Source organism: Arenibacterium halophilum (assembly GCF_005938225.1).
Classification (GTDB): Bacteria; Pseudomonadota; Alphaproteobacteria; order Rhodobacterales; family Rhodobacteraceae; genus Arenibacterium; species Arenibacterium halophilum.
In genome coordinates, this window is sequence record NZ_VCPC01000006.1 from 56,763 (window position 1) to 113,727 (window position 56,965).

Annotated in this window: 54 protein-coding genes (1 of these 54 running past the window's edge); 31 read left to right on the plus strand and 23 right to left on the minus strand. The window is 61.7% G+C overall.

The window, feature by feature from the left end; genetic code table 11:
• Window positions 1–19 precede the first annotated feature (19 nt).
• From FGK64_RS20335 to FGK64_RS20350, 4 genes are all read right to left on the minus strand, one after another.
• The gene (locus FGK64_RS20335; protein WP_210236601.1) at window positions 20–814 is read right to left on the minus strand and encodes an ABC transporter permease; all 795 of its coding nucleotides are present in this window, start codon (window positions 812–814) and stop codon (window positions 20–22) included.
• Between the two features lie 2 nt (window positions 815–816).
• On the minus strand, window positions 817–1,650 hold the full coding sequence (locus FGK64_RS20340; protein WP_138865707.1) for an ABC transporter permease: 834 nt from the start codon (window positions 1,648–1,650) through the stop codon (window positions 817–819).
• A 66-nt stretch (window positions 1,651–1,716) separates the two neighbouring features.
• Complete coding sequence (locus FGK64_RS20345; protein ID WP_138865708.1) at window positions 1,717–2,766, minus strand: extracellular solute-binding protein; 1,050 nt, start codon at window positions 2,764–2,766, stop codon at window positions 1,717–1,719.
• Window positions 2,767–2,787: 21 nt separating this feature from the next.
• Window positions 2,788–3,861 carry an ABC transporter ATP-binding protein gene (locus FGK64_RS20350; RefSeq protein ID WP_138865709.1) on the minus strand — a complete coding sequence of 358 codons (1,074 nt, stop codon included), beginning with the start codon at window positions 3,859–3,861 and terminating at the stop codon, window positions 2,788–2,790.
• A 126-nt stretch (window positions 3,862–3,987) separates the two neighbouring features.
• On the opposite strand from FGK64_RS20350, the gene FGK64_RS20355 reads away from it, so the two are divergent.
• Window positions 3,988–4,668 carry a TetR/AcrR family transcriptional regulator gene (locus tag FGK64_RS20355; protein ID WP_138865710.1) on the plus strand — a complete coding sequence of 227 codons (681 nt, stop codon included), beginning with the start codon at window positions 3,988–3,990 and terminating at the stop codon, window positions 4,666–4,668.
• A gap of 12 nt (window positions 4,669–4,680) precedes the next feature.
• Here the strand turns inward: FGK64_RS20355 and FGK64_RS20360 are convergent, their stop codons facing one another.
• Complete coding sequence (locus tag FGK64_RS20360; RefSeq protein WP_138865711.1) at window positions 4,681–6,144, minus strand: M81 family metallopeptidase; 1,464 nt, start codon at window positions 6,142–6,144, stop codon at window positions 4,681–4,683.
• A complete protein-coding gene (locus tag FGK64_RS20365; RefSeq protein ID WP_171054171.1) occupies window positions 6,141–7,277 on the minus strand; it encodes an NAD(P)/FAD-dependent oxidoreductase in 1,137 nt (378 codons plus the stop codon). The genes FGK64_RS20360 and FGK64_RS20365 overlap by 4 nt, the downstream gene beginning before the upstream one ends.
• 557 nt (window positions 7,278–7,834) lie before the next feature.
• Between FGK64_RS20365 and FGK64_RS20370 the strand changes: the two genes are divergently transcribed.
• The 4 genes from FGK64_RS20370 to FGK64_RS20385 all read left to right on the plus strand — a co-directional run bounded on the left by FGK64_RS20370 (window position 7,835) and on the right by FGK64_RS20385 (window position 11,740).
• A complete protein-coding gene (locus tag FGK64_RS20370) occupies window positions 7,835–8,872 on the plus strand; it encodes an ABC transporter substrate-binding protein (protein WP_171054172.1) in 1,038 nt (345 codons plus the stop codon).
• An 85-nt stretch (window positions 8,873–8,957) separates the two neighbouring features.
• Window positions 8,958–10,106 carry an ABC transporter ATP-binding protein gene (locus FGK64_RS20375; RefSeq protein ID WP_171054173.1) on the plus strand — a complete coding sequence of 383 codons (1,149 nt, stop codon included), beginning with the start codon at window positions 8,958–8,960 and terminating at the stop codon, window positions 10,104–10,106.
• The gene (locus FGK64_RS20380; protein ID WP_138865715.1) at window positions 10,103–10,939 is read left to right on the plus strand and encodes an ABC transporter permease; all 837 of its coding nucleotides are present in this window, start codon (window positions 10,103–10,105) and stop codon (window positions 10,937–10,939) included. The genes FGK64_RS20375 and FGK64_RS20380 overlap by 4 nt, the downstream gene beginning before the upstream one ends.
• 3 nt (window positions 10,940–10,942) lie before the next feature.
• A complete protein-coding gene (locus FGK64_RS20385; RefSeq protein WP_138865716.1) occupies window positions 10,943–11,740 on the plus strand; it encodes an ABC transporter permease in 798 nt (265 codons plus the stop codon).
• A gap of 119 nt (window positions 11,741–11,859) precedes the next feature.
• Here FGK64_RS20385 and FGK64_RS20390 read toward each other — a convergent pair whose 3' ends face one another.
• The 5 genes from FGK64_RS20390 to FGK64_RS20410 all read right to left on the minus strand — a co-directional run bounded on the left by FGK64_RS20390 (window position 11,860) and on the right by FGK64_RS20410 (window position 17,044).
• On the minus strand, window positions 11,860–13,155 hold the full coding sequence (locus tag FGK64_RS20390) for an NAD(P)/FAD-dependent oxidoreductase (protein ID WP_138865717.1): 1,296 nt from the start codon (window positions 13,153–13,155) through the stop codon (window positions 11,860–11,862).
• On the minus strand, window positions 13,155–13,928 hold the full coding sequence (locus tag FGK64_RS20395) for an ABC transporter permease (RefSeq protein WP_138865718.1): 774 nt from the start codon (window positions 13,926–13,928) through the stop codon (window positions 13,155–13,157). Before FGK64_RS20395 ends, FGK64_RS20390 begins: the two co-directional genes overlap by 1 nt.
• Window positions 13,928–14,716, minus strand: a complete 789-nt coding sequence (locus FGK64_RS20400) for an ABC transporter permease (protein ID WP_210236602.1) — start codon at window positions 14,714–14,716, stop codon at window positions 13,928–13,930. The genes FGK64_RS20395 and FGK64_RS20400 overlap by 1 nt, the downstream gene beginning before the upstream one ends.
• 140 nt (window positions 14,717–14,856) lie before the next feature.
• On the minus strand, window positions 14,857–15,915 hold the full coding sequence (locus tag FGK64_RS20405) for an extracellular solute-binding protein (protein ID WP_138865720.1): 1,059 nt from the start codon (window positions 15,913–15,915) through the stop codon (window positions 14,857–14,859).
• Window positions 15,916–15,949: 34 nt separating this feature from the next.
• The gene (locus tag FGK64_RS20410) at window positions 15,950–17,044 is read right to left on the minus strand and encodes an ABC transporter ATP-binding protein (protein WP_246057843.1); all 1,095 of its coding nucleotides are present in this window, start codon (window positions 17,042–17,044) and stop codon (window positions 15,950–15,952) included.
• 310 nt (window positions 17,045–17,354) lie between these two features.
• Here FGK64_RS20410 and FGK64_RS20415 point away from each other — a divergent pair, with 310 nt between their 5' ends.
• The 5 genes from FGK64_RS20415 (at window position 17,355) to FGK64_RS20435 (ending at window position 23,179) form a co-directional block, all read left to right on the plus strand.
• On the plus strand, window positions 17,355–18,956 hold the full coding sequence (locus FGK64_RS20415) for an AMP-binding protein (RefSeq protein ID WP_138865722.1): 1,602 nt from the start codon (window positions 17,355–17,357) through the stop codon (window positions 18,954–18,956).
• Between the two features lie 9 nt (window positions 18,957–18,965).
• Window positions 18,966–19,814 (plus strand): amidohydrolase family protein, encoded by an 849-nt coding sequence (locus FGK64_RS20420; protein ID WP_138865723.1) that lies wholly within the window; start codon window positions 18,966–18,968, stop codon window positions 19,812–19,814.
• A 67-nt stretch (window positions 19,815–19,881) separates the two neighbouring features.
• Window positions 19,882–21,315 (plus strand): amidase, encoded by a 1,434-nt coding sequence (locus FGK64_RS20425; RefSeq protein WP_138865724.1) that lies wholly within the window; start codon window positions 19,882–19,884, stop codon window positions 21,313–21,315.
• A gap of 72 nt (window positions 21,316–21,387) precedes the next feature.
• On the plus strand, window positions 21,388–22,344 hold the full coding sequence (locus tag FGK64_RS20430) for a LysR substrate-binding domain-containing protein (protein WP_138865725.1): 957 nt from the start codon (window positions 21,388–21,390) through the stop codon (window positions 22,342–22,344).
• Between the two features lie 157 nt (window positions 22,345–22,501).
• Window positions 22,502–23,179, plus strand: coding sequence for a GntR family transcriptional regulator (locus FGK64_RS20435; protein WP_138865726.1), 678 nt, complete (start codon window positions 22,502–22,504; stop codon window positions 23,177–23,179).
• 3 nt (window positions 23,180–23,182) lie between these two features.
• Here the strand turns inward: FGK64_RS20435 and FGK64_RS20440 are convergent, their stop codons facing one another.
• The 3 genes from FGK64_RS20440 to FGK64_RS20450 are packed head-to-tail and all read right to left on the minus strand — an operon-like array spanning window position 23,183 to window position 27,070.
• A complete protein-coding gene (locus FGK64_RS20440) occupies window positions 23,183–24,580 on the minus strand; it encodes an MmgE/PrpD family protein (RefSeq protein WP_138865727.1) in 1,398 nt (465 codons plus the stop codon).
• Window positions 24,581–24,583: 3 nt separating this feature from the next.
• A complete protein-coding gene (locus tag FGK64_RS20445) occupies window positions 24,584–25,564 on the minus strand; it encodes an NAD-dependent epimerase/dehydratase family protein (protein ID WP_138865728.1) in 981 nt (326 codons plus the stop codon).
• Between the two features lie 33 nt (window positions 25,565–25,597).
• Complete coding sequence (locus tag FGK64_RS20450; protein WP_210236603.1) at window positions 25,598–27,070, minus strand: aldehyde dehydrogenase; 1,473 nt, start codon at window positions 27,068–27,070, stop codon at window positions 25,598–25,600.
• Window positions 27,071–27,220: 150 nt separating this feature from the next.
• Between FGK64_RS20450 and tcuA the strand changes: the two genes are divergently transcribed.
• Window positions 27,221–28,729, plus strand: a complete 1,509-nt coding sequence (gene tcuA, locus FGK64_RS20455) for an FAD-dependent tricarballylate dehydrogenase TcuA (protein WP_246057844.1) — start codon at window positions 27,221–27,223, stop codon at window positions 28,727–28,729.
• 91 nt (window positions 28,730–28,820) lie between these two features.
• Here the strand turns inward: tcuA and FGK64_RS20460 are convergent, their stop codons facing one another.
• The 3 genes from FGK64_RS20460 to FGK64_RS20470 form a co-directional block, all read right to left on the minus strand.
• Window positions 28,821–29,957: a 2-methylaconitate cis-trans isomerase PrpF family protein gene (locus tag FGK64_RS20460; RefSeq protein ID WP_138865731.1), complete on the minus strand. Its 1,137-nt coding sequence runs from the start codon at window positions 29,955–29,957 to the stop codon at window positions 28,821–28,823.
• A gap of 6 nt (window positions 29,958–29,963) precedes the next feature.
• A complete protein-coding gene (locus FGK64_RS20465; protein ID WP_138865732.1) occupies window positions 29,964–30,869 on the minus strand; it encodes an isocitrate lyase/PEP mutase family protein in 906 nt (301 codons plus the stop codon).
• 69 nt (window positions 30,870–30,938) lie between these two features.
• On the minus strand, window positions 30,939–32,171 hold the full coding sequence (locus FGK64_RS20470) for a CaiB/BaiF CoA transferase family protein (protein ID WP_138865733.1): 1,233 nt from the start codon (window positions 32,169–32,171) through the stop codon (window positions 30,939–30,941).
• Between the two features lie 263 nt (window positions 32,172–32,434).
• Here FGK64_RS20470 and FGK64_RS20475 point away from each other — a divergent pair, with 263 nt between their 5' ends.
• From FGK64_RS20475 to FGK64_RS20565, 19 genes are all read left to right on the plus strand, one after another.
• A complete protein-coding gene (locus tag FGK64_RS20475) occupies window positions 32,435–33,643 on the plus strand; it encodes an ABC transporter substrate-binding protein (protein ID WP_138865734.1) in 1,209 nt (402 codons plus the stop codon).
• Window positions 33,644–33,711: 68 nt separating this feature from the next.
• Window positions 33,712–34,461, plus strand: coding sequence for an SDR family NAD(P)-dependent oxidoreductase (locus FGK64_RS20480; protein WP_138865735.1), 750 nt, complete (start codon window positions 33,712–33,714; stop codon window positions 34,459–34,461).
• A 4-nt stretch (window positions 34,462–34,465) separates the two neighbouring features.
• Window positions 34,466–35,356, plus strand: a complete 891-nt coding sequence (locus FGK64_RS20485; RefSeq protein ID WP_138865736.1) for an NAD(P)-dependent oxidoreductase — start codon at window positions 34,466–34,468, stop codon at window positions 35,354–35,356.
• Window positions 35,356–36,255 (plus strand): branched-chain amino acid ABC transporter permease, encoded by a 900-nt coding sequence (locus tag FGK64_RS20490; protein WP_138865737.1) that lies wholly within the window; start codon window positions 35,356–35,358, stop codon window positions 36,253–36,255. The genes FGK64_RS20485 and FGK64_RS20490 overlap by 1 nt, the downstream gene beginning before the upstream one ends.
• Entirely contained in the window at window positions 36,233–37,234 is a 1,002-nt protein-coding gene (locus FGK64_RS20495; protein WP_210236604.1) for a branched-chain amino acid ABC transporter permease, read from the plus strand. Before FGK64_RS20490 ends, FGK64_RS20495 begins: the two co-directional genes overlap by 23 nt.
• Window positions 37,234–38,013: an ABC transporter ATP-binding protein gene (locus FGK64_RS20500; protein ID WP_138865738.1), complete on the plus strand. Its 780-nt coding sequence runs from the start codon at window positions 37,234–37,236 to the stop codon at window positions 38,011–38,013. The genes FGK64_RS20495 and FGK64_RS20500 overlap by 1 nt, the downstream gene beginning before the upstream one ends.
• Window positions 38,006–38,734: an ABC transporter ATP-binding protein gene (locus FGK64_RS20505; RefSeq protein WP_138865739.1), complete on the plus strand. Its 729-nt coding sequence runs from the start codon at window positions 38,006–38,008 to the stop codon at window positions 38,732–38,734. Before FGK64_RS20500 ends, FGK64_RS20505 begins: the two co-directional genes overlap by 8 nt.
• A gap of 10 nt (window positions 38,735–38,744) precedes the next feature.
• Window positions 38,745–39,545 carry an N-acyl homoserine lactonase family protein gene (locus tag FGK64_RS20510; RefSeq protein ID WP_138865740.1) on the plus strand — a complete coding sequence of 267 codons (801 nt, stop codon included), beginning with the start codon at window positions 38,745–38,747 and terminating at the stop codon, window positions 39,543–39,545.
• Window positions 39,546–39,599: 54 nt separating this feature from the next.
• Window positions 39,600–40,247 (plus strand): GntR family transcriptional regulator, encoded by a 648-nt coding sequence (locus tag FGK64_RS20515; RefSeq protein ID WP_138865741.1) that lies wholly within the window; start codon window positions 39,600–39,602, stop codon window positions 40,245–40,247.
• Between the two features lie 51 nt (window positions 40,248–40,298).
• Window positions 40,299–40,877, plus strand: coding sequence for a cysteine hydrolase family protein (locus FGK64_RS20520; protein ID WP_138865742.1), 579 nt, complete (start codon window positions 40,299–40,301; stop codon window positions 40,875–40,877).
• A 198-nt stretch (window positions 40,878–41,075) separates the two neighbouring features.
• Window positions 41,076–42,299 carry an FAS1-like dehydratase domain-containing protein gene (locus FGK64_RS20525; RefSeq protein ID WP_210236606.1) on the plus strand — a complete coding sequence of 408 codons (1,224 nt, stop codon included), beginning with the start codon at window positions 41,076–41,078 and terminating at the stop codon, window positions 42,297–42,299.
• A 16-nt stretch (window positions 42,300–42,315) separates the two neighbouring features.
• Complete coding sequence (locus tag FGK64_RS20530; protein WP_138865743.1) at window positions 42,316–43,464, plus strand: CoA transferase; 1,149 nt, start codon at window positions 42,316–42,318, stop codon at window positions 43,462–43,464.
• Window positions 43,461–44,654, plus strand: a complete 1,194-nt coding sequence (locus FGK64_RS20535; RefSeq protein ID WP_138865744.1) for a CaiB/BaiF CoA transferase family protein — start codon at window positions 43,461–43,463, stop codon at window positions 44,652–44,654. Before FGK64_RS20530 ends, FGK64_RS20535 begins: the two co-directional genes overlap by 4 nt.
• A gap of 17 nt (window positions 44,655–44,671) precedes the next feature.
• Window positions 44,672–45,517: an HTD2 family dehydratase gene (locus FGK64_RS20540; protein WP_138865745.1), complete on the plus strand. Its 846-nt coding sequence runs from the start codon at window positions 44,672–44,674 to the stop codon at window positions 45,515–45,517.
• Window positions 45,518–45,519: 2 nt separating this feature from the next.
• Entirely contained in the window at window positions 45,520–46,320 is an 801-nt protein-coding gene (locus tag FGK64_RS20545) for an HpcH/HpaI aldolase/citrate lyase family protein (RefSeq protein WP_281280429.1), read from the plus strand.
• 237 nt (window positions 46,321–46,557) lie between these two features.
• Window positions 46,558–47,517 carry a TAXI family TRAP transporter solute-binding subunit gene (locus FGK64_RS20550; protein ID WP_138865747.1) on the plus strand — a complete coding sequence of 320 codons (960 nt, stop codon included), beginning with the start codon at window positions 46,558–46,560 and terminating at the stop codon, window positions 47,515–47,517.
• Window positions 47,518–47,524: 7 nt separating this feature from the next.
• Window positions 47,525–49,390, plus strand: a complete 1,866-nt coding sequence (locus tag FGK64_RS20555) for a TRAP transporter permease (RefSeq protein ID WP_246057846.1) — start codon at window positions 47,525–47,527, stop codon at window positions 49,388–49,390.
• A complete protein-coding gene (locus FGK64_RS20560; RefSeq protein WP_138865748.1) occupies window positions 49,387–50,718 on the plus strand; it encodes an acyclic terpene utilization AtuA family protein in 1,332 nt (443 codons plus the stop codon). The genes FGK64_RS20555 and FGK64_RS20560 overlap by 4 nt, the downstream gene beginning before the upstream one ends.
• A complete protein-coding gene (locus tag FGK64_RS20565; RefSeq protein ID WP_138865749.1) occupies window positions 50,715–51,008 on the plus strand; it encodes an AtuA-related protein in 294 nt (97 codons plus the stop codon). Before FGK64_RS20560 ends, FGK64_RS20565 begins: the two co-directional genes overlap by 4 nt.
• A 65-nt stretch (window positions 51,009–51,073) precedes the next feature.
• On the opposite strand, the gene FGK64_RS20570 is transcribed toward FGK64_RS20565, so the two are convergent.
• Complete coding sequence (locus FGK64_RS20570) at window positions 51,074–52,375, minus strand: aspartate aminotransferase family protein (RefSeq protein ID WP_138865750.1); 1,302 nt, start codon at window positions 52,373–52,375, stop codon at window positions 51,074–51,076.
• Window positions 52,376–52,551: 176 nt separating this feature from the next.
• Here FGK64_RS20570 and FGK64_RS20575 point away from each other — a divergent pair, with 176 nt between their 5' ends.
• Window positions 52,552–53,028: an Lrp/AsnC family transcriptional regulator gene (locus tag FGK64_RS20575; protein WP_138865751.1), complete on the plus strand. Its 477-nt coding sequence runs from the start codon at window positions 52,552–52,554 to the stop codon at window positions 53,026–53,028.
• On the opposite strand, the gene FGK64_RS20580 is transcribed toward FGK64_RS20575, so the two are convergent.
• From FGK64_RS20580 to FGK64_RS20600, 5 genes are all read right to left on the minus strand, one after another.
• Complete coding sequence (locus tag FGK64_RS20580; RefSeq protein WP_138865752.1) at window positions 52,976–54,007, minus strand: ABC transporter ATP-binding protein; 1,032 nt, start codon at window positions 54,005–54,007, stop codon at window positions 52,976–52,978. The genes FGK64_RS20575 and FGK64_RS20580 overlap by 53 nt on opposite strands.
• A complete protein-coding gene (locus tag FGK64_RS20585) occupies window positions 54,007–55,002 on the minus strand; it encodes an ABC transporter ATP-binding protein (RefSeq protein WP_138865753.1) in 996 nt (331 codons plus the stop codon). The genes FGK64_RS20580 and FGK64_RS20585 overlap by 1 nt, the downstream gene beginning before the upstream one ends.
• A gap of 4 nt (window positions 55,003–55,006) precedes the next feature.
• On the minus strand, window positions 55,007–55,933 hold the full coding sequence (locus FGK64_RS20590) for an ABC transporter permease (protein ID WP_138865754.1): 927 nt from the start codon (window positions 55,931–55,933) through the stop codon (window positions 55,007–55,009).
• Between the two features lies 1 nt (window position 55,934).
• Window positions 55,935–56,852, minus strand: coding sequence for an ABC transporter permease (locus FGK64_RS20595; protein ID WP_138865755.1), 918 nt, complete (start codon window positions 56,850–56,852; stop codon window positions 55,935–55,937).
• A gap of 100 nt (window positions 56,853–56,952) precedes the next feature.
• Window positions 56,953–56,965, minus strand: the end of a protein-coding gene (locus FGK64_RS20600) for an ABC transporter substrate-binding protein (RefSeq protein WP_138865756.1). Its footprint extends 1,505 nt past the window's final position; only the last 13 of its 1,518 coding nucleotides appear in the window; its start codon lies off the right edge, out of view — the gene reads right to left on this strand; it ends in the stop codon at window positions 56,953–56,955.

Below are 56,965 nucleotides of genomic sequence, written 5' to 3' on the forward strand. Positions count from 1 at the left end.
TCCTCTTGCGTGATTTCGGTTAGGGGGCGAGCGTCCGCACGGTGCGGCGTCGCAGGATTTCGGCAATCATCATCGCCAGGGTCGTCACCACGATCAGCAGGCCGGATACGGCGGCGACCACGGGGCTGATGTCGAGCCGCAGGTCGGCCCAGATTCGCATGGGCAGCGTTTCACTGCCTTTCATCAGGAACTGCGCGATGATGAGTTCGTCAAAGCTGACAAAGAACGCAAAGATCGCCGCGGCCACGATGGCAGGGATCAGCGGCGGCAGCGTCGCAACGCGGAAGGCCCGGAAAGGATCGGCCCCCAGAACCCGCGCGGCGCGTTCAATGGTCGGGTCGATCTGCCGGATGGCTGCGGATGTGATCAGCACGACGAAGGGCATCGCGACGGCCGCATGGGCCAGCGCCAAGGTGATTTCGCTGTCTGTCAGGCCAAGCCGAAGGGCAAGGATGAGAACACCAAGTGCAATGAAGATATGCGGGATCAGGATCGGCACCGTCGCGGCATAGGTCAGCGGTGTCTGGCTGCGGTGCGGGGCACGGCTGATCGCCAGTGCGGCCATCGTCCCGACCGTGGTCGAAATCAGCGTCGAGAGCACGGCGACGCGAAAGCTTGTCACTGTCGCCGATATCCAGACCGGATCGTTGAAATAGGCCATGTACCAGCGGGCGCTGATGTCCTGCGGCGGAAAGCGCAGGAACTCCGAGCTTGAGAAGGACACCGGGATCACGATCAATACCGGGAAAATCATGTAGGCGACCACGACCCAGAAGTAGATCCGCAAGCCGAGCGAGGCTTTCATGAGGTTCATGGTTACAGCCCCGCTTTCAGAATGCGCCGCGCTGCCATCCGGCCCAGCCCACGCAGAAGAACGATCATCACGATTGTCAGAAGCAGCAGCACAAGCCCAAGCGCGGCGGCAAAGCTCCAGTTCAGGCGCTGAACCTGAAATTCAATCAGATTCGCGATCATCGTGTCCTGCCGGCCGCCCAACAATGCGGGCGTGATGAAGAACCCCATCGACAGCATGAAGACGATGACAAGGCCGGTGATCGTGCCATCAAGGCTGAGTGGCAGAAACACCCGCATCAGGGCCTGTCGTGGCTTTGCGCCCAGCACGCGCGCGGCGCGGATCAGGTCAAAGTCGATCTCGGTCATCGCCGCGTAGCAGGTGAGGATCTGGATCGGCAGCAAGATTTGCACCATCGCCGCCAGAACCGCGCCAGAGGTGAACAGCATACGGACCGGTTCGTCGATCAGCCCCACGGCGGCCAGTGCTTCATTCAGCAGGCCGTCACGCCCCAGCACGACGATCCAGGCAAATGTGCGGATCAGGATCGACATCCACATCGGGATCAGGATCAGGAACAGGAGGATGGTCTGACGACTGCGCGGTTGCAGGTTGATGAAATACGCAATGGGGTAGCCGATGATCGTACAGCAAACCGCGACGATCAAAGACACCCGGATCGTCCTCAGCATGACGTCGATATAGACCCCGCGGGTTACGAGGCGTGCGAAATGCTCGGTCGTGAAGTCCGGGTCGAACATGCTGGCCCGGAGCAGATCGGCCGCCGGTGCAAGGATGAACAGCAGCAGCAGCGCAAGGGCGGGCAGAAATAACCAAAGGTAGGAACGGGCGCTCATTCGGATCTATCAGTGCGTCAGAAGAAAAAGAAACGGGGGCAGGGCCATGGCCCCGCCCGGCTGAGATCACTCAAGCAGCCATTCGTCGAAACGTTCGCGAATACGCTCGATGTTGTCGGCCCAGAATTCCTCGTTCGCGACGAACTGAAGGTCCGCATTGGCGGGATAGGTTGGCATGGTTTTCGCTTGTTCTTCGGTCATCGCGTCGAACAGGCCGGGGGCAAAGTTGGGATACGGCAGATGTTTGACGTATTCGGCTTCGAGGTCGGGACGCATCGTGCGGACACGAACCCATTCATGCGCGGCTTCATAATTCGGTGCGCCCTTCGGGATGCCGACGTGGCTGGTATGCAGCGCGCCGCCGTTCCACATGATTTCAACGTCGATGCCGCTTTCCTGAAGCTTTCCGACCCGACCATTGTAGGTGGTCGAATAGAACACCTCTCCATCCGACAGAAGCTGGACCGATTGTGCACCGGACGTCCACCAGACAGGAATGTGCGGTTTCAGCTCGTCCAGCTTGTCGAACGCACGGTCCACGCCCTCTTCGGTGCCAAGCACGTCGTAGAGATCATCCAAGGCCACGCCATCGGCCAGCAGGGCAAATTCCAGATTGTATTCGGGTTGCTGCTTCAGCGACCGCGGACCGGGAAACGCCTCGACGTCCCAGAAATCGCTCCAGCTTTCCATCTTGCGGCCTTCAGGATTCTTGTCGAGCCGCTGGACGGGAACGGTGGAATAGGATGCGGCCACAACGCCGAACTCTTTCTTCGCCTTGTCGGGCAGCTCGTTGTTCGGATCGAGCAACTTGTAATCGATCGGCTCGAGAAGCCCCTCCCGAACCGCCTGCGGATAGGCCGAGGCCGAGACCTCCATCGCGTCGTAAAGCATCTGGCCGCTGGCGACCATCGTGCGAACCTCGAGCAGGATGTTGCTTTCGGCCGCGACAAACTTGGTCGACCAGCCTGTTGCCTCCTCGAACGCCGGCAGGAACACCCGTTCGGAAATTTCTTTGACGACACCGCCGGACCCGGCGATTGTCAGAACCTTGTCCTGCGCAAGTACGGGCTGCGCCAGCATCACCGATGCCGCGGCGCCCAAGAGTAGCTTATTCATGTGGTTTCCTCCTTGTTGGGGTCAGGCCGTTTCGCGTTCCACAGGCACTGCATCGGAGGCTGAAAAGCCCAGGCGGACCGCCAGCCCCTTTGGCAAAAGTTCGCTTCCTGGGCCGCGATGGTCCTGAAAAATCAGGGTCTTACCGCCTTGAGCGACGGCTTCGTATTGGACGTGGTCCCCCTGAAAGACGACGTCGGATATTTTCGCATCGAAGGCGATTTGATCCGCCTGCGCCCCCGCCGGAACCGGGCGAATTTTTTCCGGCCGGACCGAAAGGGCCGCTTGGCTCAGATTCGCCTCGGCGATGCCCGACACAGCTGCCGCAAGGTCGGGAATATCCCATGTACCTCCCTGCCCCCGCCGAAGCTGAAACAGGTTCGTGCGGCCGATGAACTCGGCCACATATTGCGACTCTGGCCGATCATAGATGTCCTGAGGGGAGCCAACCTGCGCAATGCGTCCATCCCGCATCACCGCTACCCGGTCCGACAGGGTGAGTGCTTCGCCCTGATCGTGCGTGACGAAAATGATCGTGCAGCCGATCTCGGCATGGAACCGCTTGATCTCCAGCTGCATCTGTTCCCGAAGTTTCAGATCCAGCGCGCCCAGGGGTTCATCCATCAGCAAGACGGGCGGATCGAAGACCACGGCCCGGGCAAAGGCGACCCGCTGTCTTTGGCCACCCGACAGTTCGTTTGGCATCCGTCCGCCAAAGTCTGCCAGCTTGACCATGTCGAGCACGGAACCGACCTTTTGCTTGATGGTGTCAGCGGACGCGCCGCGCAGACGCAGCGGAAAGGCGACGTTTTCAAAGACAGTCAGATGCGGAAACAGCGAATAGCTTTGAAAAACCATGCCCACGTTGCGCTTTTCGGGGGGCAGATCGACGACCGACCGATCCCCGATCAGCACGTCGCCTTCGGTCGCAGAGGTGAAGCCGGCCAGAATATTCAGCGCCGTGGTCTTGCCTGAACCGGAAGGGCCAAGGAACGTCATGAATTCGCCGGGCGCGACATCCAGGCTGAACCGATCAAGCGCAACGACCGGTCCATATCGCTTCGTTATGTGTCTGAAATTCAGACCGGCAACCGACATTGGGGTCTCCACCTCTCGACTATTTATGACGTTTGTGTCATTTATGACGTTACTGTCATTATTTGCTCTGTCAACGAGGATCTTGTCATTCTTGAAACTGCGGGTTTGCTGGCGGATAAGACTCTTATGGACGCCACCGATGCCCCCGACCTGATCGAAATTCTGTCCGCCCGCGCGTCAGACGCGACGGACAAGCGCAAGCGTCACCGGACGCGTCTTGCGCTATTGGCTGCAACCGCTTTGGAGTTGCAGGAGAATGGGTACGAGGCCCTTACCATCGACGGCATTGTCAAACGCGCAGGTTTGGCCCGCGGCACGTTCTATCTGTACTTTGAGAACCGGTCCGAAGCGGCCACGGCCGTCCGGCGCAGCTTTACCGCGACGCTCAGGAAATTCCGTCCACGTGGGGCGCGCAGCCTTTCGGCGTGGGATGCGATTTACCGGATGAACCGGTTCTACGTGGCTTTCTACGCCCGAAACGCCCGCCTTCTGGCTGGCAACGGCGCGTTGTTCCACGACCGCCCCGACCTGCTGAACAATCGCGACGCGATCAATCACCGGTGGGCACAAATCCTGCTGCGCGATCTGAGCCGCCGGGGCGGGGCCTCCTGGTATTTCGATCAGTCCGAAGACAGGGCCCTGCTGGCCCTGCGCTTTCTGATACTTATGGCGGACGAAGCGCTTCGCCTGACCTTCATCCAGCCGCCGCCGCATATCAAGGCGCTGGCACGGACCGAAGAGGATGTGACCGAAGTCCTGTCCGTCCTCTGGTACCGTTGCCTTTATGCGGACGAGCCCGAGCGCTGACATCTGACCGCTCTAACCCCGCGCCGGATTTTCCGTCAGCGGCCAGTAATTTCCATCGCGGTGGCGATATGGATTTTCTGGCCCTTCGAACTGCACGGCCGTTGGCGAGCGCGCATAAAGTATCTCCCCCGCCACGGGGGCAAAACCCGCATGAAAATGCTGGGTGGATTTCACCACGACAATCGGCACGTCTTTCAGATCTACGCCAAGCTGCGTGAAGGCATCGGGGTGGAACGTCTGAACGCGCCGTTCGATCAGCACGATGCGAATGCCGCCATCGGTTTCAACCACCGCGGCCCGACCGCAAGACATCTTCTGGCCCGCCACCGTGGTTTGCGGCAGATCATCGACGACAGCCCGCACCGTGACATCAAGATCAAGCGGCGGACCAGAGCGCGCGCTGAATTTGCCCCCGATCCGCAGGTTCAGGTTTGCGCCCTTGCCTGCCCCGACGCAGGTGGACACGGCCATGGGATCGAACAGCAGACCGACCACCGCGCCTTTTGCATCGGCGTCGATCAGCGCGCTAATCAGGTATGTGCTGTCGGCCCCTGCCCCGACGCCGGGATTGTCAGCGACATCGGCGATGATGACCGGACCGCGCGGGGCGGCCTGTGCGGCGGCGACAGCTTCGGCTTCGTTCATCATGGGGGTGCGGGTTTCGTTGCGCATGTCCCAGACCTCGGTAGCTAACGTATCGGCCAACGCCTGCGCAGCTTCGGCGTTGCCATCGGTGTAGACCAACGTTCGCGACCCAAGCTCGGGCATGTCGCCAAGCGCGAACCCGTGACAAAAGCTGACAGCCAGGGCTTCGCCGGTGTCCTCCAGTGCCGACATCCGGGCGACGAAATCGCTCATCGGTTTTCGCGTCGTGTGCCAGACCGACAGCATATTGCAGTCGGACGTTGCGCCAACAGGGTAGATCTCGCCCCGTTGCGTCCGTAGCGCCAGCGCCCAAAGGTCTTCGGCCCGCTCGACAGTATCCGTGTGGGGGTATTCCTTGTAGGGAACAATCAGATCGGCGGCCTGCATCATCTTTCTTGTCAGGTGACAATGCAGATCCAATTCGCAGCCGATAACCGCATCGGGGCAGATGTCGCGGATGCCTGCCAGCAGCTCTCCTTCGCAATCGAATTCATCTGCGGCGATCATTGCGCCGTGCAGGTTCAGCAGAACCATGTCGAGAGGCGCGGCGCGGCGCACATCCGCAAGCAGGCGGTCGCGCCACTCTTCCCAGACGTGGGTCAGCGTGGTGCCGCCGGGCTGCGCCGCGGCCATCAGGCCCTCGACCACCTCGATTCCCTCGGCTTCGGCCTGCTTGCGCCACACGTGCAGCGGGGCGGTGAAATGCAGGGGTTCGGATTGCGTGGCGGTGCCATAAAAGACGCCCCCGGCTTCGAAGTCTGACATGGTAGTCGGGATCGGGCTGAAGCTATTGGTCTCGGTCGCAATGCCGCCAATAAACAATCGGGTCATGACAGGCCTTTCCTGAGTTGTTCTGAAAACCGTGAAGGGGAGAGCGCCGCGCCGGTCAGACCGGCCGCCGTCAGATCGGGCGGTATCGTATCGTTTCGCAGGATGGCCGCCGCCACCCGCGACAACGCCGGGGAGGACTGGATGCCATAGCCCCCCTGCCCGGCGTACCAGAAGAAACCATCCGCTTCGGCATCGAAGCCCGCGACCGGGTCTTCATCGGGGAAAAAGCTGCGCAGCCCCGACCAGCTTGCCTTTGGGCGCCTGACCGTCAGCTTGAGCCAGTCTTGCATCCGGTCCACCGCGATCGCGATATCCATATCGTCGGGCCATACCTCGCCCGGGTCAGATGGTGTGGCATCTGAGGGCGACAGAAGAATGCCAGTCGCTTCGGGTTTGACATAAAAGCTGAATTGGGGGTCGGCCAACAGTGGCCATTGTGCCGTCTGGTGGCCGGGGATGTCGAAATGCGCAATCGTGCGCTTGCAGGGCGTCAGGCCGATCGGCGCAAGCCCGGCCAGCTGCGCGACTCTATCCGCAAAGGCCCCCGCCGCATTCACAACGACCGGAGCGGTTATGGCACCCTGTGGCGTTTCAACGATCCAGTCCGGGCCGGAACGCCGTATCTTCTGGACCGGAGCGTTCAAGCGCAGGTCTGCCTGTGACCCCTTCAGATAGGATCGGTGAAGGGCATCGACATCTATGTCCTGTGCTTCGGTGTCCAGCAGACCACAGGTGACACGTTCGGAGATAGGCAGCCCCATCGCCAGAAGATCATCTCGTCCCAGCATCGAAAGGGGCCGCCCGATCTCCAGCCCTTCCTTCAGCGCCGCAACAAGCGTGTCGCGACCGTCTTCTGCCGCCAGACGCAAAACCCCACGGGATGACGTCAGCGGCACCGGGCTGAACCCGTTTGGCGGGGACAACAGGAACGACCGACTGGCAAGGCTGGCCGCGCGGATCATGGGCGCCCCGGCATAGGGCGTCATCAGTGCGGCGGATCGGCCCGTCGCATGGTGTGACGGGCTGTTCTCGGACTCGAGAATGACAACACGGTGCGTGCCCCGAAGCTGCCAGGCCAGGGACGCCCCGGCAATTCCGCCGCCGATGACGATGATGTCGGCGGTTTCGCTCACAACCCTATCCCGACCAGGCGTGACCCGGATTGAGACAACCCATCCCGTCGGCCGCTTTGTGTTACGGGCGAACCCGTGGCAAGAAGATCCTGCGAAATCAGCGCCGGGCGACTCGTCGGCGCCGCATCAAGCGCTGACAGGATATGCAGTTCCGATGATCCCGGACTTGCGAGACAGACATCGACCCGGCATCTGTCCAAGGTTCTGACGGCGACGTCCGCTCGTATCATTCCGAAATCCTGTTTTCTTTGGTGCTTGCTGAACAGTAAGCGGTTTGTGCGGTGTCGGATAATGCAAAGGTATGGCCATGCCATTCCCTAAAGTTATTTGGGTCGCAACCACTCAACTATCTATGTTCATTTACTAAATCCGAACTCTTATTGCTGCGCAGCAGCATGAATGCGGAAAGTAAGCGCCGCACAGCACCAAACATCAAGGACATGCTTTCAAGTTATGAAAACAATCTACTATTGAATTTTACAGGTCGGCATTGGGCCAAGCAGAGTGGAAAGATACCAAGGCCGGCAATAGTCAGGCCGCAACCAATGGGGATTATCATGAACAGCTTTATCAAGGCCGCGACAGTCGGGTTTGTCGCCACGCTCGCCTCGACCGCATCAGCCGAGGTCATCCATGCCACGTGGGGCGGCGGCGGGGCCAGGACGCTCGGCGAATACGTCCAGGTTCCCTTCAGCGAAAAGACCGGAATAGAAACGCGGGTGGCCGAAGTGCCGAACACCGCCGGAGCCGTGCGGTCGCCGACCGCGTCGCAGTATGACGCCGTTACAGTCACCTTTTTCGAAGGCGTGGGCCTGTCGGGAACGGACCTGCTGGAAGGGTTCACCGACGAAGAGATCCCAGAGGTCAAGAACCTTCCGCCCGAAGTCGTCATCCGAAACGACGAAGGCCTGATCGTCGGGATCCCGACGTATTTCGCGTACTATGGTATCGTCTATAACGACGACCTTGCCGATGCAGAGGATTTCACAAGCTGGAAGTCTCTGGCCGACCCCAAATGGAAAGGCAAACTGGCGATCACCCGACCTGTGTATGCCGCCGCCTATGATCTGACGATGTATGCCCATGCGGCTGGCGGCGATGCGTCCAACATCGAACCCGGCCTCGACATTCTGAAGGGCCTGATTTCGAATTCGCTGACCACCTATACCTCGCTTGCGCATATGAACACCTTGCTTGGCACGGGCGAAGTGACAGCCGTTCCTTTCTATTCCACGCGTGTCTGGCATTTGCAGAAAGAAGGCCAGGACAATATCAAGATCGCCATCCCGGACGAAGGCGGCCTGATGCTGGCCTATGCCGTGGTGTCGCCCAAAGGGTCGAAGAACCGTGAAGAGACGGCCCAATACATGAACTACCTTGCCTCGGCCGAAAGCCAGGTGGCGGTGTCGGTTCACGGCGGGGGCATCCCGACAAACAACACGGCGAAACTGCCGCAGGAGTACCTTGATACGCTTGGAACGACGCGCGAAGAGCTTTTGAAAAAGATGTATGTGCCGGATTGGAAGACCGTCTGGGACAATCACGAAGAGCGCATCAACATGGTCGAGCAGATGATGTCAGAAGTCGCGAACTAACGTCGCCTTCTTCTTCCTGAAACTGGCCGGCTCTGGTCCGGCCGGTTTCGAGATTTCCAGAGCCGAGCATGAAATGAACGATAAAATGACACCCCCGACGCGCGATGCCGCAGTTGGTAGCATCCACATCGAAAACGTCTCGAAGTCCTATGGTGACGCGGAAGTCCTGTCGAGCGTTTCGCTGGACATCCCGGCCGGCAGCTTCCTGACACTTCTCGGACCATCAGGATGCGGCAAGACGACCCTGCTGCGCCTGATTGCGGGGTTCATCTCGCCCACGCGCGGTACGATCCGCATTGACGGCCGCGACATGACGCAGGTGCCAACGCAGAAACGCCCCATCGGGATGGTGTTCCAGAACCTTGCCCTGTTTCCGCATTTTTCCGTGTCCGAAAACATCGCCTATGGCCTGAAGCTGCGCAAGACCGATGCAGCCGAGATGCAGCGGAGGGTATCCAAGTTCATCCAACTGGTCGGGCTGGACGGCCTGGGTGACCGACGCATTGCGCAGCTGTCGGGAGGGCAGAAACAACGGGTGGCCCTGGCCCGGTCGCTGGTGCTGGAGCCGTCGATCCTGTTGCTGGACGAACCGCTTTCGGCGCTGGATCTGCAATTGCGGAAACAACTGCAGTTCGCGCTGAAGGACATTCAGAAACAACTGCGCACCACATTTGTTTTCGTCACCCACGATCAGGAAGAGGCGACGATGATCTCGGACCGGATCGTGGTGATGAGCAATGGCCACGTGCAACAGGTCGGTACTCCGCAGGACATTTATTCGGACCCGCAGAACTTGTTCGTGTCAAAGTTCATCGGCGAGGTGAACGAGCTGCCCGGCAAGGTTCTCTCGGTCGGCCAGAACCTGGCTGTTGAAACCGGCGCCGGGTCATTCGAGCTTCCGACAAGCGTGGCGCGGAGATTGGACCCTGTCGCTGGCGACAAGGTCACGATCTGCCTGCGCCCGGAAAAAATCGCGATTGCGGATCCCGCGGCACCCGTCGCGCCCGGCATGGTCAGCGCCGATGCCCGCGTTGTCGATACGCTGGTGATCGGCCCCCTGACTCGTGTGACGCTTGAAGCCCAGGGAACGCGCATGACCTCGGTCCAGATGACCGACGCGCTTGGCCCCCTGCCGTCGGGCGCATCCGTGCGTATCGCCTTTGCGGCCGACGCCGCCCGCGTCTTCGCCCCCCTGACCGCCGATCTGGCAACCGCCTTCGGAGATCAGGCATGAACACGGGCGAAAAACCAACGCTGGCGAAAGGCTTGATGCTGCTGCCGGCGCTGATCGTGCTGGGGCTGTTCTTCACCTCGGTCATCATGCTGTTTTCCAACGCCTTCGTGGACCGCGGCGGGTTTTCCCTGAAGTATTTCGAACAGATACTGGCCAGACCGGATTACCACGTTGTTTTCTATCGCACCGTCATCACCTCGATCATCGTGGCGCTTCTGGCCGTCCTGCTGGCCTACCCGATTGCGCTGCTGCTCTGGCGATCGGAAAAGCATCGCAACATGCTGCTGATCGTCGTGCTTGTGCCGTGGCTTGTCAGCCTGGTGGTGCGGACCTATGGCTGGATCATCCTTCTGGGGCCGAAAGGGTTCGTGAATGCCTTTCTGGGCTGGGTCGGCGTGATCGACACGCCCTTGAAGCTGATGTTCAACGATACCGGGATCATCATCGGCCTGACCCACGTTCTGATCCCCTTCGCGGTGATCTCGATCCTTGCGTCGCTTCTGTCGATCGAAGAAAACCTTGAGGAAGCCTCGCGCGTGCTGGGGGCCGGCCGCTGGCAGACGTTCAAGACGATCGTCTTTCCGCTGTCGCTACCGGGCGTTTTCACCTCGCTCATGGTGATCTACCTCGCCTGCGTCGGCGCAATCGTGACGCCGCTGTTGCTGGGCGGGATCACCGAAAAATTCGTGGGCTCGCAGATTTATCAAGAGGTCATGGCGACGTTCAACATGTCCAAGGCAGCCGCCTGGTCGATCTGTCTGCTGTCGCTCAGCTTTGTGTCCCTCGTGATCCTGAAATTCATCGAACGCCGCGCGCTGCGCGGGCAGGAGTAAACCATGCGCAAGATGACCCCCACGATGAAGATGCTTGGCATTGCGCTGCTGCTGTTTCTTCCTGCGCCGATCTTCATCGTCTTCGGTGCCTCGTTCAATGGATCGGGCTATATCCAGTTCCCGCCGGAAAGCTGGTCTTTGCGCTGGTATGTCGAAGCCTTCACCGATCCGCGATGGGGGCGGGCGGTTCTGACCTCGCTCTGGATTGCGGCGGTGGTCGCGGTTCTGATCACCGCGATCAGCTTTCTGGCGGCCTATTTCACCCTGCGGTACGCGCCGAAAATTTCCGGCTGGCTGGAGCTGGCGATCTTTTCGCCACTGTTCTTTCCGCATGCGTCGATGGGTGTGGCCGCGGTGGCGCTGATGGCCTCGATGGGGGTTGTTGGTACGCCGATCGCGATCATTCTGGCCCATCTGATGGTGACGATCCCCTTTTCCTACCGTCCTATCCATGTCGCGCTGAAATCGGTTGATCCCGATCTGATCCGCGCGGCCGAAGTGATGGGAGCATCCGAACTGCGCGCCCTTTGGGACATCATCCTTCCGATCTGTCGCTCGGGCATCCTGACGTCGCTTCTGTTCACGGGCATCATCTCGTTTGACGAGGTCACCGTGACGATGTTCCTGATCGGGCCAGAGATCACGACCCTGCCAGTACAGATCTTCACCTTCATCCAGGATGACGCCTCGCCCGTGCTGGCCGCGATTTCGACCCTCTCGGTGATCATCACCTTCATCGCGATTCTGCTGCTGGAACGTGTGGCCGGGCTCAGCTTCTTCGTGCAACGTCAATCGAGTTGAGGACGTGCCAGGGCAACTCTGTGTTGCCCTGGCCAGCTCACGGGCGGCCCTTTGCGGCACAGTGATGCGCTGCCCTTTGCCTGCACCGGGTGTTTCACGACAGATCCGGAGTTGGACGCTTAGCGACCGGTGACCTGTTCGATGCGGTCGCGCAATCTGTACCAGCCGGTCATGGCAGGCAGGAACCACGCCTTTTCGCGATAGAACGGCACGGTCGGGAACTTCAGATTCCAGAAGGCCGATTGCTCTTTTCCGGCGATGGCCTGCCCGGCCATGTGGCCAAGGTAGCTTTGCATCGCAACCCCGGATCCGTTGCAGCCAAGCGCATAGACAATGCCGTTGCGTTCGCCCAGGTGCGGCAGCAGATCGAAGGTAAAGGCAATCTGCCCCGACCAGGCATAGCGGATGGGAACGCCTTTGGTTTCCGGGAAAACGCTGTGCAGCCGGGCCGCAAGTTCATCGGCCAACTCGGCGGCGTCACGGATGCGCAGGCTGGCGCGCCCACCAAAGAGGATACGTTTGCGATCCGGCGTGGGCCGGAAATAGCTTAGCAACCGGCGGCTATCCACGGCTGTCCGTCCGTCGGGCAGCAGCGTGTCGATCAGCCCCTCGGGCAGCTCGTCCGTTACGACGATATAGCTGGCCGCCGGAATGACCCGGCGCCGCACCCACGGATTCAGCCTGTCGGAATAGCCGTTGGTCGCGATCAGAACCTTGCCGCAACGGATCGTCGCGCCCGTGGTCGTCACCTTCCAGCCCAAAGCCTCGCGTTCAATGCCGGTTACACGGGTGTTGTCGCACAGGACCGCGCCGCGCTGCGCCGCCATATCGACCAGCCCCTGGACATAGCGTCCCGGATGAAGCTGTCCGGCGCGGTCAATCGTCATGGCGCCGTGATAAAGGTCGGTCCCGATCACCTTGTGCTGTTGGTCGCGGTCGAAAAGCTGCACCCCGTCGCGGCGCATCTTGACCGCTTTGACTTTCATCGTTTCGAAATGCCCCGGCAGGGTTGCGCAGACGACCCGCCCGGATCGACGATACAGCGCCGCGTCCGGCAATTCAGCGGTGCGCCGTTCCACGAAATCGAACGAGGCCGCCGCTTCGCTCTTGAGCTGGTCAAAGACGCCTTCGGGCAGGCTTTGTTCCAGCGGCGACCGGACGTTCGACGCCGACGCCGACTTGCCAAGGTTCACTCCGCTGGAGACATGGCCGGCATTGCGGCTGCTGGCGCCAAAGCCGAAATCCTCGGCTTCTACAACCACCGCTTCGGTTCCGGCGTCGCGCAAGGCGATGGCCGCGTTCAACCCGGTGAACCCACCGCCCACGATCACCACATCCGTGCGTGCGGGGGGGTTGTTTCCAAACCGACGCGGCGGGGCGTCTTCCCACCAATATGGGGTCAGGATCAGGCTCATCAGTCACGCTCCACGAAGAACTGGATGCCGACGACCTTGTCGAGAATGAAGACCATCAGTGACGTGAACAGGACCAGGGCCGCAGACACCGCCGCGATGATCGGGCTGGCGCTTTCCAGTACTTCGGAAAAGACCTGTACCGGCAGGGTCATGACGAAGGGCCCGACAAGGAACATGGTCACCGTCACCTCGTCAAAGGAAATGATGAAGCTGAACAGGAGTGAAGTTACAAGCCCCGGTCGGACCGCTGGAAGCGACACCTGCCAGAAGGTTCTCCACGGGCGCGACCCCAGGCTGGCGGCGGCTTCCTCCAGCGCCGGATCGGCTTTGCGCAGGGCCGCCACGACAGGGCGGTAGGCATAGGGGATCGTCAGGATGCAGTGCACCAGAACCAGCCCGGTAAAGGTGCCCAACCAGCCCAGCCCCGACAAAGTCACGATCATGATGACCCCGATCGCGGCGTGCGGAAAAATGAGCGGGGTCAGCAGGATGGTTTCGTAGGCCGTCCCAAATCGCATCTTGTGGCGCACCACGGCCCATGCGGCGGCAAAGGATGCGGCGGTGCTGACAAACGCCCCGATCAGCGCCAGAAGTGCCGAGGTGCCAAGCACCTTCAGCCAATCGGCAGATCCCAGGAATTCGGCGTACCACTTGAGAGACACACCCTTGATCGGGAATGACAGATACCCGGCCGAGGTGAAGGACGACAAGACGACGATCACGATGGGCAGCGGCAGGAACAGCAGGACGGCGAGCGCGATATACCGGGACATCACAGGGCACCTCCGTCGGACAGGCGCGCGCTCAGCCAGCGTTCCAGAAGCTGGATCGGCAGCACGACGGCCAATGCGGTGACCAGCAGAACCGTCGCCAGCGCGGCGGCCTTGGGGTAGTCAAAGAAATGCATGACTTCCTGGAAAATCTCGGTCCCCAGCATGGTGTCGCCCAGACCGCCAAGCAGCAGCGGGGTCACGATCGCGCCGGTCGCCATCAGGTAGACCAGCGTAATCCCTGTCAGAACGCCGGGCATCGCCAGGGGCAAAAGCACGGTGCGAAAGCTGTGGGCGGGACGCCCCCCAAGGCTCATCGAAGCCTCTTCCAGCGTGCGGGGGATTTGCATCAGAACCGACAGGATCGCGATGATCATGAAGGGCAGCAGCACATGCACCAGCCCAAGGATCACGCCGAAATCGTTGTACATCAGCTTCAATGGCCGTTCGACCACGCCTGTCCAGGTCAGAACCCCGTTGATCAGACCGCGCGGGCCAAGGATCACCACCCAGCCATAGCTGCGCACGACAATCGACACGAGCCACGGAAAGATGATGAGAAGCAGCAGGATGTTCCGGTTGCCCCTGTAGCGCGCCACGTAATAGGCGGTGGGGAACCCCAGCAGCAGGCTGAAGAACGTGGTCATCGCGGCAATCCGCAACGTGCGGCCCAGCATCGCGACATAATCCGAGCGGCTGAAGATCGCTTCGTAATACGTGAAATCCAGCGTGCCATCGACAATCAGCGAAGACCCGATCAGCCGGATCAGGCCATAAACGAAGACAGCCATCAAAAGCCCGGACGGCAAGAGCAACAGGGATATACGAAGGGATCTGGGCACGAAATGCGGCTCCGGTTTGGTAAAAAGCCCTGCCAATGCCCCGGGGCACTGGCAGGGACAGACGACCGGCTGACCCGGTCCGGGGAGGATCAGAGTTCGGCCAGCATCTGGTCGATGGCGGCAACCGTGTCTTTCTGGTGTTCCGCGATATAGCCCCAGTCGGGCTGATAGAGCTTCGCGCGCAGTTCCTGATATCCCATGCCCAGCTTGGCGCGGATATCATCGGTCGCCTCGGCCTGATCGTTTGCCGGGATATAGCCCGACGCCGCCATGCCGCGTTCCTGCGGCGCGGCCGACGCGATATAGTTCAGCCATTCCGCGACCATCTCGCGGTCTTTCACGCCTTTGGGCGCAAAGATCGCGTAGGGCAGCAACAGGGCACCTTCCTCGGGGATGACGATCTTGACGTAATCCACGCCCGCTTCGTTCAGTGACCAGACGCGCACCGAATAGAAGGGCATCGCGGCCACTTCGCCACGCTCCAGCATGGTGTTCTGCTGCGCCAGAGAGTTGGACACGTTCAGCACGTTCTTCGCCATGCCCTTCAGCAGGTCCATCCCACCGCCGGTGTTGTATTCGTCGCCACCTGCCGTCTTGGACAGGATGGTCAGGTCATATGTCGAAAGATAGATCGGCCGGGTCATGCCCAACCGGCCTTCCCATTTCGGATCGGCGACGGATTTCCACGTCTGGAAATCATCGACCGACGCTTCGTTGGTGTTCACCGCGATGCCATAATAGGCGAAATATGGCGTGACCCCGGCGATGCGGCCGTCTTCGGTTTTCAGCCAGAACTTTTCATCGATGTTCTTCATGTTCGGGATTTCGTCGATGCTGAAGGTCTCCAGCATGTCATCCCGCATCATGTTCACACCCTGTACGAAAGTGCCGATCCCGGTGTGATACTGCGGGTTGCCCGCCTGTGCCCGGAACTGCGCTTCGGGATTGGGCAGTTCGACGATGCGCACATCGGTTCCGGTGTCCGCCGTATAGGGTTCGGCGAAGGCCTTGGTCCAGGTGTCCCCGACGCCGCCACCCCAAGAGGCATGCAGGATCTGTCCTGATTGCGCGAAAACTCCGCCTGGCAGCGAAAGCGCTGTCGTTGCGCCCAGGGCGCCGGCAATTGCCTGACGTCTTGTAAACTTCATCTCTAATCCTCCTGATTGGGTTTCTTCGCCCCGGTTAAGCCGGGATCACCGTTACATTTGCGATCGGCCAGCTGAGCCGAACCTGATGGCCCGGTGCAAAGGGATGCCCCTGCCCGGTCTGGAAGGGCGTCTGCGCCAGCATCGGACCGGCGGCGCTGTCCAGCGCATAGGTCACCGTGGCGCCGGAAAAGCTGTGCGACACCACCGTGCCAGTCAGGGCCGGGCATTCGGACGGACCGACGCGCATGTGTTCCGGTCGGATGGATATGGCGACGGTGTCACCAGTATTTGCCGAAAGATCGGCCGGTGCCGGCAGAGTCATCGGCTGATCGACGCCCACAACACGCAGCGTGACATCGCCGCCGGATTTTGCCGTCACCTGACCCTCAAGCAGGTTGGTTTCTCCAACGAACTGCGCGACGAAACGGGTGCGCGGGTGGTGATAGGTTTCAACTGCGGTGCTAAACTGCTCGACCTGACCGGCTTGCATCACGGCGATCCGGTCGGACATCGACAGCGCCTCTTCCTGATCGTGGGTCACAAAAATAAAGGTGATGCCGGTTTCGCGCTGAATGCGCTTCAACTCGACCTGAAGCTGCCGCCGCAGTTTCAAATCCAGCGCCGACAATGGCTCGTCCAGCAGCAGGACGTCTGGCGAGGTCACCAACGACCGGGCAAGGGCGACGCGTTGCCTTTGCCCGCCCGAAATCTGGCCCGTGCGGCGTTTTTCGAACCCGTCCAACCCGACCAGCGACAGGACATCGCGGACTTTGCTGTCCAGACCTTCGGTCCTTTTGCGGGCGCGCAGGCCAAAGGCCACGTTGTCGTAGACGTTCAGATGCGGAAACAGCGCAAGGTTCTGGAATACAAGGCCGATGTCCCGGTCATAGGCGGGCAGCCTGGACATGTCCCTGCCCCGCATCAGGATCCGGCCCGAGGTCGGGGTTTCAAACCCGGCCAGCATGCGCAGCAAGGTCGACTTGCCACAGCCCGAGGGGCCCAGAAGCGTTACGAATTCCCCTTCGACAACATCAAGTGTCACGTCGTTCACGGCGATCGTACCGTCAAAGGATTTGGTGACGGAATCGATCTGCAGGATCGGCTGGTCAGAAGAGGATGTCAGGGGCAATCGGTTGCTCCGGTCTTGGTTGGCAAGGCTATGGAAAGCGTCGAACATGGCTCACTGTGCCGCCGAACCGGGGGGGCAAGTCAAATATCAAGTCAAATGGACATCATTCCAAAACTTCATGTTTTGCGGGCCGGTTCAATTTTTACCAAGGCTCTGAAAGGAAAGAATTTTGGGAAATTCCAAGTTCATAACATCTGGGAATAATTTGCGGGCAATTCGCAATTTGCAGGTCTGCGACAGGGCTGGCTAGGTGGATGCATCCCACGGCGAAATCTCGCCTCCGACTGAGACAGACTGGATCGCATTCACGATGACGCCCGTTCCCCTGACGACCCCTGAGCAAACTCAAAAAGAACGCCACGACGCGATTGAAAACGCTCCGATGCCGCAGTCGATCCCGGCGCTTCTGGATGGTACGGCCCAGATTTGCCCGGACGCCACCTTATGGGAATTCTTCGACGAAGGCACATCGGCCACCTATTCCGAGGTGAGCCGCGACAGCAAGAAGATGGGGGCCTTTCTGGCGGGCGAAGGCATCTGGCGGGGGGACCGGGTGGCGGTGATGTTGCCCAACGTGCCGGACATGCCGCTGGCGTGGCTGGCACTTGCCCGGATTGGCGGCGTCATGGTTCCGGTCAACACGCGTTCGACAGCGCGCGAGTTGGCTTACCAGATCGAGAACTCTGGCGCCCGCCTGCTGCTGATCCACGAAGACCTGGCCGGCATTCTGGATGGCAGCAATCTTGACGTGAAGGTCGTGATTGTCGGAACGGCAGACTGGCAGAAGAAATTCACCCGCTTTCGGGCCGACGAGTGCCCCGCGCCCGAAATCGACCGCGATACGCTAGTCAATCTGCAATACACATCGGGAACGACGGGGCTGCCCAAGGGATGCCGCCTGACGCATCGCTATTGGCTGACCACGGGTATGGTCAACGCGTGGCGGGACGGTCGGCGGTACAAGCGGATCCTCGCGACCACGCCTTTCAGCTATATGGATCCGCAATGGCTGCTTTTGATGGCCATGTATCAGCGGGGCACTCTGGTGGTTGGACGCAAGCAAAGCGCCACCAGGTTCTCGGGCTGGCTGGCGGACCACAAGATCGAGTTCTGCCTGTTCCCCGAAGCGGCCAGCAAACAGCCCCCTGCCCCGCACGACAAACAGAACGTCGTGAAGCGGGCCAACATCTACGGCGTCCGCGCCTCGGCCCACAAGGAGATCGAGGCGCGATACGGTTTCCAGGCCCGCGAAGCCTTTGGCATGACCGAAATCGGCTCGGGCATGTATGTGCCGCTTGAAGCCGAAGACATGGTCGGCAGCGGAACCTGCGGCATCGCCTCTCCATACCGCGAAACCCGTCTGGTCGATGACGCGGGGCAGGAGGTGGCCACCGGGGAAATCGGCGAATTGCTGATCCGCGGGCCCGGGATTTTTCAGGGCTACCACGACAATCCGGAAGCGACGGAGAAGGCGCTTAAAGATGGCTGGTTCCATTCCGGCGACCTGTTTCGCAAAGACGCGCGTGGCTTTCATTACATCGTCGGGCGCAAGAAGGACATGATCCGGCGCTCGGGCGAAAATATCGCCTGCCGCGAGGTCGAAGGCGTGTTGCGCGACATGGACCAGATCGAAGAGGTCGCGCTGGTCCCCGTTCCAGACGACATGCGCGGTGAAGAGGTCAAAGCCTTTATGACACTTCAGAATGGGCACGAAGGCAACGAGGCCCTGATCGACCAGATCGTGGGCTACGCCGAGGGGCGGCTCGCTTCGTTCAAGGTGCCTCGGTACTTTGAATTTATCGCAGAGATGCCGCGCACCCCATCATTCAAGGTCGCAAAAACCGAACTGACGAAAGACCGGCAGGATCAGCGCGTCGGAGCCTTCGACCGCGTCGACCGGGTCTGGCGATAGGAGCCACGCATGATTATCGATTACGGCGCCACTCCGCCGATCCCCGAACTTTCGCTGCCTGACGGTGCCCATCTGGCCAACTACCGCCGGGTCTATGCCACGGCGGAAAAGGCGGCCGACCGCGGGGAAATGGATCTGGAACAATGGTTCGCCGCGGTGGATGACGCGGGCATCGACCTGACCGTCATCAAGGCGCGCGATGTGGAAACCACATTCGGGGGGCGCGTCACCAACGAAGCGGTCGCCAAAGTCGTCGCGGATTATCCGGGGCGATTTCTGGGCTTTGCCGGTATTGATCCGAACAAGGGCATGACGGCGCTGCGCGAGCTGGAATTCGCGGTGAACGAGCTGGGGCTCAAGGGCCTGAACATTCAAGGTTTTGAAAACAAGCTTTCGGTTGATGACCGGCGCATGTACCCGGTTTATGCCAAGTGTATCGAGCTGGATATTCCCGTGAATATTCATGTCGGCACGAACTTCTCGCTCAAATCCTCGCCCGAATTCGGGCGGCCCATGCTGCTCGACAAGGTGCTTTGCGATTTCCCTGAACTGCGGGTCATCGCCTCGCCTCCGGGCTGGCCCTGGGTCGAGGAGCTGCTGGCCGTGGCCTGGCGCCATCCGGGCCTGTCGATCGGGCTGGTTGCGATGCGGCCCAAGTTGCTGGGCGTGGAACATTCGGGCTATGGACCGCTGATGCAATACGGGCGCACGATCCTGAAAGACAGGATGCTGTTCGGGACCGCCTGGCCAATGCTGCCGATGAAACGCGCCATCGACGAGATCCGGGCCCTGCCCATCGACGACGACATTGCCGACAGATGGCTTGGTGAAAACGCGAAGGCGCTTCTGCGGCTTTGACACCAGCGATTGGGGTGCGCCCCAGACCCGTTCGCGCCACTATGACTGGTGAAGAGGAGACCAGACCATGACCGACGACGACCTGTGCCGTATGTCCGCCACCGAAATCCTGCCCCGTCTGAAGACCGGAGAGATCAAGGCCGCTACCCTGATGCGTGCCGTTCTTGACCGTATCGAGCGGCTGGACACCGACACCAACGGCGTTGCCCACGTCGATCCCGAGCTTGCCATGGCCGAGGCTGACGCCCGCGATGCCGCGCTGGCAAACGGGGAAGCCCCCGGCGACCTGCAGGGGGTTCCGGTCACGGCAAAGGATCTTTTGAAAGTCAAAGGCCTGCCGATGGAAATGGCATCATATGCCTTTGAAGGGCAGATCGCCGAGGAAGACGCCGAAGCCATCGCCCGCCTGCGCCGCGCCGGAGCCATCCCGTTTGCGAAAACCGCCACCCCGGAATTCGGGCACAAGGTTCTGACCGACAGTCCGATCAATGGTATCAGCCGCAATCCATGGGACCTGTCGCGCAGCTGCGGCGGGTCGTCCGGCGGGTCCGGCATCGCCGCCTCGATGGGGTTTGGCCCGCTCCATGTGTCTTCGGACGGTGCGGGCTCGGGGCGCATTCCGGCCTCGGCCTGCGGCGTCACCGGCCTGAAACCGACGTGGAGCGCGATCCCCCACGAAACCACGCCCGACGTGTTCGGATCGTTGACCGTGATAGGTGTCATGGCCCGCACCGTGTCGGACCTTGCCTTGGGCTTCAACGCGATGAAGGGCCCCGACCGCCGCGATCCCATGTCGTTTGGCAGCTCGACCGATCCGGTCGCCCTGCCCTCTGATCCGATGTCAGCGCTCAAGGGGCTGCGCATCCGCGTCGTGATGCGCACGGTTAACGATTGGGTCGATCCCGAAGTTGAAGCCGCCGTGCGGAATGCGGTGCAGCAGATGACAGACGCGGGGGCCAGGGATGTCGGCCAGATCGACAATCCGGTTTACGATATCAACAACGCGCTGATCTTCATGCGGGGCTATCAATACGCCCGGTTCGGTCACCTGATGGAAACGCATGGTGACAAGCTGGATCGCACGGCCAGGATGTCGCTGACTTCCAACCCAGAGCTGACGTACGAATCCCTCGCCAAATCGATGAAGGCCCGGACCGACATATTCCACGAGGTCGAGCGGCAGTTCGACGGAGCCGACATCTACATTACGCCCACGATCACCACGCCATCGCTGGCCGCCGATCAGAAACAGGACGAACCGCTGATCGTGGACGGCGTGAACCACGGGATGCTCCGCAAGGCATGGTACCCCTATACGGTGCCGCAGAACGCCTCGGGGCATCCGGCCATGTCTGTGCCGGTGGGCATGTCGTCCACGGGCATTCCGATCGGTATGCAAATCGTCGGACCTTGGCACAGCGAAGAACGGTTGCTTGGCATCGCGGCGGCGATTGAAGCGATGATGCCTTGGGCAGACCGTTGGCCTCCTCTGGCCGTCTGACGGTGGACGGCTTGCCAAGATGTCGTTGCCTGCCAGCGGGTCACCATTAAGGTACCCCAAGGAGGCCCCCTCATGCGCATCACCCATCGCCAGCTAGAGGCGTTCATCCAGTTCATGGAAACCGGCACCGTCACCGCGGCCGCCGATCGGATGCTGGTGACACAACCGGCGATGAGCAAGATGCTCGCCGGGCTGGAAATTGATCTGAAGCTGACCCTGTTCCTGCGAGAGAAACGGCGCCTCATTCCCACGGATGAAGCCCGCCTTCTGTATAACGAAGTACGGCGACTCTTTGCGTCCCTGTCGGATGTCGAACGCTTCGCCGAAGACCTGCGAACCTTTCGGACGGGCGAGCTTCGCATTGTCACCGGCTCGACTCTCGGATTGACGCTTGTGGCGGATTCCCTGTCGCAATTCTGCGCTGAAAACCCGGATGTGGATGTGCTGATGGATATGTCTTCGAACGTCGGCCCGGATCTGCTGTCGGCCAATTGCGACATCGGCTTTTCCGTCACCCAGTTCCAGCACCCATCGTTGAAAATCGAACCGCTGTTCCACGTCAGCTCTGTCTGCGTCATGCACAAGGATCATCCGCTGGCGTCGCGCGAGCGCTTGACGCCCAAGGATCTGGAAGGAGAGGAATTCATCTCTTTCACGCGCGATACGCGGATGCGGCACATTACCGACGGGGTCTTCGAGCAATACCGGGTTGCCCGCAAGATGCGGATCGAGGTCTTTGCCTCGGCCGAAGCGAACGCGCTTGTGTCACGTGGCGTGGGCGTGGCGATTGTCGAGCCCATGGGCGTGCGTCAGAATTTCTGGCCGGATGTGGTTGCGGTTCCCTTCGACCCGTCGATCGAGTTCACCTTTTCGGCCTTCCGGCCCAGAGATCGCATGGCCTCCCCACTGGCGAACCAGTTCATGGCCAAGCTGAGGGCGCAAATCCAGGATCTGCGGGCAGGCCGAAGCTACCTGCCCGAGTGGATGGAGGTTCGGCTGCCGGGGGAAACGCGCCCGGCCGTCACGTGACCTGTTTACAAGTCGATGGGGCTGGATTGCCGCGTCGACAAAATTTGTCAGTCGACTGGGAATGCTTGCCGAGGTCATGGCAGTGGTTTAGTGTCAACATTCAACACCTGCCTCTGTTGCGCAGCAGTCCTTCATCCTACAGGCCGAGAGACCTGACATGCCCAAAATCGAAGCGAAATCACTTGTGGATGCTGTCACCGAGCGGTTGGAAGCCGCGATCATCGGCGGCGAGCTTGCGCCGGGAGAACGGCTGCGTGAGCAGGTGCTTGCCGCCGATTTCGGCATAAGCCGCGGGCCCCTTCGCGAAGCGATCCGTCGGTTGGAAGGTCGCCGTCTGCTGGAGCGCAAAGCCAATATAGGGGTCAGCGTGGTCGAGCTTTCTCCCGGGCGCCTGTCAGAGCTGTTGAGCGTGCGAGAAGCCCTGGAAGGTATGGCCTGCCGTCTTGCGGCCGAACGCATCTCTCCAGTGGAAATCGAAGAACTGCGCGCGATGCTCGGAGATCACGCTTCTCATCAGGAGGTCTTGTCGGGCGAGGGTTATTACCAGCAGAGCGGCGATTTCGATTTTCACTTCCGCATCGCGAAAGCCTCTCAGAACGACTATCTGATCTCGATGATTTCGGGCGATCTGTACGACCTGCTGCGGCTTTACCGTTACAAGTCGTCGACGATGTCAGGCCGGGCGACGGCCGCACTGGCGGAGCATCACGCCATTCTCGACGCGCTGGCGTCGGGTGATCCGGATGCATCCGAAGCGGCCATGCGGACGCACATTCGCAATGCGCGGCTGCATGCGCAGCTGGCCATGGAAAAGGCAGAGGCCGCCGCCGGCTGATCCTTATTCTGCGCGCAACGCCGCCATCAGGTTCGTCACGGGTTCCTGCGCCATGGCCAAAACACGGTCACGGATCGTCATCGCCTGATCGTCCGGCATGGCAAGACCGGTGTTCTGCAAATACTTGTCCGTCGTCTCTGCCAGCGTCATCTTGCGATCGCCCGCGCCGCTGTTGACCGGCACATGGGCCGTCAGTTCCCGACCGTCCGCCATTGTGACCCGGACGCCCCCGGAAAAATACTCGGGGAACAGCGACTGCGGATCGGCATGGCAGCTGCACCTTTGCGCCAGGGCCTGGACCTGCGAATCCGCAAGGGCGGTGTCTGTCAGATCCGACAGACCGAACCGGCCTTTCAGGAGCGTCGATGCGACAACGAAGGGCGCGCTGAACTTGGCTTCGTATTCATTGCGTGCGCGGCGTTTGTGTTCGATCGGTTCGGCGACAATCTTCAGCGTGTCCTGAGGCAGAGCGATGTCGACCGAGGCAATCTCTGCCCCTTCTATCCGAGGGTAGAGCGACAGGGCCGCGTCGGCCGCGCCGTGGATGAAGTGGCAGACCGGATAGGGTTTCAGCGCTGTATCGGCCATCATCCAGGTGTCGCCCAGACCGTCGGACAGGAAGCTGGTATCGACGTCCTTTGCATGTTCGTGCAAGTGCGTGTCGAACAGGCCGAAGCGCCCTTCGAGCGCGCGGGTCGGGCCGACGAACCCGTGCCGGGCCAATGTGGCAGCCGTGATGCCACCAGCCGCAGCCCAACCCGGATGCAGCCGTTTCGTCCAGGCCCCTTCTTCAAGGAACACCTGAACGCCCGATGCAGTGCTGGCGGCAATTCCGAAGGCGTTGACGTGGTCTTTGGCCGTGGCGCCCATCAGCCGGCCGGCGGCGAGCGTGGAGCTGAAATGCGCAAGCACCCCGGTTGCATGGAAACCGGTATGATGAAAGCCGCCTTTCACCGCCGCACCCAGGCGAATGCAAACCTCCATCCCGATGCAGAAGGCGGTCAGCGCGTCCTTGCCGGAAAGGTTTCGGTCTTCGGCGACTGCCAGTACGGCGGGCAACACCGCCGCAGTCGGGTGAACGATCGCCTGAAGATGGGTATCGTCGTAATCCAGCCCATGGATCAGGACCCCGTTGGCCATGGCCGCGTCGCGCGGGGCGGCCCGAAATCCCTGACCGATAATACTGCATCCGGCGCCACCGCTCAGATCCTTCACAGCGGACAGGGTCGGCCCGGCAAACGGGAAGGTGGTTGAAGCGACCGCCAGACCCAAACCATCCAGAATGTGGATCAGCGCGCGATCCAGCACTGTGGCGGGAATCTCCTCGAACCGGGTCCGCGCGGCGAAATCGGCGAGCGCCTGCGACGGGCCGATGCTGGTTTCAACGTCGTGTTTCGTCATGATTTACCCCTGTGCCTGCCGCCATTTGATCAGCCGGGCGATCCCCTCCTCGATCGAGACCTGCGGTGTCCAGCCGATCATCCGACCGATCTTTTCAATCGAGAAATCCAGCTGGCTGGAGGTTGTCACGCGCACCGCGCCTTCCCTGTCACCATACTCTGGCTTGAGGTCAGAGCCGACGATGTCCGCGATGATTTCGAACAGGCGGTTAAGATTGGTGGCCGTTCCGGTGGCGACGTTGAAGGCCTCGGCGGTCACCTCGCTTGTCATCGCCATCAGGTTGGCCCGGGCAACGTCGGCCACGTGGATATAATCGTGCACCTCTGACCCGTCGCCGGGGATCCGCGGACGCTCGCCCCGCATCAGCTTGTCGTAGGTGTCGATGATATACAGCGCGTTCACGCCCCGGTAATGCTGCCGCTCGCCATAGACCGTGGCATAGCGGAGAGACACCGACTGCACGCCGTATTTGTCGGAATAGAGGCGGCCAAGCTGTTCGCCCATGATCTTGGTCGATCCGTAGAGCACGCCCGGGGGCGTCATGGTGTGGAACCGGAAGGGCCGGGTTTCGTCGATCAGCCCCGGCTCCGGATCGCCATAGGTCGCGACGGAAGAGGAGAAGATCACTTTTTTCACACCGCGATAGCGCGCGGCTTCAAGCACGTTGACATGGCCCAGGGCGTTGACCGTGATTCCCAGCTCGGGATTGGCGGCAAAGGGAAGGGTCAGGAAACCGGCGATGGCAAAGATGCCGTCGACACCTTCGAGCGCGTTATACAACTCGCCGACCCGCGTGATGTCGCCGCGGATCAAACGGACCCGGTCATCCTTGAGGATATGTCCGATCATGTCGGTGCTGCCAAGCGAGTAGTTGTCGAACAGGATGACCTCTGTCGCGCCCTGCTCCAGCAACTGTTCCGTCACGTGGGATCCGATGAGGCTGATCCCCCCGGTCACCATGAATTTGCTACCTTTGATCCGCATCTCGTGTCCTCCCAATTCCGTCCGGTTGCCGTGTCAGTTCTTGATCGCGAAGGGGTCTCTGGCTTCGCTTGAATAGTCGATCATCACGTTGCGCGTGGTGGTGAATTCGGCAATTCCGGCTTCACCGCGTTCACGCCCGAAGCCGCTTTCCTTGGTGCCGCCGAACGGGGCCTGCGCCGCGACCATGCGATAGGTGTTCACCCAGACGACGCCGGATTTCATCTGCGGGATCAGACGCATCGCGCGGCTGATATCCTTGGTCCAGATTCCCGAGGCGAGGCCGAAGGGAATGTCGTTGGCCATGGTCACCGCTTCCTCTTCTGTCTCGAACGGGATGATGGTCAGGACAGGGCCGAAGATTTCGGTCTGCGCCACCGCCATGTCGTTCCGGGCGTCGGCGAAGATTGTCGGCTGAACGAACAGGCCCTTGCCCAGACCCTCGCCCGTGGCACGTCCGCCGCCGGCCACCAGCCGCGCTCCGTCGGACTTTGCGGTTTCAATGGACTGCATGATCCGGTCGAACTGGGGCTGGTTCGCCACCGTTCCCATTTCGGATTTGGGATCCAGCGGGTCGCCAAGCCGGATGGCCTTGGCACGGGTTGCCAGCCGATCCACGATATCCTGATATAACCCGCGCTGGACGAACAGCCGCGAGCCCGCCACGCAGGTCTGGCCCGTGGCGCCGAAGATGCCGGCCAAGGCACCAATCGTGGCGGCTTCGGCATCGGCATCGTCGAAAATGATGTTGGGGGATTTCCCGCCAAGTTCCAGCGTCACCGGTTTCAGCAGTTCGCCAGCCATACCTGCGATCTTGCGGCCGACGCCGGGCGAGCCGGTGAAGCTGACCTTTGCGATGGCGGGATGGCGGACCAGTGCTGTACCGGTCTCTGCCCCGCCGGTGACCACGTTGACGACCCCCGCGGGCAACCCCGCCTCGACAAGAAGGTTGCAGAATTCGAGCGTCGAGACGGATGCGTGCTCGGAGGGTTTGACGACGACGGTATTCCCCGCCGCCAGGGCCGCCGGCAACTTGTTGCACAGCAGCGTGATCGGAGAATTCCAGGCGGTGATCAAGCCGACAACGCCATAGGGTTCGCGTGTCGTGTAATCGAATATCGTCGGGTTATCGAGCGGGATGGTGCTTCCGAAAAGTTTGTCGGCATAACCGGCGTAGAACCGGAAAAGCCGCGCGGCGAACAGCATCTGAGAGCTGGTTTCCCGTATGACCTTGCCATTGTCGGTCGATTCGAACACCGCCATGTCATCGGCATGTGCGGTGATCACGTCGGCGATCCGGTTCAGGATTTGTGCCCGCGTCGCGCCATTCGTGGCGGCCCATCCGGGCTGCGCGGCTGCGGCGGCTGCAACGGCATCACCGACTTCGTCGGGACTGGCTTCGCGCAGGCTTGCCCAGGCTTCGCCAGTAAACGGGTTGATCGCGTCGAACTCGGCCCCCTGCCCGGGCTTGGTCCAGTCACCGCCAATAAACAATCCATAGTGCCGCACCGCAATGCTCCTTTCTTCGACACGTGCACCGGTCAGTTCCGGCGACGCCTGCAACATTTGGCCTGATCCGCCTTGACTGTCAACTGTCAACACCTTACGAAAGCTGCAACGAGATTGATGCCGCGCCGCGGCCACAAAGGGAGTGATATCTTGAGCGATTATGACGTAATTGTTGTCGGGGCCGGGAATGCAGCCCTCTGCGCGGCGCTGTCCGCACATGAGAACGGAGCCAGGACGCTGGTGCTGGAACGCGCCCCGGAAGAAGAGCGAGGCGGCAATTCCTATTTCACGGCCGGCGGCTTCCGGTTCGCGCATGAGGGGCTTGAGGATGTGACCGAGGACATCCTGACCGACCTCAGCGAGGAAGAGCGCAACCAGATCATCCTGCCGCCGCACAGCCGTGAATTTTTCATGGACCAGATGCGCGAAGTCACCCGTTACCAGACGGACGAGGATCTTGCCCAGCTGCTGGTCGACCGGTCGCGCATGACCATGGGCTGGCTGCGCAGCCATTCCATCCGGTTCGTTCCGATGTTCGGACGCCAGTCCTATCTTGTGGACGGCAAACACCATTTCTATGGCGGCGTGAATATCGAAGCTGTCGGAGGTGGCGCGGGGCTGGTCGAGGCGGAAATCGCCCGGGCGGAAAAGCTGGGCATCGAAATCCGCTATGGCACGGCGGCCATCGGGCTGCTGCAGTCGCAAGACCGCACGGTGACCGGCGTCAAGGTCCGCACCAAGAACGGCTATGGCGAGATCAGGGGCAAGGCCGTGATCCTTGCCTGTGGCGGATTTGAATCCAACCAGCAGTGGCGGGTGCGCTACCTTGGTGTCGGCTGGGATCTCTGCCGCGTCCGCGGAACACGTCACAATATGGGCGAAGGCATTCAGGCCGCGCTGGACATCGGCGCGAAACCCTATGGCAACTGGTCGTCCTGCCATGCCTGCGAATGGGATATCTCGGCCCCGCCCTATGGCGACAGGTGGGTTCTGGACAACTTCCAGAAACACTCCTACCCGCTTGGCATCATGGTCAACACCGACTGCGAGCGCTTCGTCGACGAAGGGGCCGATTATCGCAACCTGACCTACGCGAAATACGGGCGCGAGATCATGGCGCAGCCGAACCGCACCGCGATCCAGATCTTCGACCAGCAGACGATCCACCGGCTGCGCGACGAATATCGGATCAAGGAAGTGACGAAGGCGACCTCCGACACGATCGAAGGGCTGGCAGAGCAGCTTGACCTTGATCCAGCCAAGCTGGCCAAGACTGTGCAGGCGTATAACGACGCCTGCCAGGGCGGTGAGTACAACCCCTCGATCCTTGACGGGGTTACGACCAAGGGGCTGGCAGTAGAAAAGACGAACTGGGCGTTGCCGATCAACCAGGGCCCCTACGAGGCCTATGTCTGCACCACGGGCATCACGTTTACCTTTGGAGGGTTGCAGATCAACACCAAGGGCGAGGTGCAGGACATGACGGACCAGTCGATCCCCGGCCTGTATGCGGCGGGCGAACTGGTTGGCGGGCTGTTCTACGAAAATTACCCCGGTGGCACCGGCCTGATGTCGGGCTCGGTCTTTGGCAAGCTGGCGGGCGAAAGTGCCGCGGGATATGTTGGCGCATCGGCGAAAGTGGCCGAGCCGGCGGAATAATGTACGAGGCCCGCCAGAGGCGGGCCTTGCCTCTGGCAGGAGTATTTTCGGAATAATGAAAGCAGGGCCCCGGTCGACCGGCCGGGGTTTTTCACGTGCGATAGTGGACCAGACCCGAGAAGAGCTTGCGCGCGGTACGGTAGACACTTCCGCTGACGGCATGGGGCCTGTCGTCGGTTCCAGTGATCCGGGCGTCTACAAGCGTGCTCCCCGAGGGGTGCGAGATGGAGAGAGGGCCGTCGTGCGCCGCGCACAGCGCCGCAGGGATCGTGCCGGGCAGCCGTGCTGCAATAGCAAGGCAGATCGACCCCGTGATGGGCACCGCGCGATGCGGTTGTTCCATCGACAGCATGCGGACCATGATCGACACATCTGACGCCCGCAAGATCGCACCCGACAGCAGGGTGGCATCTGTTGGCGGGGCGACGATGGCGACCTTGGGGAGGCTGGGCATGGCGGCGGCGGATCTCATGTCTGCAGTGAGCCCCATGCGCACGGACCCGGCGCAACGCAGCGCCTCCATCGTTTCGAGAAAACGCGACGTCTTGGCCAGGGTGTCAGGATGTTCTGCCCCGGTCAGCCCAAGGTCACTGGCCGCGACAAAGACGCAGGGATTGGCGGCATCGACAAGGCTGGCATGGATCGTGCGGCCGTTGATTTCAAGCGGGTTCATCGGCGACCCGGTGGGAAGCAATTTCCCGGTTTTGGCGCCGCCGGGTTCAAGGAACTCCAGGCGAACGGGCGCCGCAGACCCGGCGACACCGTCGATCGAGAGATCGCCTTTGGTCTCCAGGAGTCCATTGCGCACCGGGAAGTGGCTGACGATGACTTTGGACGTGTTGGTATTGTGGATCCGGACGTGCGCCATGCCATCTGACGGGCCGACGACATACCCAAGGTCCAGCGCTGCCGGGCCCATGGCGGAAATCATGTTGCCGCAGTTGCCGCCGTAATCGACCGGGCCCGGCCCGACCGGAACCTGCGCGAAGGTGAAATCGACATCCGCATCCGCGCGCGTTGGCGGGCCGATCACGCACACCTTGGAGAGTGACGACAGCCCGCCCCCCATGCCGTCAAGCTGACGACCATTCGGATCGGGCGAGCCCATGACGGCGAGCAGGATCGCATTCCAATCCGTGCGATCCGGCGGCAGATCTTCGATCCGGAACACCACCGCCTTGGAGGTGCCGCCGCGCCAGAAGGCTGCAGGCAGGTCGCGGAGAGTCATGTTGGATCAGGAACCTTCGTAGCGCGCCGAAAGCGTATCAAGCTGTGGCTTGCCGACCAGGCGCTGCCGTTCCGAGAAACTGGCCAACCGATCTGACACCTGCGCCAGTGACCCATGTTCGGCGAGCGAGCCCAGCACCTGCTGCATGGCCAGGACCGACGCCTGAAGCGCCGCATTGGCATAGAGCGCGAAAGCGAACCCGGCGGTCTTGAGTTCGGCGTAGTCAAGCATCGGTGTCTTGCCTCCGATCACGAGGTTGATGATCTGAGGCGCCGGCAGTTCGGCGATCTTGAGGATCTCCTCGCGCGTTTCCGGTGCTTCGACAAAAATCACGTCGGCGCCAGTCTCTATCATCTGTTGCGCCCGGTCCAGCGCCGCATCGAACCCCTGAACCGCGCGCGCATCGGTGCGGGCGACAATCAGCGTGTTTTCGTCCTGTCTGGCATCAAGGCAGGCTTTGAGCTTGCCAAGCATCTCGCCCAGGGGGACCACGCCCTTGCCGGCGAAATGACCGCACTTCTTGGGAAAAACCTGATCCTCGATCTGGATCGCCGCCGCGCCTGCCCTCTCCAGCCGCCGCACCGTGTGATAGGCGTTGAGCGCATTGCCGAAACCGGTATCCATATCCACCAGCAACGGCAGTTCACACACATCCGAGATGCGGGACGTGGCATCGACAAGATCAGAGGCCGTGACCAGCCCGAGATCGGGAAGGCCAAGTGTTGTATTCGTCAGCCCCGCGCCTGTCAGGTAAACCGCGCCGAACCCCAAGTCTTCGATGATCCGCGCGGTCAGGGCGTTGGCCGCGCCCGGCAGAAGAGCGGCATTCCGCTTTGCCACCTGCGCACGGAAAATCCTGCGCCGCTCGGCCGGATCGCTGCTTCGCCCGTGATGTAAGACTGCTTCAGCCATTTCAGTTGTCCTGTCCTGAGTGGAGCCAGTCTTACCCTGCAGCGAATCAATGTCAACTGTTGACAGTATCTAGCCGGGAGCTTCTGCCCGGGTCTTTGGCTTTGCCCACAGGGCGCGATCGGGATCTGCAACAACCGCAGCGCCCGATCCGACAAGATCGGCGGCCTCGGCATCGGAATAGCCGATGTCCCGCAGGATCTGGGCAGTGTGTTCCCCAAGCAGCGGAGGCGGCAGGGAGTCTGAAACATCTCCCAGCAAGGGGCCAAGCGGGAGCTCGGGAGTCTGGAATTCATACCCGGCGAATCCGAAGTCAGTCACCTTGTCGCCTGCCTGCGCCTGCGGCGTTTCCAGAACGCGATCCAGCGGCAGAACTTCGGTATGACCGACCCCGCGTGACTCAAGGCGCGCAATGGCCTGATCGAAGTCGCACTCGGCAATCGCGCGCGCGACTATGTGTTCGACCTCGGGCCTTTGCGCACGGCGTTGGCGCAAGGTCGCCAAATCGGGATCTTCCGCAATATCCAATGCTGCGCAGAACTTGCGCCAGTGGTCGTCCGTCAGCATCACCAGATAAATCCAGCGACCGTCGCGGGTTTCGTATGCGCCATAGCCCGGGATCGAAAACTCGGCAGAGGGCTCCTGCTCTGGCCGACCAAGCAGCTGCGATTTCAGCTGGACCCCCAGAAGATCGCGAGCCGCGATATGCAAGCCCGTCTCGTAAAGCCCGATTTCGATATTCCGCCGCTCGTCAGATCGGTCCGACATAAGCGCCGAGAGAATCGCTATGGCCGCGTAACAGCCGGCGAACTGGTCGTGGTAGGACGGACCCAGACGCGCGGGCCGACCATCCGGGCGGTTGTAGTACATGACGCCCGTCGCCGCTTCGGCGATTGGATTCGAGGCGACCTGCTCTGCCAGCGGTCCGGCGCCATAGCCCTTGATGTGGCAGAAAATGATGTTCGGATTGATGTCATTGCAGGCGTCGAAGGTCACACCCAGCTTGCGGGCGGCACTGGGCGACAGGTTGTGCAGCACGATATCCGCGCGGGCCAGCAGCTTTCGAAAGGCGGCCTGGCCCTGCTTTGATGTCATGTCGAGGCACAGGCTGCGTTTGCCCCGGTTAAAGGCGATGTAGCTGCCGCTCGGGCCGCCGCGTACAAGTTTTCGGGTGGTTTCACCCGCGGGCGGTTCGATCTTGATGACCTCGGCGCCGAGTTGATTCAACAGGTGAGCGGCGAAGGGGGCCGCGATCATACTGCCAAGTTCGACCACCGTTTTTCCCGCCAAAACTCCGATTTTCATGCATTATTCTCCGTCATAGACGACCCAAGATCAGCCATTTCATCCGCTTTGTGCAATTTTTCTTGCCATCCTTGCAATGCATAATGCATTATTTGATGCAATCGGTATGGCGCTGATGCAGGAGGTAGCCGATTAAAGAGTAGCCCGGCTAGTGTAAAATGTAAATTGTTGACACTTAGCATTGGTAATGCATCATGCGGCAGTCGGCGAGTGGCCGGCCGGGAATACAAACGACAAAGACAATGCTCCAGGGAGGAGAACTCATGCTAGACGGTATCTGGAAGGGCGTCGCGACAGCCGCCTTCTTGATCGCGCCTTTTGCCGCGACGCAGACCCATGCGGAAACGGGCGTCGATCTGGAAAACAAGGTCATCACGATCGGGGCTTTTACGCCGATCACGGGCCCTGTGCCCTTTTACGCCACCCTCACCCACGCTTCGGAAGCATATTTCAAGATGCTGAACGAATCCGGCGAGGTCGATGGGTGGACGTTCAATTTCATCACCAAGGACGATGGCTATGACCCCGCGCGCAGCGTCGCCGTCGCAAGGTCTCTGGTCGAGGACGACAAGATCTTCGCTCTTGCCGCGCCGCTTGGCACGGCAACCAATGTCGCGGTGATCCCCTACGCCAACGAAGCGGGCGTTCCGATCATCGGACCTGTCGGCGGCGCAAGCCAGTTCTTCGTCGAGCCTTCGGTGTTTCCGCTTCTGCCCGACTATGGTTGGTCTGCAGGGGCGTCGGCGGAATATGCAGCCAACGGCCTTGGACATACAAAAATCGCCCTGCTGTGGGAAAATGACGAACTGGGCAAATCCGCCAAGCGCGGATTCGACCTGGTGATGTCCGACCTTGGAATGGAGCCCGTCGAATCCATCCCGTTCGACGTGAAGACGACAAGCTTCAGCGCACATATCCGCCGCATCCAGAATTCTGGCGCCGAGACGGTTATCCTTTACGGATCGAACGCCAATCTTGCGGCAGCGCTGAAGGCCGCAGATCTGCAGGGCGTCGATGTCGCGTGGTTTGGTCCGTTCTTCACCGCTGACCCGTCGACACTGAAGCTGACCGGCGACCTGCTTGAAGGCGTCTATTTCTCGTCCTGGCTGCTGCCTGTGGCAAGTGACGAACCCGAGATCGTGGCCTATCGGGAAGCGGTTGCCAAATATTACCCGAAAGATCCCGTTGGCGTTCTGGGCCTGAACGGCTGGAGCAACGCGGCGCTGTTCCACAAGGGGTTCCAGATGCTGCTCGACAGCGGCAAGGAGATCACGCGCGAAAATATGGTCGCCGTGATGAACACCATGGAAGACGCGGCCGTCGGCGGCGCACGGGGTGTGACCTTTGTTGAAGGCGACCACCGCGGCACCCGGCAGGAAGGCATCATCCAGTACAAGGACGGCGAATTCGTTCTGGTGCGGGACTTCCAGACCTATCCGTCTGTCGCGTTCGACGCGTCGATGGGCCAGTAATCCGGCCCGCTGCCCGCCGACGCATCCGTCGGCGGGCCTTTGCAATCAAGACACCTCCGGGGGGACCCATGTCATTTATCCCAGTTAGTGGGCCTGCACGTCTGGACGGCAAGGTCGCAATCGTGACCGGCGCCGCAGGCGGTATCGGCCGCGCGACAACGCTCGCCCTGGCCGATGCCGGCGCGACGGTCATCGCGACAGACATCGCTGACAGCGCGCAATTCGAGTCAAATTCGATCTCTTACCGCCGCTACGACGTGACATCGCGCGAGGAAACAAAGGCGATCATTGCCGAAACCAAGGCACAGCACGGCGCGATCGACGCCCTGATCCTCTGTGCAGGGACGATCTCTCACAAGCACCTCGTCGACTCCACGGATGACGAATGGCAGTCGATCCTGGATGTGAACCTGATGGGCGTCGTGAATCCGGTGCGCGAGATTTTTCCCCTGATGGCCGAGCAAGGCATGGGCAAGATCGTCGCCCTCGGCTCCATCGCATCAAAGATCGGCGGCGTCGCCTCCGGGCCGTCCTATGTCGCGGCAAAATCGGCGGTGCATGGGTTGATGAAATGGGTCGCCAAGAACGGAGCCGACAAAGGCATCTATGCCAGCGTGATCGCCCCCGGCCCTGTTGAAACCCCGATGTGGGAAACCGTGACGCAGCGCGCCGCGCCCTCCGCAAACGGCAACGTGCCGCTGGGTCGATACGGTCAGCCCGAAGACATCGCCCAGGCGATCCTCTTCCTCGCCTCGCCCGCCTCCAACTGGATCACCGGAACCGTTCTCGACGTGAACGGCGGCATGTTGATGGATTGAGGCAATGACCAGTACAAACGTTATCGGATTCATCGGTCTGGGTGTGATGGGCGGACCGATGTGTCGCAACATCGCGACCAAACATCCCGGCCGCGTGCTTTGCTTTGACCTGTCCGAAGAGGCGCTTGCCGCGCTTGAGGATACCAAGGTCGAACGCATGGGCAGCATCGAGGCCCTGGCGGCCGCGGCAGACATCGTTTGCCTGTCGCTGCCGGGTGGCCCGCAAGTTCTGAAAGTGGCTGACGCCATCACCAGGGCCGCCGGATCGGGAACGGTCGTGGTCGACCTGTCGACAACGACCGTCGCGGATGCCCGAAAGGCCGGTCAGCTTCTTGATGATCACGGGATCGACTTTGCGGACTGCCCCGTCGCGCGCACCCGCGAGGCGGCACAGCAGGGCAAGCTGAGCATTATGGTCGGCGCCGCGCCAGAGGTCTACGACCGCATCAAACCTATCCTTGATTACATGGCCTCCGACGTCACGCATGGCGGCGATGTCGGGGCGGGCCAGGTGCTCAAGCTGGTCAACAACATGCTGGTGTTTGCCAATACCGTGGCACTGGCCGAAATGATCGTGCTGGGTGAGCGGGCCGGTGTGAGTGCCGATACGCTATTGGACGCGGTGTCCAAGGGATCGGGTGACAGTTTCGTGCTGCGCAATCACGGGCGCAAGGCCATGGCGCCGCGCGACTTCCCCGACAAATCCTTCCCGCCTGAATACGTTCTCAAGGACATCTCTTATGTCTTTGATCTTGCGCAGGAGACAGCGACTCCCCTGCCCGCCGCCGCCGAGGCGCGCGCCTACTATCAGGCCGCGGTCGAGAACGGATTGGGAGGCCGCTATTTTCCTGCCGTCATCCAGCTAGTCGAAAACGGAACTTTCGGGGGGACCTAATGACTTTTTGGGACAGTCTCATCTACGACCTCTTTCCTTTGATGTGGTCGGGCATGATCACCGGTTGCCTCTACGCGCTTGGGGCGCTCGGGCTGGTGATGATCTTCAAATGCTCCAAGGTCGTGAACTTCAGCCACGGCAACGTGGCGGGTTTGACGGCATTTCTTGTCTACGGTCTGTCGTCCGGCGTACTCATGTCGCTGTCATGGGGCGCGGCGGTGCTGGTCGCCATGCTCGCCGCCGTGGCGATTGCCTTCCTGATCTATTCGATCATTTCACCCCTCGTGTTCGAAAGCGACCTGACCTCGACAATCGCCACGCTTGGCTTCGGCCTGATCGCGCAGGGCGTGACCCTGCTGATGTTCGGCGCGGATATCGTGGCGCTTGACCTGCCGATCCCGCGGTTCGCCTTCTCGGTTCTGGGCCTGCTCGTCACGGGCTACGACCTGACCGTGCTGGCGGTCGCGATCGTCACGATCGGCGCGCTGTTCATCGTGATCGACTATACCAAGCTGGGCATCGCCTTCCGCGCGATCTCCGAGAATCCATTCGCGGCCGAAGTCTGCGGTTTGAACCTCAAGTCGGTGCACTACTTTGCCTGGATCACGGCGGCGATCCTCGGGGTGATCGGGGCGCTGCTGATCGTGCCGACAACCTTCCTCTCGGTCACGACCGTGGCAACCTTCATGCTTCAGGCCTTTGCGGCGGCGGTGATCGGCGGCTTTGCGTCCCTGCCCGGCGCGCTGGTTGGCGGGGTGCTGATCGGCGTGCTGATGAACCTCTTCACCTTCTATGTCTCGCCCGAATACTCATCGACCTTCCTTCTTGGGGTCATCCTTCTGGCGCTGAACATCTTCCCGAACGGAATTCTTCAGAATGTCGGAGGCTCCCGTGTCTGACCAGGCGACCCATATGTCACCCGACCGATCCGCAATGGCCCGTCTGTCCGGGAGTATCACCCCCGGCGTGACCGCGGGCATCCTCGTAGCCGTTTTGATGTTCATGCCCTACCTTCTGGGCGGGTCATGGACCTTCACGCTTGGCCTGTGCTTTGCCAATTCCATCGGCGTGCTCGCGGTATCCCTGCTTGTCCGCTACGGCGGCGAAGTCTCGATCGGCCACACCTTCTTCACTGCGCTCGGGGCCTATTCCGTCGGCGTTCTGGACACGCGCTATGGCATTTCGCTCTGGGCCTCGGTGCCGCTGGCGCTGTGTCTCGGCGTAACGCTTGGCCTGCTGTTCGCGTGGCCGTCGCGAAACCTGCACGGCATCTATCTTGCCGTGACCACGCTGGCGCTGGCCCTTGCCGTGCCCGAGATGATCAACAACTTCGACGCGCTTACCGGAGGCTACGAAGGCCTTTATGTCGCGACACCCTTCATTCCGGGCGCAAGCATGGGATTGCAACGCTACTACGTGGCGCTGGCGATGCTGGTGATCGTCTGCTTCGCGGTCGCTCGGCTACGGCTCTCGCGTCAGGGCATGGCGCTGCTTCTGGCGAAGACGCATCCGGCGGCGGCCGACGCCTTCGGCACGCGCCGGGTCTGGGCGCGGATCTCGATCATGGGAATCTCGGGCGGCATCGGTGCGCTGTGCGGGGCGACTTTGGCCTTTTCGGGTTCCACTGTTTCGCCCGGCGGCTTCACCTTCTGGCAGGCAATCTTCCTGCTTGTCGGGTCGGTTGTCAGCTTTTACGGGCTGTCGCTGCCCCGCGTGCTGATCGGTGGTGCCTTTGTCACGCTGGTTCCACAGCTGCTGTCCTCTTCAGGCGCGTGGATCCCGGTATTTTACGGCCTGGCACTGCTCGGGATGATCCTGCTTGGCCATTACATGCCACGCATCCGCAAGGCGATGGCCCGCAAATCGGAGACCGCATGATGGACCAGCAGACACACGCCCTGCGCGGAGAGGGGATCGCGCTGTCCTTTGGTGGGATCAAGGTGCTGAAAGGCCTCGACGTGGAATTCCGTGCGGGCGAGATCACCGGGCTGATCGGCCCGAACGGCGCGGGCAAGACCAGCCTCTTCAACTGCCTCACCGGGGCGTACTCACCTCAGGAAGGGACGATCTCCTACGCGGGCGAGCCGCTGAACGGGTTGCCCCCCGCCGCGCGCGCGGCCAAGGGCATCGTCCGCAGCTTTCAGCATGTCGCACTCTGCCCCGATCTGACGGTCCGCGAAAACGTGATGATGGGGATCGCACGGAACGGAACGGCGGGGTGGTTCTCGGCCTTCCTGCCTCTGACCAAGGGCATTCGCGAACGCGAAGAGATGGCGCGGGCGGCCGATGCCGCCCTGGCGGACCTTGGTCTTCCGGATGTCGGCGACAAGTTTCCCGGCGAACTGCCCCCCGGCATGCAGCGCCTGGTCGAGATCGCGCGCGCGGTCGTCGGCAAACCGTCGGTCCTGATGCTGGATGAACCTGCGGCAGGGCTCAACAACTCGGAAACCCGTGATCTGACGGCGGTGCTGCGCAAACTGGCCTCGACCGACCTGGTGATGGTTGTTGTCGAACATGACATGGATCTCGTGATGTCGATCTGCGACCGCATTTATGTGCTGAACTTCGGCGAATTCGTCGCCGTTGGCTCGCCCGGCGAGGTCCGTACCAACGACGATGTTGTCCGCATCTATCTGGGGAGCGATGACGATGAGTGACCTTCTAAGCGTCGAAAACCTGTCTGTCGCCTATGGCTCAGGCGCCCCGGCGGTAAACCGCGCGTCCTTCGCCGTTGGCGAGGGCTCGGTTGTCGCCCTGCTGGGCGCCAACGGCGCCGGAAAATCCTCGATCATGAAAGCCATCTCCGGTCTGACTCCGGCAACCGGGACAGTCATGTTCAACGGCGAAGACATCAGCACCCTGCCCGCCCGCACCCGCGTCGCCAAGGGGATCGTCTATGTGCCGGAAGGACGCGAGATTGTCGGAGACCTCTCCGTACGTGAAAACCTTGTCCTGGGCGGCTACCAGAAGCCGGCTGCCGAGCGAAAAAGGCGGATGGACATGGTGCTCGAGCTGTTTCCGGAGATTGCCGAAAAGGTCGATCGCCAGGCCTGGCGCCTGTCGGGCGGCGAACAGCAGATGCTGGCCATAGGTCGCGGGCTGGTCGCGGACCCGAAACTCCTGCTTCTCGACGAACCTTCGCTGGGCCTCGCGCCTCTGCTGGTGCGTCGGGTCTTTGACCGGCTTGCCACGATCCGACAGGAATCCGACCTTGCCATTGTGCTGGTCGAACAGAACCTCGCCGTTACGATGCGCCTGTGTGACGAGCTGCACTTTTTGCGCGGCGGGCGGATCGTCGGGCATCGCAGCGCCGAAGAGCTGAAGGACGCAACCGCGCGACAGCAGGCCATCGACGCCTATCTGGGCGCAGCCGCGTAAGGAGTTGCCGATGAAGACCTGGGAAATTTACGCAATCCGCCACGCCACCAACGACTCCCGGACCCGTGGCGTAAACTTCATTTCCGACCCCGATCCGACCGCCCTGCTGACGCTCGACTTCTTCTGCTGGGTGTTGCGAAGTGGCGACGAGGTGATCGTCGTCGACACGGGACTGGACCCGGCCAAGGGCGCCAAGAACGGCCACAGCCAGGTCATCAGCCCGCCCGACGGCTGGGCGGCGCTTGGGGTCGACCCGGCGCAGGTGTCCACCGTGCTGCTGACGCACGCGCATTACGATCACCTCGGTTACCTCGACGCGCTGCCGAACGCACGGTTCTACATGCAGGCCGAGGAAATGGCCTATGTCACCGGCCCCTGGATGGAAAAGCCTACCTTTCGCCACGCCTACTGGCCGGACGAAATCGCGCGTCTGGTGCATCTTCTTTACGACGGACGCCTGCATCTGCACGGCCGCGACCATGATGTAGCCGACGGGATCAGCGCCCATTGGGTCGGCGGACATTGCGCCGGCCAGGAGGTTCTGCGCATCCGGACGGAGCGGGGCTGGGTGGTTCTTGCCTCGGATGCCCTGCATTATTACGAGGAATACGAACGCGGTATTCCCTTCACGGTTGCCTTCAACATTTCCGACATGATTGCCGCCCACGACCGCATCCGTACCCTTGCCGACAGCGACGACCACGTGCTTCCGGGCCATGATCCGCGCCTTCTCGGACTCTATCCAGCGGTCAGCTCCGAACTGGAGGGCAAAATCCTTCGGCTTGACCTCCCGCCGGAGAAGGCGTCATGAAGGGATGCATTTTGCACCCCAGCGCGGCCCGCAGAGGGACGGGAGGGTTCAGCCATGGACGACGTCGTGAAACACCAGACCAAGGAAGAGTATGTTGCGGACTTCCTGCGCGAGGGCATCATCTCGGGCCAATTTCCGCGCGGATCAAAGCTGAAACAGGCACAGATCGCCGAAATGATCGGGACCTCGATCACGCCGGTACGCGAGGCGATCAAGCTGCTGGAGGCCGAGGGCTTCATCCTGGGGTCGTCGCATCGCGGCGCTACCGTGGCCCCCTTCGACATCAACGCGACCGAGGAAATCACCGATCTTCGGGTCACGTTGGAATGCAAGCTGGGCCTGAAAGCCGTCAACCGCCTGTCGAAGAAGGATATCGACGAACTGCGCAGCCTTCAGGACCAGATCGAAGCGGCCGCAGCGCGAGGAGACCGCGACGCCGTCCGTTCGATCAACTATCGCTTTCACGAACTGATCTACCAGGCCGCCGACCTGCCGCAGACCCTGCGCTTCGTCCGCACGCTCTGGGCGCGCTATCCCTTCGACCTGATCAACAAGCTCGACAACCGCATCGACCGCGCCAGCCAGGAACACCGAGAGATGCTAAGCGCGCTCATCGCCCGCGACGAGGCGGCGTTTTTGCAGGCGCTGCGATCGCACATCAGGTCGGCCTGGGACGAGTTCAAGTCCAGCTACACCGAATAACCCGCGCCCCTTCTGGCGCGGTCTTCAACACCGCACCGAAAGGAGACGCAAATGTCCTCTGATACCATTTTGCTTGTCATGGACATGCTGAACGACCTCGTTCATCCCGAGGGCATGGGAGGCAAGACCTATGTTCCGTTGATGCAGGAACGGGGTGTCTACGACGCCACGCAGCTTGCCATATCCAAGGCCCGCGCCGCCGGTGTCATGGTTGGCTACGTCCGTGTCGGGTTTTCGCCGGATTACGCGGAATGCCCGTCCGGCTCTCCGGTGTTTTCCAAAGCTGCCGAGAATGGTGTGTTCAAGCTGGGGGAATGGGGAACAGAGGTGCTCGAAGCCTTCGCCCCGCAGCCGGGCGATCCGGATATCATCAAGCACCGGGTCAGCCCCTTCTACGCCACGAAACTTGAACCGCTTCTTCGGGCGCAGGGCATCCGCCGGCTGGTGCTGTCGGGGGTGTCAACCAATGGCGTGGTCTCGGCCGCCGTGCGCGAGGGCCACGATCGCGACTATGCCTGCGTGCTGCTGGAAGACTGTTGCGCAGGTGCGACCGCCGAAGAGCACGCGCATGCGCTGTCAGGGTTGAAAAGATACGCGCAGGTCACATCGGCCCACGCCTTCGAGTTCTAACGTCTCCAATATAATGCATTAAATAATACATCTGGCCGCGGTTTGCGGCCGGAGCCACCGATTATTTGCATATTTTAACTGGATTTCTTGATATATGCGCCACTTGACCCTCTCAAAAATAATGCATTATATGTGATTCGAGGGCACAGCGTGCCAAATGCGAAATCCGACTTCAGGCCGACAAGGGAGAGCCCCACAGTGACAACCGCAGAAAAAATCAAGCAAGACGACTCCAAGGGTATGGGCGGCGCGCCCGCCGAGGGAAAAATCACCGACGAGGCGATTGCCGCCGCCAAAGACATGATCGGCCTGCAACTGCGCCCCGAAGGCCCCTACCTTCAGGACGCAACGTCCGACACTCTGCGCAACTGGTGTAACGGCATTGGCGATCTCAACCCGCTTTACCGTGATACCGGCTATGGGGCCGCCAGCCGTTTCGGCACGCAGCTCGGCCACCCGATGTTCCCGATGGCGCTTGGTTGGATCGGGCGCACCAGGTGGGGCCTGCCCGGCGTCCACGGGTTTTATGCCGGCAACGATTGGGAAATTTTTCGCCACATCCGCCCGGGCGATCGCATCAACGCTATCGAGCGGGTCATCGGGATCGAGGTGAAGGAATCCAAGTTCTCTGGCCGGCTCGTGCTGCAGTATGTCGAAGCGACCTACTACAATCAGGATGGCGACATGCTGTCCCGGGCGCTTGGCACCTGCACGCGTCACGAACGCAAGGCCGCGCGCGATGCAGGGAAATACAAGGACATCACGACCCACGAATACACCCAGGCCGAGTTCGAGGAACTTGATGCCTGCATCATGGAGGAACCGTCGAAAATCCGCGGCTCCAAGGTACGCTATTGGGAAGATGTCACCGAAGGTGAAACGCTCGACACCATTGTGCGCGGTCCGCTGTCGCTGATGGACACCATGGGATTCCTTGTCGGATCAGGCCGCGGCCACACCCACGGTGTGGTGTTCCAGAATGCGATGAAGCATCCGGGTCATTTCTTCCGCAACCCCGAAGCGGGTGGCGGGATCGAATATACCGGAATCGGACATCATCGTGAATCCACCGCGAAAGAGGTCGGCGTACCCGGTGTCTACGATTATGGCCCGCAGCGCTCTTCGTGGATGGCATCGCTTGTGACGAACTGGATGGGCGACGCGGCCTTCCTGAAGCGGGTCCGCACCGAGATGCGTCGTTTCAACACGATGGGCGACAGCACATGGTGCAAGGGCAAAGTGGCGAAGAAATACATCAAGGACGGTCACGCGCTCGTCGATATCGAGATCTGGGGCGAGAACCAGCGCGGCGAAATCACCACGCCGGGCATCGCCACCGTCGCGCTTCAGTCGCGCGATCCGTCGCTTCGTGTCTTCCTCGACTGCGGAAATCTTGAACTGGACCTGCCCGTCGTCCGCTGAAGAAGGGAGCCCGGCCATGACCGTCAAGCCACTTGCGGGTCTCCGTGTCGTCGAACGCGCCGCCGGCGTGGCGGCCGCTCAGGCCGGGCGCCTCCTGCGTCAGATGGGGGCGGATGTGATCATGGCCGAGCCTCCGGGCGGGACCTCGCTGCGGCAAGAGCCCCCGCTTCTTCCCGGCGGAACAAGCGCGCTGTTCACCTACCTCTCGGTCGGCAAATGCAGCGTCATCTGCGACCCGGACGATGGGTTCCGCAAAGACATCGACGCCCTGCTGGCGACGGCGAACATCCTGATCGACGACACGCCGGTTGCAGACCGCGCCGCGCTTGGCCTCGATCCCGACCGGATCGCCGCAGCGCATCCGCATCTCGTCCACCTCTCGGTCCTGCCGTTTGGCGCCTTCGGACCAAAGGCCGACTGGGCGGGCGAAGAACTGACACTGGTCCACGCGGGCGGCGAAGGGTTCCTGCTGCCGAACGGGCTGTCGGCCGATCTGTTCCCCGACCGCCCGCCGTTGAAAATCGCCGGTCACTTCGCCCAGTTGCAGGGCGGGACAACCGCGGCCATGGCGGCGATCGCCGCGCTCTGGTCGGGCAAGGGACAATTCGTCGATGCCTCGGTTCAGGATGCCAACGTTGCGGTCGGGGCCTTTGCGATCCAGCGCTTTGGCGACGGATCGATCGAACATCGTCTTACCCGGTCCTTCAAATTCGGCGGCGTCATCAAGTGTGCGGACGGATATGTCGAACTGCTGACGCTCGAGTCGCGCCAGTGGCAGGGTCTGGTCGACCTGCTTGGCGCCGACGACTGGGCCGCCGATCGCGAACTCGCGGACGAAGTCGGGCGCAGTGCACGCGGGGCTGAAATCAACCAGCGTATCCGAAGCTGGGCCCGTGGCTGGAAGGTCGAAGACCTGGTGCGCGCGGCTCAGGACCGTGGTGTGCCCATGGCCCGTTACAACACGCCTGCACAGGTTCTTGAGGGCGCACAGGAACGTGCCCGCGGCATATTCCAGGCCGTCGAAGCCGACGGCGGCCCGGTCAAGGTTCAATCCCTTCCATTCCGGTTCGGACCAGAGGCGCTTTCAGTAGATGGGGCGGTTCCGGCACCCGGAGATCAGCAGGCTTTGCTGGACGCCGAAGACGCAAAGAGAGAGACCGCATGAAACCGCTCGCCGGACTTCGCATCGCGGACTTCACCGTCCACGCCGCAGGGCCATTCTGCACGCATATGCTCAGCCAGCTGGGCGCAGAGGTCATCAAGGTCGAAACCGCCCTGCGGCCCGACATCTTTCGCAAGTCCCATGCGGTCTACGGTCGGCAAGGGCCGGCCACCTTCGATCAGGTGTCGTCCAACAAGCTGTCCGTCCGCCTCAACCTGAAACACCCTGATGGGGTCGCGCTGGCAAAACACCTCGTCAGTGTCGCCGACATTGCAGCCGAAAGTTTTCGCGCCGGCGTGATGGAGCGGCTGGGCCTTGGGTACGACGCCCTGCGCGCCGTCAAGCGCGACATTGTCATGGTGTCCGTTTCGTCCTCGGGCCAGTCAGGGCCAGAGAGCCATTTCGCCGGATATGCCCCGCTGTTCGGGGCTTGGGGCGGCATCGGGTATCTCTCCGGCCATGCGGACGGTCCGCCAATGGAAATGCGCCATGTCATGGATCACTCCGTCGGGATGAACGCGGCGCTCGCGACCATTGCCGCCCTGCATCATCGCAGACGCACCGGAGAAGGCAGCCATGTCGATGTGGCGGCGAGAGAGGTCGCCTCTTCGCTCGTTGGTGATGCGCTGACGGCCGCCTCGGCGGGCATCGCCGTCGAACGGATGGGCAATGCCGATCCGCGCCGCGCGCCGCACGGGCTGTATCCCACGCAGGCACCCGACCGCTGGCTGTCGATTGCCGTCGCCTCGGACGCGGCATGGCAGCGACTGGCCGCAATCATCGGACGCCCCGAACTGGTCAGCGATCCGCGGTTCATCACCGCAGACAAGCGCCACGCAAACTGTGCCGATCTTGACGCGCTGCTGACCCGCTGGACATCTGCCCGCGATGGCGAAGAAACCGCCCGACAGCTTCAGTCCGCCGGGATCGCGGCGCATATGTCATGGGCCGCATCGGATATTGTCACAGATCCGCACATGCGGGCGCGCGGATCCATCGTTGATGTCGCCGAAACCAATGGTGTGATGCGCGCCGCCGTCGGGCGCGTGGCGCGGTTCTCGGTCGACGATAGCCCGGGCATCACCCGCGGCACACCCGAACTTGGCGGCGACGAAGCCTATGTCTACGGCGATCTTCTGGGCCTCAGTCAGTCCCGGATCGACGCCCTTGTTGCAGATCGCGCCATCTACTGAAGACTGAAGGATATTCCATGACCGAACCCGACTACTCCGACGCCATCGGCCGCACGGAACGTCACACCGCAATAATTACCGCCGAGAAGGCCGCCGCGCTGGCCGCCACCCTGGATAGGGACGAGACCCCAGCAGATGGCGATGCGCTGCCACCGGGGTGGCACTGGCTCTACTTCAACCCTTTTGTCCAGCGGCGGAATATTGGTGACGACGGGCACCCGAAACGGGGTGGATTTCTTCCAGCCGTGGCCTTGCCAAGGCGCATGTGGGCCGGAGGACGGCTGACATATCATCAGCCTCTTACCCTGGGGACAGAGGCCGAAAAGGTCAGCGAAATCCTGAATGTCAAAGCCAAAACAGGCCGCGCGGGCAGTCTTGTCTTCGTAACCGTGCAACACCGCCTGTTGCAAAACGGCGCCCTGTGCATCGAAGAAGAACAGGACATCGTTTATCGCGAAGCAGCCGCCCCCGGAGCGCCAAGGCCCGCACCCGCCCCGGCCCCGGACAATGCCAGCCGGTCCGAGGTGGTGACGCCCGATCCGGTGCTTCTGTTCCGGTATTCTGCGCTAACCTCGAACGGCCACCGCATCCACTATGATCGGACATATGCCCGCGACGAAGAGGATTACCGGGATCTGGTGGTGCACGGCCCCCTTACCGCAACGCTGCTGCAGGGGTTTGCGACGGCGGGCAAAGGCCGGTTGGCCCGGTTTGAATTCCGCGGCATGGCCCCCCTTTTCGTGGATCGCCCCTTCACGCTGGAAGCGGGATCGCCCGAAAACGGAGTGCTCCCGCTTTGGGCCAAGGGGCCAGACGGCGAATTGGCCATGCAGGCAAGCGCCACGCTTGAGATGCCGCAATGAGGATGCCACGCAGCTATCTATTTGTGCCCGGGCGCATGCCCGACCGATTCACCAAGGCTGCAGCCTCTGGCGCGGACGAAATCATTCTTGACCTCGAAGATGCCGTTGGCCCCGAAACAAAGGACGAGGCGCGCGAACACGTCGTCGGCTGGTTCGCCTCGGGCGGGGGCGGCGTTGTGCGGATAAACGGAATGGAAAGCCCGTGGTTCGACGCAGATCTCGACGCGCTCGCGGATTGCGCGGCGTCGGCGGTGATGGTTCCTAAGGCGACGCCGGACAGCCTTTCTGCGGTGGCCGAACGCTTGCCCGGCCGCGATCTAGTTGCCCTGATCGAAACAGCCGAGGGGCTGGCAGAGCTGCGCAACACGGTCGCCCTTCGCGGGGTGACACGGCTGGCCTTCGGCAATCTGGATTTCGGTGCCGACGCGCGGATTCCCGGCAGCGGCCCAATCCTTGACCCGGCCCGTTTCGAAATCGTTCTGGCCTCGCGGCTTGGTGGCTTGGCGCAACCGATCGACGGTGTGACACCGGAACTCAGGGACCACGCAATCATCGCAAGCGATGTCGCACGGTCCCGTGCGCTAGGCTTCGGTGGAAAGCTCTGCATCCACCCCGACCAGATCGCCGCGACGAACGCGGCTTTCACACCGACGCAAGAGGAACGCGACTGGGCCAGCCGGGTCATCACAACGCTCGACGAAGCAAACGGGTCGGCGGTTCAAGTAGACGGCAAGATGGTCGACAGGCCGGTGATCGAACGCGCGCGGCAGATACTTGCTGCGGTCGGGAGAGACCCGGCGTGAACCCTGCCCTGTGGTCCAAACCTCTTCAAGGGGGGCCTCGGCGCAGACACAATCGCGGCGCAACCAACGATACCCGCCAAGCCCTTATTTGCGGGTGTTTCGGGCAGTTTCCCGCCGAGAACGAATAGCTAGTGTTGATTGTTGACACTAGCTTCGATTGATGCATCATGCTTGCAACCATCTTGGACGGACAAGAACTAAAAAAGCAAAATAAATCAAATTCTTAGGGAGGAAATCATGAAAACCAGACTGTTCGGCGCCTTGAGTGCCGCCTTGCTGACCTGTACCGCAGCCCAAGCCGAAGACATCCTCTTTGGATCAACATCGGCGTCATCCAGCCACTACGGGTATATCGTTGCCGTCGGCAAGCTGATTAACGAAGGCGGGTCCGGTGTGAACGCGACCGTCGTCGAAACAGGCGCAACGATGGACAACATCCGCCGCATGGAGCGCGGACAGATGGACCTGGGCATCGTCACGACCAACGTCGTGCAACATGCCGTGTCGGGAAAGAAGGATTTCGAAGGCAGAGCGCAGGACCTGCAACTGCTCTGGGTCTATTCAACCTCGGTTCAGAACATCGTGGTGCGCGCCGACTCCGGGGTAAAAAGCATAGATGACCTGAACGACGTTCGATTGAACCCCGGTATCAAAGGCTCGGCGACCGAAAGCACGACAGAAGAGGTTTTGACCCTGCTCGGGATCAAGCCGGACTATGTCCGGGGATCGACGACCGATGTGGTGAACAGGGTCAAGGACAACCGCATTTCGGGTTACGTGAAATCCGGCACCGAGACCAGCCTCGACAGTTCGACAATGGACCTTGCCACGGCAACCGAGATACGGATTCTCGGGATTTCCGATGAACAAGCCGCCCTGATCCGCGAGAAAATGCCGGATCTCTCGACCATGACCGTGGCCGCGGGTGTCGCCGAGGGCATTCCCTCTTACACGTCATGGACATTCGGTGTGGGCGTGGCCGCGACCAGCAAAATGAGCGAGGATACCGCCTACGAGATCGTCAAGGCCGTGATGAGCGATACGACAACCCAGGGAATGGCCCTCGCCAGTGTCAAGAACGCAGACCTTGCGCAGCGCACCCTGGATTTCGCAACGGTTCCGCTGCATCCCGGTGCCGTGCGCTGGTTCGAAGAAAACGGGTACACCGTTCCTGACCGGCTGAAGCCGGGCGCGTGAGGCACGCGTGATACTGCCACTGCACATTGTGGCGAAAGCTCTGGCCCTTGTTGTCGGCGCTTTCGTCTTCTTCACCGCAGCTTTCGGCGCCTTGGAAGGCCTGATCCAGCGCGCCGTTTTCCTGGGCCTCGTCGTCAGCCTCGGCTACGCGCTTTACCCCCTGGGCGCAGGAAAGCGGTGGCGGCCCGTCGGGCTTGCCGCTGATCTCGCGCTGGTGGCCGTCAGCCTGGCGGGCTGCGCTTATGTGGTTGTGAACTACGACCGCATCATGAACGAACTGCCCTGGGCGACACCGCTTGATCTTGTTCTGTGTGCCGGTCTTGTACTTGGCGTTCTAGAACTGTCGCGCCGGACGGTCGGGCTGATCTTTCCGGTTCTCGTCGTCGCCGGACTGGCCTACGCCTATTTCGGGCCTTCCCTTCCGGGTGCCATGCGGCACCGTGGATTCGACGCCTACTACATCACCGAAACGGTTTTCCTGGGCGACCTTGGCATTTGGGGTATGCTCACAGGCGTGGCCGCCACGGTCATCGCGGCATTCGTGCTGTTCGGCGCATTGCTGCTGCACACCGGAGGCGGCAAGGCCTTCATCGATCTGGCCATGCGGCTGGGCGGGCGGCAGGCGGGCGGCGCAGCCAAGATCGCGACCATCGCCAGCGGCCTGTTCGGGATGATCTCGGGTTCTTCGGTTGCAAACGTCGCGACGACCGGGAATTTCACGATTCCGATGATGATCCGACTGGGCTACCCCCGCCCATTTGCGGCAGCGGTCGAGGCGGTGGCTTCCACCGGGGGGCAGATCGCTCCGCCGATCATGGGGGCCGCCGCATTCGTCATGGCCGAGATCGTCGAGGTTCCGTATTCGGCGATCATCAAGGCCGCGCTGCTTCCGGCGATCCTCTTCTATATCTCTGTCTTTGTAACCGTGCATTTCGTGGCGCTGCGGCGCGGTCTTGCTTTGGTGCCCGATGACGAATTGCCGCCCTGGGCCAAGATACTGGCGCCCCGCCAGATCGGCCCCGTGCTGATGGCGCTGACCGGGTTGGGAATAGGCTTCTGGCTTGGTCGGTCTGTCGCCACCTCGGCCTTCTACGGGGTGGTCGGCCTGCTGATCGCATTCGTCGCAACGCAGGCAGGCCAGCTCTCTGCCCGCGACATGGCAGGCCGCGTCATTGCAGGGCTTGAAGATGCCGGCCGCGGGCTGGTGATTGTCGGTGTCCTGTTGGCCGGTGCGCAGGTTCTTGTCTCGATGGTCAACCTGACGGGCGCGGGCGTGGCCCTGTCGTCGTCGATCGTTTCACTTGGGGGCGACTCGCTCTGGATCGTTGCCATGATGGTGGGCATCGTCTGCCTTGTCATGGGGATGGGGCTGCCGACAACTGCGGCATATGTTCTGGTCGCGGCCGTTCTTGCCCCGGCTCTGACAGAAGTCGGTGTTCCCGTGCTGACAGCGCATCTGTTCGTCTTCTACTTCGCGACCATCTCGGTCATCACGCCACCTGTCTGCGTCGCGGTCTTCGTCGGGGCAGGAATTGCGCAGACGAACTGGATGCCTGCGGCGATGGAAGCCGTACGCCTTGCGGCGATCACATACCTTCTGCCATTCCTTCTGCTTCTGTATCCGGGAATGGTGCTGGAGGGTGGAGCACTGGCGATCCTGGATGCGGCTTTGGCAGGCGTGCTGCTTGTCTTTGCCATACCTGCCCTTCTTACCCGTATCCGGATCACGCGGCACAGGATGCTTGATCGGGCGGTCCTTGTGTCCGTCATCGTGCTGGCCGCGTGGCCCAATCCCTTCACGCCCTTTCTCGCTGCGGGGATTCTGCTGGCGGCCTGGGGGTCAACCAGACTGACGCGAAAGGTGTCTGCATGAAACCCATTCGTATCGGTACGGGCGCCGGCTTCTCGGGCGACAGGATCGGGCCAGCTGTGGATCTTGCCCGGGACGGCGCGCTTGATTTTCTCGTGTTCGAATGTCTGGCGGAACGTACCATCGCGCTGGCCCAGATCGACCGGCTGCGCAATCCGGCTGCGGGCTATGACAGGCATCTGGAACGGCGCATGCGCGCGGTCCTGCCCGATTGCCACCGCAACGGCACCCGCATCATCACGAACATGGGGGCGGCAAATCCGGAAGAAGCAGCCCGGAAAACCGCCGAAATCGTCGCAGAACTGGGCCTGCCCCTGAAAGTGGCGTCGGTGTCGGGCGATGACGTTCTTGACCGGATCGGCGCTTGCGCCTTGGACGAAACCGGGCAGCCTGCGGCCGCGCTGGGGGACCGACTGGTATCGGCGAATGCGTATCTGGGGGCCGGAGGTATCGTGCAGGCGCTGAACCGGGGCGCAGACATCGTGATCTGCGGCCGCGTCGCTGATCCGTCGCTTTTCGTGGCCGCGATGGTCCATGCCTTCGGATGGTCGCTGGACGACCACCATATGATCGGAAAGGCAACCGTTGTCGGGCATCTGATGGAATGCGGCCCGCAGGTCACCGGGGGCTATTTCGCGGACCCCGGTGTCAAGGATGTGCCCGACCTCGCCACCGTCGGCTACCCCATCGCAGAAGTCGCGCAGGATGGAAGCTGCGTCATCACCAAGCTGCCCGGATCGGGCGGTCTGGTGTCGCGGGCAACCTGTATTGAACAATTGCTCTATGAACTTCACGATCCCGCCCAGTACTTCCAGCCCGATGTCATCGCCGATTTCTCCAGCGTCGATTTCCAGGAAATCGGGCCGAACCGGGTTGCCGTGACAGGCGGTAGCGGAACGCCCGCGACAGGGTATTACAAGGTCTCGGTTGGCGCGCGCGACGGTTGGATCGGACAGGGAGAGATTTCCTATGCCGGACCCGGCGCTGTCGCCCGCGCGCGATTGGCGGGGCAGATCACGACCGAGCGGCTTAGGCCCTTTTCCAATCGCATCGAGGACATGAGAACCGACATCATCGGTCTGGATGCGATCTTGCCGGGCAGTGGCACCGCCCCCGACCCGCGCGATGTCCGCCTGCGAGTGGCCGCCCGCTGCACGGATTCCGAGGCCGCACAGGCCGTCGCCGATGAAGTCGAAGGGCTTTACCTTAGTGGGCCCGCGGGCGGAGGAGGCGTGACAACGCAGCTGCGCGAGGTCATCGGCATCCGCTCGGCATATCTTGCCGCGGCCGATGTTCCGATCAGCGTTCAGATCGTCGGAGAGCCTGCATGAAGCTTCATGACATCGCTCATGGCCGGACCGGCGACAAGGGCACAACATCGAATATCTCGATTATCGCCTACCACCCGGAGGACTGGCCGAAAATCGAAGCAAACGTAACCGCCGACAGGGTTGCCGCGATTTTCGGCCCCGGGGTCAAGGTTACCCGCTACACGCTTCCCCACCTCTGCGCGATGAACTTCGTGGTGGAAAACGCGCTCAAGGGCGGCGTGACACGGTCGGTCGCGATTGATGCACACGGGAAAGGCCTGGTCTACGCCGTGTTGGAGCTGAGCCTGTGACACCCCGGCCCACAGCGTGCGCGACCAGTCCATTCGGCCTGTAAAGGTTCAACCTGCCGCTTCTGCTAGACCGCCTCTTGCGCCAGGCAGTCTTCAAGACACCGCCCGAAGATGTCGAGCGCTTCGTCGATCTCGTCGGTACTGACCGTCAGGGGTGGCGCAATGCGGAACACACTGGCCAGACCGGGCAGCGACGCGATGTTGATGCTTAGCCCGTTGGCCTCGCACGCCGACGCCACCGCGTTGCCAAGTGCATTGGCCGGGCGTTTTTCCACCGCGTCCGAAACCAGCTCGACGCCCATCAGCAGACCGGCGCCGCGCACATCGCCGATCACATCGTGCTTGTGTGCAAGCTGGCGGAACTTGTCCTTCATGTAGGCGCCAAGCTGATCGGCCCGCGCATCCAGCCGGTCGCGCCGGACAACCTCGATGACCTTTCGGCCAACCGCTGCCGGAAGCGGGTCCGACGCATGGGTGGTGTAGAACAGAAATCCCCTGTCATGGGCCAGCTGCTCGATTGCCTCTCCTGTCATGACAGCCGACAGCGGCATCCCGGCACCAAGCGATTTTGACAGGGTCAGGATGTCGGGGGTCACCTTATCGCGCTCAAAGGCAAACATCAGGCCGGTGCGCCCCAGCCCTGTCTGCGCCTCGTCGAGGATCAGCAACATCCCCCGCTCTTCGCAGAGGGTTTTCAGCAGGCGCAGATAGCCCGCGGGCAGTTCAAGCATCCCACCGGTGCTCAGGATGGGTTCCGCGATGAAAGCGGCAAGGTTGCCGGTCGACATCGCGTCGATCTGCGCGAAGGAATCGCGCAGTTGCGTCTCCCAATCCGGGCCGGACGCGCCGAACCGGGGGCGATAGGCATTTGGTGCAGGGATCGCGAAATTCCCGGGCATCACAGGGCCATAGCCCTTTCGCCCTGCCGCGTATGTTGCCGATCCGGCCGCGCCGGTCACGCCATGCCACGACTGTTGGAAACTGACGATCTCGAAGCCCCCCGTATACAGTTTGGCCAGACGGATGGCGGCGTCATTCGCCTCGCCCCCGGTGCTGAGGAACATCACTCTGTCCAGGCCCTCGGGTGTCATGGCGCACAGGTCTTCGGCCAACCCGACTACCGGCTGCGACAGCATCCCGCTGTAGAGGTGGACAACGCTTTCGGCCTGTTTCGTCAGGGCCTCGAAGATTTCGGGATGGCCATGCCCCAAGGTTGCGCTCATCTGGCCAGAGGTGAAATCAAGAATGGATCTGCCGTCGCGCGTGAACACCCGCGTGCCCTGTGCGCCGGTAATCTCGGCTTCGAAGAAATGCCCGCCATAGCGCAGCATGCTTTTGTGCGCACGTTCCAAAAAGCCGTTGCTCATCAAACGTCATCCCTGTTCCCAATAAGGCCCGGATCGTAATGACCGCAGGTTGGGTCAATTGATCCGCTTTGGGGTGAGATTAGTGCGGACACGTGCGGTATGTCCTTGCGTATATTGCTGCGGCATGACCAAAATAAGCAGCGAATTGCCAAACGTGGGACGTATAAGACGCAATCATGCCAAATTTCCAGATGGACGCGATAGACAGGCGCATCATACGCGCCCTGCAAAAGAACCCGCGGATTTCGAATGTCGATCTTGCCGAGGAAGCGGGTATTTCGCCCTCGCCCTGCCTGCGCCGCACGCGCCGCCTGCACGAAGAAGGCGTGATCGAAGGGTATCAACTGATGCTGGCGCCCAAGGCGGTTGGACAGAACGTTCAGTCCATCACGCTGGTCAAACTGCACACGCACGGCCATTCGGCCTCGGACGTGTTCGAGCGGTACATAAAGGCCAATCCCGCGGTGCTGTCATGCTTCTTCCTGACCGGGGCGCATGACGCTGTCCTGCACCTGTCGGTTCAGGATCTCGACGAATTTTCCCGCGTCGTGAAAGAGCTGGGCGAACATGACAACGTGCGCGAAATCGAAAGCTCGATCATCATACAGACGCCGAAAGCCTGGGCGCCGCTTCCGCTGGACGGGATCGAGTAGGCGCCATCCCGTTCGGGTGAAAACACGCGATCAAGCCGTCCTCATCCACGACGGGCGCGGGCCGTTGCCGGGCGCAGGCCTCGGTCGCCTTTGCGCACCTTGGGTGAAAGGCACATCCCGATGGCGGGTCGATCGGATTGGGATAGGCCGCCCCAAGGTTCATCCGGGGCACGCCCAACGAGGGATCGGGCGTCAGGACCGATGTCAGCAACGCCTCTGAATAGGGATGACGGGCGCCATCGAACAGCGCTTCCGTTTCCGCCTCTTCCACGATCCGTCCCAGGTACATCACCGCGACCCGCGTGGCGAGGTGTTCGACCACGGCAAGATTGTGCGAAATGAACAGGTAGGTCAGACCCAGATCACGGCGCAGATCCGCCAGCAGGTTCAGGATTTGGCTTTGCACCGACACGTCCAGCGCCGATGTCGGTTCGTCGCAGATAACGATATCGGGCTTCATGACCAAAGCGCGGGCAATCGCCACGCGCTGACGCTGGCCGCCGGACATCTGCGAGGGATAGGTGTGCATCACCCGCGACGGCAGCCCGACCACGTCCAGTATTTCGCGCACTGCCGCCTGCTGCGACGCCGCATCGCCGATGCCGTGCACCCGCAATGGCAGGGATATGATATCCGCAATTGTCTTGCGCGGATTGAGCGAGCTGTAGGGATCCTGAAAAATGGGTTGGATCCGCCGGGCAAGCGCAAGACGATCCTGCGACCCCAGCGGCGCACCATCGACCAGAACCTCGCCCGAGGTCGGTGCCTCGAGCCCCAGAAGAATCTTCGCCAGCGTGGATTTCCCGCAACCGGATTCGCCTACCAGCCCAAGCACCTCGCCCTGTTCCAGCCGCAGCGACAGATCGCGCAGCGCGGTCAACGGGCGGCTTTTGCCAAGCAGCCCCTGCTTGACCGAATAGGTCTTGCTGACGTTTTTCAGTTCCAGCACCGGGTTTGTGGCTTTGGTTTCGTTGCGCATCAGATGGCCTTTGTCTCGGCGGGTGCATATCCGTCCGTATGGACGCATCGGAACAGGTGCCCATCGCGCGACCGGCGCGGAATGGGTCCAAGGCAGGCGGGCCCGGCCTGGGTGCAGCGCGTGCGAAACACGCAGCCGTCGACCTGTCCGACAAGCGAGGGAACGATGCCCGGGATCGTGCCCAGCGGTTCGCCTCTGCCGGTCTTGCCGGGCTGGGGGATACAGTCAAGCAGACCGCGGGTGTAGGGATGCAGGGGTTGATCAAACACCTCGGCAACGGTGCCGGTTTCAACCAGTTCGCCCGCATACATCACGGCCACCTTGTCGGCGACGCGGGCCACCACACCCAAGTCATGGGTGATCAGGATCATCGCCATGTCCATTTCCCGCACAAGATCGTACAGCAGCCGCAGGATCTGAGCCTGAATCGTCACGTCCAGGGCGGTGGTCGGCTCGTCCGCGATGATCATTTGGGGTTCGCACATCAACGCCATGGCGATCATGACACGCTGCCGCAACCCGCCCGACAGCTGGTGCGGATATTGCCCCAAACGGCTGGCCGCGGCGGTAATGCCGACCTTTTCAAGAAGCTCTACCGCCCGGGCGCGGGCCTGCGCGCGCGGCATCCGACGGTGCAGCAGCAGGGCCTCGATCAGCTGATCCCCGATCGTATAGACCGGGTTCAGCGAGGTCATCGGCTCTTGGAAAATCATCGCCATCCGCGCACCGCGAAGCTTGCGCATCTGGCGACCCGAGGCACCAAGCAGGTTGATTCCGTCAAACTCCATCCTGTCGGCGCTGCGCTCAAGTGTTCGGCCAAGCAACCCCATCAGCGACAGGGATGTCAGCGATTTGCCCGAGCCGGATTCGCCAACCACGCACAGCACCTCGCCCCGGTGAAGGTCAAAATCGATGCCGCGCACCGGGTGAAGCGTGCCCGAGCCAGACGGAATGTCGACCTTCAGATTGCGCACGGAAAGCAGCGGAGAGGTCATGGCCTTAATTCCTGTTCTCGGGGGCGGTGACATCGCGCAGCCCGTCGCCCATCAGGTTGATCGCCAGCACAAGGGTGAACAGTACGGCACCCGGAATAAGCACAAGCCAAGGTTCGAACAGCATCATCGTCTTCCCCTCGCTGACCATCAGGCCCCAGCTTGGCGTTGGCGGTTGGACGCCCAGACCAAGGAAGGACAGCGCCGCTTCGATCAGGATGGCGTGCGCCATTTCCAGCGTCACGACAACGATCAGGTTGTTGGCGATATTGGGCATGATTTCGGTAAGCAGGATGCGCGGCGTCGAGGCTCCGACCGCCCGGGCCGCCGCCACGTATTCCCGCGCCCGCACCTGCCGGGTCGAGGCGCGCATGACCACGGCAAAGCGATCCCACAACAACAGGCCCACCACGGTGGTCACCACGGTAAGCGAGCCACCAAGGATCGCGACCACCGCCAGCGCGACCAGAACGACCGGCATTGCCAGACGAACGTTGATCAGGAACGTCACCACCGCATCGACACGCCCGCCGAAGTACCCGGCCGCCACGCCCATCGTCGTGCCGATCACCCCCGAAATCACCGCCGCAACCACACCGATCAACAGCGAAACGCGCGCGCCGTAAATCAGCCGCGACAGGTAATCCCGGCCCAGATGGTCGGTGCCCAGGGGATGCTCCCAGCTGCCGCCCAGAAACACCGGCGGCTCCATCCGGTTCATCAGCGATTGTGCAAACGGATCGTGCGGTGCGATCAACGGCGCGAAGATCGCCATCAGCGCAAGCAGCGCGATCACGGCCCCCCCGATCAGAAGGCCCTGATGCCCAAGCACGCGCCGACGCAGCATCTGCCCCGGTGTCGGGCCCAGGATCTGCTCCAGCAGCGGGTCGCGATCGAATGCGGCGCCGGTCGGGTTGGTGACGGTCTGCGTCATCTCAGCTGCTCCTCATGCGGGGGTCGAGGCAGGCGTTCAGAACGTCGGCGATCAGCGTGAACACGATGTAGAACATCGAAAAGATCAGGATCAGCGCCTGCACGGTCGGCAGGTCGTTCCGGGCAATGCTTTCCCATGCCAGATACCCTGCGCCATTCAGCGCAAAGATCGATTCCACCACGATGGATCCGCCCAGCATGAATCCCATCTGAACCGCCGCCAGCGACACCACCGGGATGATCGCATTGCGCAACCCGTGTTTGAACATGACCCGCAGCTCCGAACTGCCCTTGGCGCGGGCGGTGCGGATGAAATCGGAATTCAGCACGTCCAGCATTCCGGCCCGCGTCAGCCGCATGATCGCGGGCATCGCGTAATAGCCCAGAACGATGGTGGGCATGACGAAGTTCTTCCATGAATCGGTGCCCGAGGCCGGAAGCCAGCGCAGCTGGACCGCAAAGACCACGATCAGGATCAACCCGAACCAGAAACTGGGAATGGCCTGCCCCACGACGGAAAACAGCAACGCCGTGCGATCCACGATTGAATTCGGGCGCATGGCCGCGATGACACCCAGCGGGATAGCGGTGATCAGCGCGAACCCCATGCCGCACAGGCCAAGCTTGACGGTGACGGACAGACGGTCCGCCACAAGATCGGTCACCGGCAGGTTGAAATAATAGCTGTTGCCAAAATTCCCCTGCACCGCCTGCCCCAGCCATGCGAAATACTGAACAAGGATGGGCCGGTCAAAACCGTACTGGCTGCGCACCGCCTCGATGTCGGCCATGCTGGCCCCTTCCCCGGCGATGGCCACGGCCGGGTCGCCCGACAGGAATATCAGCATGAAACTCAGAAACGACACCGTGAGGCTGACCAGAAGGGCCAGGCCGAGCCGTCTCAGAACGAAATTGATCATCTTCGGGAATCCCTGGCCTTGGACGGCACTTTGAACACGCCAGTCCGGAGCAATGGTCGGGGTGGGTGGACGGGAGGTGCCAGCCTCCCGCCCAAATGGATCACTTCCACTTC

Excerpts from the sequence above, each read along its gene's own strand:
- FGK64_RS20420 (WP_138865723.1), top strand. The coding sequence starts at position 18,966 with ATGATTATCGATTACGGCGCCACTCCGCCGATCCCCGAACTTTCGCTG.
- FGK64_RS20355 (WP_138865710.1), top strand. The coding sequence starts at position 3,988 with ATGGACGCCACCGATGCCCCCGACCTGATCGAAATTCTGTCCGCCCGC.
- FGK64_RS20505 (WP_138865739.1), top strand. The coding sequence starts at position 38,006 with ATGAGTGACCTTCTAAGCGTCGAAAACCTGTCTGTCGCCTATGGCTCA.
- FGK64_RS20435 (WP_138865726.1), top strand. The coding sequence starts at position 22,502 with ATGCCCAAAATCGAAGCGAAATCACTTGTGGATGCTGTCACCGAGCGG.
- FGK64_RS20550 (WP_138865747.1), top strand. The coding sequence starts at position 46,558 with ATGAAAACCAGACTGTTCGGCGCCTTGAGTGCCGCCTTGCTGACCTGT.
- FGK64_RS20520 (WP_138865742.1), top strand. The coding sequence starts at position 40,299 with ATGTCCTCTGATACCATTTTGCTTGTCATGGACATGCTGAACGACCTC.
- FGK64_RS20395 (WP_138865718.1), bottom strand. The coding sequence starts at position 13,928 with ATGTCCCGGTATATCGCGCTCGCCGTCCTGCTGTTCCTGCCGCTGCCC.
- FGK64_RS20345 (WP_138865708.1), bottom strand. The coding sequence starts at position 2,766 with ATGAATAAGCTACTCTTGGGCGCCGCGGCATCGGTGATGCTGGCGCAG.
- FGK64_RS20530 (WP_138865743.1), top strand. The coding sequence starts at position 42,316 with ATGACCGTCAAGCCACTTGCGGGTCTCCGTGTCGTCGAACGCGCCGCC.
- FGK64_RS20335 (WP_210236601.1), bottom strand. The coding sequence starts at position 814 with ATGAACCTCATGAAAGCCTCGCTCGGCTTGCGGATCTACTTCTGGGTC.
- FGK64_RS20475 (WP_138865734.1), top strand. The coding sequence starts at position 32,435 with ATGCTAGACGGTATCTGGAAGGGCGTCGCGACAGCCGCCTTCTTGATC.
- FGK64_RS20480 (WP_138865735.1), top strand. The coding sequence starts at position 33,712 with ATGTCATTTATCCCAGTTAGTGGGCCTGCACGTCTGGACGGCAAGGTC.
- FGK64_RS20465 (WP_138865732.1), bottom strand. The coding sequence starts at position 30,869 with ATGGCTGAAGCAGTCTTACATCACGGGCGAAGCAGCGATCCGGCCGAG.
- FGK64_RS20490 (WP_138865737.1), top strand. The coding sequence starts at position 35,356 with ATGACTTTTTGGGACAGTCTCATCTACGACCTCTTTCCTTTGATGTGG.
- FGK64_RS20515 (WP_138865741.1), top strand. The coding sequence starts at position 39,600 with ATGGACGACGTCGTGAAACACCAGACCAAGGAAGAGTATGTTGCGGAC.
- FGK64_RS20385 (WP_138865716.1), top strand. The coding sequence starts at position 10,943 with ATGCGCAAGATGACCCCCACGATGAAGATGCTTGGCATTGCGCTGCTG.
- FGK64_RS20370 (WP_171054172.1), top strand. The coding sequence starts at position 7,835 with ATGAACAGCTTTATCAAGGCCGCGACAGTCGGGTTTGTCGCCACGCTC.
- FGK64_RS20535 (WP_138865744.1), top strand. The coding sequence starts at position 43,461 with ATGAAACCGCTCGCCGGACTTCGCATCGCGGACTTCACCGTCCACGCC.
- FGK64_RS20460 (WP_138865731.1), bottom strand. The coding sequence starts at position 29,957 with ATGACTCTCCGCGACCTGCCTGCAGCCTTCTGGCGCGGCGGCACCTCC.
- FGK64_RS20595 (WP_138865755.1), bottom strand. The coding sequence starts at position 56,852 with ATGATCAATTTCGTTCTGAGACGGCTCGGCCTGGCCCTTCTGGTCAGC.
- FGK64_RS20470 (WP_138865733.1), bottom strand. The coding sequence starts at position 32,171 with ATGAAAATCGGAGTTTTGGCGGGAAAAACGGTGGTCGAACTTGGCAGT.
- FGK64_RS20445 (WP_138865728.1), bottom strand. The coding sequence starts at position 25,564 with ATGCGGATCAAAGGTAGCAAATTCATGGTGACCGGGGGGATCAGCCTC.
- FGK64_RS20390 (WP_138865717.1), bottom strand. The coding sequence starts at position 13,155 with ATGAGCCTGATCCTGACCCCATATTGGTGGGAAGACGCCCCGCCGCGT.
- FGK64_RS20425 (WP_138865724.1), top strand. The coding sequence starts at position 19,882 with ATGACCGACGACGACCTGTGCCGTATGTCCGCCACCGAAATCCTGCCC.
- FGK64_RS20360 (WP_138865711.1), bottom strand. The coding sequence starts at position 6,144 with ATGACCCGATTGTTTATTGGCGGCATTGCGACCGAGACCAATAGCTTC.
- FGK64_RS20350 (WP_138865709.1), bottom strand. The coding sequence starts at position 3,861 with ATGTCGGTTGCCGGTCTGAATTTCAGACACATAACGAAGCGATATGGA.
- FGK64_RS20540 (WP_138865745.1), top strand. The coding sequence starts at position 44,672 with ATGACCGAACCCGACTACTCCGACGCCATCGGCCGCACGGAACGTCAC.
- FGK64_RS20440 (WP_138865727.1), bottom strand. The coding sequence starts at position 24,580 with ATGACGAAACACGACGTTGAAACCAGCATCGGCCCGTCGCAGGCGCTC.
- FGK64_RS20570 (WP_138865750.1), bottom strand. The coding sequence starts at position 52,375 with ATGAGCAACGGCTTTTTGGAACGTGCGCACAAAAGCATGCTGCGCTAT.
- FGK64_RS20485 (WP_138865736.1), top strand. The coding sequence starts at position 34,466 with ATGACCAGTACAAACGTTATCGGATTCATCGGTCTGGGTGTGATGGGC.
- FGK64_RS20575 (WP_138865751.1), top strand. The coding sequence starts at position 52,552 with ATGCCAAATTTCCAGATGGACGCGATAGACAGGCGCATCATACGCGCC.
- FGK64_RS20380 (WP_138865715.1), top strand. The coding sequence starts at position 10,103 with ATGAACACGGGCGAAAAACCAACGCTGGCGAAAGGCTTGATGCTGCTG.
- FGK64_RS20510 (WP_138865740.1), top strand. The coding sequence starts at position 38,745 with ATGAAGACCTGGGAAATTTACGCAATCCGCCACGCCACCAACGACTCC.
- FGK64_RS20400 (WP_210236602.1), bottom strand. The coding sequence starts at position 14,716 with ATGGCTGTCTTCGTTTATGGCCTGATCCGGCTGATCGGGTCTTCGCTG.
- FGK64_RS20585 (WP_138865753.1), bottom strand. The coding sequence starts at position 55,002 with ATGACCTCTCCGCTGCTTTCCGTGCGCAATCTGAAGGTCGACATTCCG.
- FGK64_RS20405 (WP_138865720.1), bottom strand. The coding sequence starts at position 15,915 with ATGAAGTTTACAAGACGTCAGGCAATTGCCGGCGCCCTGGGCGCAACG.
- FGK64_RS20580 (WP_138865752.1), bottom strand. The coding sequence starts at position 54,007 with ATGCGCAACGAAACCAAAGCCACAAACCCGGTGCTGGAACTGAAAAAC.
- FGK64_RS20340 (WP_138865707.1), bottom strand. The coding sequence starts at position 1,650 with ATGAGCGCCCGTTCCTACCTTTGGTTATTTCTGCCCGCCCTTGCGCTG.
- FGK64_RS20545 (WP_281280429.1), top strand. The coding sequence starts at position 45,520 with ATGCCACGCAGCTATCTATTTGTGCCCGGGCGCATGCCCGACCGATTC.
- FGK64_RS20430 (WP_138865725.1), top strand. The coding sequence starts at position 21,388 with ATGCGCATCACCCATCGCCAGCTAGAGGCGTTCATCCAGTTCATGGAA.
- FGK64_RS20560 (WP_138865748.1), top strand. The coding sequence starts at position 49,387 with ATGAAACCCATTCGTATCGGTACGGGCGCCGGCTTCTCGGGCGACAGG.
- FGK64_RS20500 (WP_138865738.1), top strand. The coding sequence starts at position 37,234 with ATGGACCAGCAGACACACGCCCTGCGCGGAGAGGGGATCGCGCTGTCC.
- FGK64_RS20590 (WP_138865754.1), bottom strand. The coding sequence starts at position 55,933 with ATGACGCAGACCGTCACCAACCCGACCGGCGCCGCATTCGATCGCGAC.
- FGK64_RS20495 (WP_210236604.1), top strand. The coding sequence starts at position 36,233 with ATGTCGGAGGCTCCCGTGTCTGACCAGGCGACCCATATGTCACCCGAC.
- FGK64_RS20375 (WP_171054173.1), top strand. The coding sequence starts at position 8,958 with ATGACACCCCCGACGCGCGATGCCGCAGTTGGTAGCATCCACATCGAA.
- FGK64_RS20565 (WP_138865749.1), top strand. The coding sequence starts at position 50,715 with ATGAAGCTTCATGACATCGCTCATGGCCGGACCGGCGACAAGGGCACA.
- FGK64_RS20415 (WP_138865722.1), top strand. The coding sequence starts at position 17,355 with ATGACGCCCGTTCCCCTGACGACCCCTGAGCAAACTCAAAAAGAACGC.